Raw genomic sequence first — 53,634 nt, 5'->3', positions numbered from 1 at the left:
AGGTAGCCGTCGGGGTCCTGCACCAGGAACTCGCGCTGGCCGCCGAGGCGGTCGCCCCAGTCGCGCCACTTCTCGCGCAGCTCCACATAGGGCGTGACCCCCGAGGCCAGCACGGCCCGGTGCACCTGCTCCACGTCCGAGACGTAGACCTGAACGATGGCGCCGCGCCCGTAGGGGGGCTCCATCGGTCCCGTCTCCCAGTCGCCGTCGCGCTGGTAGATCATCACCTGCGCGCCCTCGGGACGGCTCAGGCAGGCGAAGTCCTGGCCCGGGCGCTCGAAGGCCACCGAGAAGCCCAGGGGGCCCGTCCAGAAGGCGAGGCTGCGGGGGAAGTCGCTGACCATCAGCTCGGTCATCAGCATGGCCCAGGGTTCGGGCGGTCGTCCGGTTCCCATCGGGGCGGGGCTCCTCTAGATGTGCCGGAGGATCGGCTTGGACGGCCGGCGGCGCAAGGGGAGCGGGATGATCTTCACGGTGGCCATCGACGGGCCGGCGGCCTCGGGCAAGGGGACCATCGCCAAGGCGCTGGCGCGTGAGCTCGGCTTCGCGCATCTCGACACCGGGCTCCTGTATCGCGCGGTCGCGGCCAAGAGCCTGGAGGGTCAGGACCCGGTGGAGGCGGCGCAGGGTCTCGATCCAGGGGGCCTCGACGGGGCGCGGCTGCGGACGGCCGCAGTGGCGCAGGAGGCGTCCCGGGTGGCGGCCATCCCGGCGGTTCGGGTGGCGCTCCTCGACGTGCAGAAAGCGTTCGCCCGGCGCGAAGGGGGCGCGGTGATGGACGGGCGCGACATCGGCACGGTGATCTGCCCGGAGGCGGAGGCGAAGCTGTTCGTCACCGCGAGCGCCGAGGCGCGGGCGGGGCGACGGTATCGCGAGCTGGTGGCGGCGGGGCAGGAGGTGACGCTGGAGGGGACGCTGGCGGAGGTGCGGGCGCGGGACGCGCGGGACGCCGGGCGCGACGTGGCGCCGTTGAGGCCCGCCGGGGACGCGGTGGTGATCGACACCTCGGGGCTGGGGATCGAGGAGGCCGTGAGCGCGGCGCTGGCGGTGGTGCGGGAGCGGCTGGGGCGCTGAGATTGCTAGGGGGCTCTGCCCCCGGTCCCCTGCGGGGACCTCCCCCGGGATATTTGTGGCTAAGGAAAGGGCAGGTCGCGCCGTGGGCTCGGTTCGCTTCGGGGCCGGCGACCAGTTCCAGTTCATCTCCAGGTATTGCGTCGTGAACCAGTCGGTGAGCTGGCGCGCGTGGGCAGCCACGGCCTCCAGGCGCGAGGGAGAGGCGATGGTGACCGCGAGGAGGGATTCGGCGCGGGTGCGGGCCCAGTCGAGCTCGGGCAGGTCGTGGGCGAGCTTGTGGGCGTGGGCGCGGAGGGCGCTCAGGTAGGCGAGGCGGGCGGCGCGGTGGTCGATCTGGGGCATGGCGGTCTCTCCCTTCGGGGGGCTTGGGGGAGAGAGTCGCAGGGCGGGGTTAACGAATGGTAAGCGGGGCGTTCGGTGGGGGGTGGGGGGACGCAACACCCAGGGCCTAAGCCGTTCCGGCCGCAGGGGAATCCGCTGAGCAGGGGTGTTGCGTCGGGGGGTGGACGCGCTAGGCTGGACGGCGCCGGGGTGGTCACGTCGGAAAGCCGGGTTCCGGGACGCCAATCGCGAGGGTGCTGCGAATGGGGGACCTCCCGCCCCCCGTCGCCCCGGCGTCGGCGGGCATCGACCTGCTGCTTGCGGGAAGCAGGGACGCTTCGGACGTCAAGGGGAGGGGTCCGCCGGCTTTCGGGGAGGCCATCCGAGCCGGGCCGCAGCGGTCGGGCCGAGCCGGCGCGGACCGAGCGCGGCTTCGGGTCTTTCATTCCCGGCCGGCCGACCCCATGTCGGTGGCGCCAAGGTGAGAGGGACTCAAGTGAAGAAGGCCGTCTTGTTGCTCATCATCGTCGGCTTCGTGGCGAGCGAACTCGTGATGATGTTCGAATAGGTCTCCGGACCGACGCAGCCCTCCGTGGGTCCTGGTCCTGCCGTTCCCCTGGAGGTGCGTTGGGCGCGACCCTGGCCTTCAAGATGGTGCGTGCGAGCGCTCACCCTAGGGCTGGCCGGGCTCGCGAGGGGCGGGTATGGGGCTGGGGTCCCGGTCCTTGGAGCCGTCCGATGTTCCGAACCCTTCCCCTTGCGCTCCTGCTTGCCCTCGCCGCCACGCCGGCGCTCGCGCATCTCGATCCGGCGGAGCATGGGTCGTTCATGGCGGGGCTGTCGCATCCGCTGCTGGGGCTCGATCATGTGCTGGCGATGGTGGGCGTCGGGCTCTGGGGCGCGGTGCTGGGGGGGCGGGCGCGGTGGGCGCTGCCGAGCTGCTTCGTGGCGTCCATGATCGGGGGGTTCGGGCTGGCGCTCATGGGCGTCGCGCTGCCGCTCGTGGAGCCGATGGTGCTGGGCTCGGTGCTGGCGCTGGGGCTGGCGGTGGGGCTGATGGTGCGGGTGCCGCTGGGCATAGCGGGGGTGCTGGCGGGGCTCTTCGGGATGATGCACGGGCACGCGCATGGGGGCGAGCTGGGGTCCGCCGGGGCGCTGGCCTTCGGGCTGGGCTTCGTGGCCTCGACGGCGGTGCTGCACGCGGTGGGGCTGTTCGTCGCCTGGGGCTATTCGATGGGGATGCGGCGCCACGGCGCCCTCGTGCGAGGGATGGGCTGGGCCACGGCGCTGGGCGGCGTCTGGATCGCCATGGGGCGGTAGGCGGGCGCGGGGGCGTCCTGCCCCCGTGGCGGCGTCGCGTGGCCTTGGCCGGGGATGATGGGGTGGAGGCCCGACCCGCGGGGCCGGGGCCGAACCGTTCCATGGCCCCGGGCGTTCCCCCCGGGTCGCGCGGAGCGGGGGGACCGGGATGCTGGGGTGGCTGGGAGGGCTCCATCGGGACGCCTGGCGGGATGCGGCGCGGCTGGGCGTGCAGGCGGGCGTGGCGGGGGCGGTGGCCTACGTGGTGGCGCGCTGGCTGGGGTTCGTGGACCCGTTCCTCGTCATCATGATGGCCGTCACCGGGATCGAGAGGTCGGTGGGCGGGACGCTCGGGCAGCTCGCGATCCGGCTGCAGTCGGCGCTGGCGGGGAGCCTGCTGGGGCTCCTGTGCCTCGCGGTCGTGCCGGGGGGCTGGGGGACGGCGGCGGCGCTGGGGCTGTCGCTCCTCGTCATCATGGGCGCCTCGGCGCTGCGGCCCAGTTGGGCGCTGGGCGTCGTGCCGGTGGTGGGGATGGCGCTGGGCGGCGACCAGGGGCCGCTGGTGGAGACGGCGACGACCACCAGCGTCGGGATCGTGGCGGGGGGCGCGATCGGGGTCGTGGTGGCGATGCTGGTCTGGCCGGACCGGGCGGAGGCGCGCTTCGAGCGGCAGTTCCGGCGGGCTCTGCGGGCGACGGCGACGCGGCTCTCGGACGCGCTGGAGGCGACGGTGGAGGAGGGGCGCGAGGCGCGGGTGGCCGAGCACGTGAGCGCCTGGGGCGAGGCGGTGTGGCTCGCGCAGGAGGCGATGGCCTCGGCGAAGTTCGTGGACCGGGAGGGGATGCGGCGGCGGATCGAGGCGCTGCGGGAGCTGCACGATTCGGTCATCATCCTGGACCGGGCAGCGGGGGCCGAGGCGGCTCCGGCGGCGGGCGAGGGGATGCGGGGCGAGGTGGAGGCGCTGCGGCGGGAGACCTGCGAGGCGCTGACCAGGATGGCGGAGGGACGGCGGGCCGAGGCGGGGATCGGCGAGATCGACTCGCTGCTCTCGCGGCTGAAGGCGGCGGTGGACGCGGGCGAGGCCGTGGCGCCGGAGCACGACGCGCAGACGGCGGTGGCCTTCGGGCTGCGGGAGGTGCGGCGGACGCTGGAGGCGCTGATCGAGGTGGAGGGGTGAGGCGCGCCCGGAGCACCGTGCGGGGCACGGTGATCAGCGCCGAACGCCCGGCTGGCAAGCCGGGCCGGCAGGGCGCGCCCGGAGCACCGTGCGGGGCACGGAATGCCCCGGCTGGCAGGCGGAGCTGGCAGGGCGACGAGGCCGCGCGGTGGGGCGGGGCTCGGCCTGCCATCCCCCATGGGATATGCCCAGGCCGTGGGCGCAGGCCGCGCGGGAGGCCGCCCGAGGGTGGGCCCGGGAGGGCGCGTCAGTCGGTGCGGTCGGCGATGTCGAGAAGGATCGTCGCCAGGGCCTCGGGCTGGTCGAGGGGGATGTCGTGGCCGCCGGGGACCTCGCGCAGGTCCCAGCCCTTCCGGTCGCGGAGGAGCTCGCCCAGGCGGCGGAAGCCCGCGATCTCGGAGGAGGCGGCGTAGACGAAGGTGCCGGGGGTGGGGGGCAGCGGCGCGGAGAGGGGGACGGGGTCGTAGAGCGCCTTGAGCGACATGGGGGTGAGGTCGTGGCCGTAGGTCCCGGCGCGGACGGGCGGGGGCTGGAGCATCCCGGAATCGGCGGCCTCGGGGTAGGTGGTGACGACGAAGGCGAGGGACTGGGTGTCGGCGGGGAGGCCGGTGTCGCGCAGCGGGACCGGGGCCTCGACGAAGACGACATGGGCGACCCTGTCGCGCTCCCGGTCCCAGGCGCCGCTGGCGGGGCGGCCGCCGTAGGAATGGGCGACGAGGATGACGGGGGGCTCTGCGGCCTCGATGGCGGCGACGACGTCGGCGACGTGGTCCTGGACGGAGACCTCGGGGCCGTTCTCGGCGAGGCGCGTGCCTTCGCCCTTCAGCTCGACGGCGGTGACGTGGTGGCCCTGCGCCTCGAGGAGGGGGACCACGGCGTCCCAGGACCAGGCGCCGCCGAAGGCGCCGGGGACGAGGATGAAGCTGTCGGCGAGGGCCGGGGCGGGGAGGAGGGCGAGGAGGGCGAGGAGACGGGTCATGGCCGGGTTCTTGCGGGGGCGGGGCTGGGATGGAAGATGGCAGGAGCGGCGGAGGAGGCAAGCATGGCGGGACGGGTGGTGGACCTCGGGGTCTGGAACCGGGCGGACCAGTTCCGCTTCTTCCGGGGGTTCCAGAGGCCGCATTACGCGATCACCTCGCGGGTGGACGTGACGCGGCTGAAGGCGGGGCGGCGCGCGGGGCTGTCGCCGTTCCGGGCCTGCGTCTGGGCGATCGGATGCGGGGTCCATGCGGTGCCGGAGCTGCGGATGAGGTTCCGGGGGGAGGTCGTGACGGAATACGACCGGGTCGAGCTGTCGATGGCGGTGCCGCTGCCGGACGGCAACTTCAACTACGCCTACGTGCCCTGGGAGCCCTCGTTCGAGGGGTTCGACCGGGTCTGCCGCGAGAGGATCGAGGCGGTGCGGGCGGGGCTGCCCTTGGCGGCGAACGACGGGTCGCGGGACGACCTCGCCTATCTGAGCTGCCTGCCCTGGCTGGACTACACGGCGCTCGACAACGCCCTGCCCCATGCCGAGGACTGCATCCCGCGCGTGTCGTGGGGGAGGTTCGTCGAGGCGGAGGGGCGGTGGTCCTGCGCCATGACGATCCAGGTGCACCACGCGCTGGTGGACGGGCGGCAGGTGGGGGACTTCTTCGAAGCCGTGCGGGATGCGCTGAAGATGGCGTAAGCGGGCCGGGGCGGCGCCTTCCCTTTGAGGCGATCCGCTCGCCGTGGTAGCATCCGGGGTGCGTGGGGCCTCGTCCCCCGACCCGGCCTGCGGCGATGCGCCTCGGCCATCCCGCCGGTCCCGTCCGGGCCGCTGCCCCGCGCGGAGCGGCAACCGGAGCCAGAGCCATGGCTGGTCCGGCCCTTTCCCGTCGAACCGACTCGCGGCCCCGGGGCCGCGTCGCCCGCCGCCCCTTGGCCGTGGCCGGGGCGCGTGGCGGCCGTCCGGGGGTCGCGGCGTCGGGTCCTGTGCGTGTCACGAAGGAGACGAGTCATGTCCCATCCGTCGTTTCGCCATGCCGTCGTCGCGGGCGCCAGCATGGCGGGCCTCCTGGCTGCGCGGGCCCTCGCGGAGCGGTTCGAGCGCGTCACCCTGATCGAGAGGGATGCCCTGCCGCGCCGGGCCGAGGCGCGACGGGGGGTGCCGCAGGCCAACCATCTCCATATCCTGCTTCCCGGCGGCCAGGCCGCGCTGGAGCGGCTGCTGCCGGGGATCGCGGCCGAGCTGGCGGCGGAGGGGGCCGTCGGGGTCCGCGTCGGGCGCGAGCTGGCCTGGCACAACGAGGGGGCCTGGCGGCTGCGGCACGATTCCGAGCTGCGCGTCCTGGCGCTGAGCCGGCCGCTGCTGGAGGCCCATGTCGCGCAGCGGGTCCGCGCCTTGCCGAACGTCGCCATCCGCGAGGGCGTCCGGCTGCAGGGCCTCGTGGTCGGGGCGGAGGGCGCGCTGGCCGGGGTGCGGGTGCAGGGCCTGGCGGAGGAGGTGCTGGAGGCGGACCTCGTGGTGGATGCCACGGGGCGGGGCAGCTCGGTGCCGGAGCGGCTGCGGCAGATGGGCCATGGCGAGGTCCCGACCGAGCGGATCCCGGTCCAGGTCAACTACGCGAGCGCGTTCTTCGCCAAGGCGCCTAGGGGGCCGGACTGGCGGGCGCTGATCGTGGGCGACCGGGCCGCCGGGCGGTTCGGCCTGATGTTCCCGGTGGAGGGGGAGCGCTGGATCGTGACGCTCGGGACGCTGTTCGAGCAGCCGGTGCCGGTGGACCGGGCGGAGATGCTGGCCTTCGCCCGGACGCTGCCGGTGCCGGACCTCCACGACGTGCTGCGCGACCTCGACCCGGTGTCGGAGGTGGTGCGCTACCGCTATCCGGGAAGCCAGCGGCGGCGCTACGACCGGACCGGGCGCCTTCCGGCGGGGCTGCTGGCGGTGGGCGACGCCTTGGCGAGCTTCAACCCGCTTTACGGACAGGGCATGACGGTGGCGGCGCTGGAGGCCGAGGCGCTGGGGCGCTGGCTGGAAGCGGCCGCGCGGGAGGGCGCGACGGCGGGGATGCAGGCGCGCTGGTTCCGCGAGGCCGGGCGGATCGCCGACGCCGCCTGGACGGGCGTCGCCGTCGAGGACTTCCGCCTGCCGGAGCTGGCCGGGCAGGCGCCCCGGTCGCTGCGGCCGCTGCAGTGGTACATGGCGCGGGTGCAGGCGGCCACCTGCCGCAGCGCCGTCGTCGCCGACGCCTTCTACCGGGTGATCGGCTTCGTCGAGCCGCCCGGCGCCCTGTTCCGGCCGCGCGTCGCGGCGGAGGTGCTGCTCGGGCGCGGGCCGAAGCCGGGGCGGAGCCCTGCGCCGGGGCGGGCGCGAACGGGCGGCTGGGGGAGGCCGACCCCGAATCCGTGACTGCGGCCAGGCGCCGGCCGTGCTAGATTGAGGCCGAGGACGGTGCGGACGCGGCGCCGGGCTCTCCGGCGATGCCTCGTCCAGGGCCTTCCAAGGCAGGAGGAGGACGTGGCCATGGCCCGCGAGACGATCGGCAACCCGCTGTCCTGGAGCGCGCAGAGGCTGGCCGGGGTCGGCCGGGGCTTCGGCGCGGCGGTGGACGGGATCGGCAGCCACGACCTGTCGCGCCCCGAGGTGCGGCGGATCGGGACCGCCGACCTGCGCTGGGCGCTGAGGAAGGGGGTTGAGGACTTCGCCGCGCTGCGGTCGGACGTGATCGTGGCGGTGGTCCTTTATCCGGTGATCGGCTTCGTGCTGGCGGTCTGGGCCTTCAACGCCGGGCAGATCCACCTGCTGTTCCCGCTGATGGCGGGCTTCACGCTGGTCGGGCCGGTGGCGGCGGTGGGGCTCTACGAGATGAGCCGGCGGCGCGAGCTGGGGCTGGAGGCGGACTGGGGCGCGGCCTTCGCCCGGCTGGCGGGACCGGTGCTGGGGCCGGTGCTGGCGCTGGGGCTCGGGCTGCTGGCGGTCTTCGTCGCATGGCTCTTCGCGGCGCACCTGATCTTTGCCGCGACGCTGGGGCCGGAGCCCTACCGGAGCCTCGGGGCCTTCCTGCGCGACACGCTGACGACGGGCCCGGGCTGGGCGATGATCGTGGCGGGGATGGGCGTGGGGGCGGTCTTCGCGGCGGTGGCGCTGTGCCTGAGCCTCGTGTCCTTCCCCCTGCTGATCGACCGGCCGGTGGGGGTGCCGGTGGCGCTGGCGACCTCCTTGGAGGTGGTGCGGCGGAACCCGGGCGCGGCGGCGCGCTGGGGGCTGCTGGTCGCCGTCGCGCTGGCGGTCGGGATGATCCCGTTCTTCGTGGGGCTGGTCGTGGTGCTGCCGGTGCTGGGCCACGCGACCTGGCACCTCTACCGCCGGGCGGTGGTGCCGGGCCGCGCCTGAAGGCCGGTCAGCGGGGGAGGCCGTAGCGGTCCGCCGCGCGGTCCCGCGACGCGCCGGCGGCGACGCGGGCCTCGGCGGCCACGTAGGCCTCCCAGTCGCGGATGTCGGGGAGGGAGGGGATGCAGACGGGCTCCCGCATCTCCAGCGCGCGCAGCGAGGCGGCGACGAGCTCGTCCGCCTGCATGACCCGCTCGGGCGGGAAGTTGGAGAGGGAGTTGCCGGCGACCGCGTGGAAGTCGGTGGCGATGACGCCGGGGATCAGGAGTTGCACCTGGATTCCCGTGCCTTGCGCCTCGACCTGCATGTTGCGCGTGAAGCCCATGACGAAGTTCTTGGAGGCGCCGTAGCCCGCGTTGCCGGGGAACTGCATGAAGACGGTGCCGGAGGCGACGTTGACGACGGCGCCGTGGCCCCGGGGCGTCATCGCGCCCATGGCGGCGTGGGAGAGGCGGGCGAGGGCCAGGACGTTGACCCGCAGCATGTGGTCCAGCGCCTCGGCGTCGAGCTGGCCCACGCGGCCGCGCGCGGCGTAGCCCGCGTTGTTCACGAGGAGGTCGATGGCGGGGTCGGCCGCGAGGCGGTCGGCGGTGGCCTGGACGCCCTCGGGCGTGGAGAGGTCGGCGGCGAGGGTCTCGACCTCGATGCCGTGCCCCTCGCGGAGCCGGGCGGCGAGCGCGTCGAGGCGGTCGGTGCGGCGGGCGACGAGGACGAGGGCGGCGCCCTGGGCTGCGAGCTGGCGGGCGAAGCTCTCGCCGATGCCGGCGGAGGCTCCGGTGACGAGGGCGCGGGTGATGGCGGGCATGGGGCGGCTCCGGGGCTGGGTCTGGCCCTTGGGGTTTGGGGCGCGGGGCGGGATCGGCAAGGGCGATGTGGCCGCAGGGTCACGCCGAGCCTTGCGGCCTTCCCCCTTGTGCGTTAGGGGGGGCGCGTCCCACATGGGATGAATCCCCCTACAGACCGGCGGACACAACCGCCAGGCCCGCAACCCTAGAAGGATAAGCATTTGGCCTCTGGCACCAGCATGGCGGAGTTCGAGGAACTCCTCAACGAAAGCTTCGAGATCGATACCCCCTCGGAGGGGACGGTCGTCAAGGGCAAGGTCATCGCCATCGAGGCGGGACAAGCCATCATCGACGTCGGCTACAAGATGGAAGGCCGCGTCGACCTCAAGGAATTCGCCCAGCCCGGCGAGCAGCCCAACGTGAACGTCGGCGACGACGTGGAGGTCTTCCTCCGCAACGTCGAGAACGCGCGTGGCGAAGCCGTCATCTCGCGCGAGATGGCCAAGCGCGAAGAGGCCTGGGACCGCCTGGAGAAGGCCTACGAGCGCGAGGAGCGCGTCGAGGGCGCCATCTTCGGCCGCGTCAAGGGCGGCTTCACCGTGGACCTGGGCGGCGCCGTGGCGTTCCTGCCGGGCTCTCAGGTGGACGTGCGTCCGGTGCGCGACGCCGGGCCGCTCATGGGCCTCAAGCAGCCGTTCCAGATCCTCAAGATGGACCGCCGCCGCGGCAACATCGTCGTGTCGCGCCGCGCCATCCTCGAGGAATCGCGCGCCGAGCAGCGCGCCGAGGTCATCGGCAACCTGTATGAGGGTCAGGTCGTCGAGGGCGTGGTCAAGAACATCACCGAGTACGGCGCCTTCGTCGACCTCGGCGGCGTCGATGGCCTGCTGCACGTGACCGACATGGCCTGGCGCCGGGTCAACCACCCGTCGGAGATCCTGTCGATCGGCGAGACCATCAAGGTCCAGGTCATCAAGATCAACAAGGAAACCCACCGCATCAGCCTGGGCATGAAGCAGCTCCAGGAAGATCCGTGGGACACCGTCGAGCGGAAGTTCCCGATCGGCTCGGTCCACCAGGGCCGCGTGACCAACATCACCGACTACGGCGCCTTCGTGGAGCTGGAGCCGGGGATCGAGGGCCTCGTGCACGTCTCGGAGATGTCCTGGACGAAGAAGAACGTGCACCCCGGCAAGATCGTCTCCACCTCGCAAGAGGTCGAGGTCATGGTGCTCGAGATCGACTCGCAGAAGCGGCGCGTGTCCCTGGGCCTCAAGCAGACCCAGCGCAACCCGTGGGAAGTCTTCGCCGAGCAGTTCCCGGAAGGGTCCGCCGTCGAGGGCGAGGTCAAGAACATCACCGAGTTCGGTCTGTTCGTCGGCCTGCCGGGCGACATCGACGGCATGGTGCACCTGTCCGACATCACCTGGGACGGCCGGGGCGAGGACGCGATCCAGCAGTTCCGCAAGGGCGACCGGGTCAAGGCCAAGGTCATCGAGGTGGACGTCGAGAAGGAGCGCATCTCGCTCTCCATCAAGGCGCTGGAGAACGACCCCTATGCGGAGACGCTGGGCGGCGTGAAGCGCGGCGACGTCATCACCGTCTCGGTCTCGAAGATCGAGGACGGCGGCATCGAGGTCGAGTACCAGGGGATGAAGTCCTTCATCCGCCGGTCCGACCTGTCGCGCGACCGGTCGGAGCAGCGCCCCGAGCGCTTCCAGCCGGGCGACAAGGTGGACGTGCGCGTGGTGTCCGTGGAGACCAAGGCCCGCAAGCTCGGCCTGTCGATCAAGGCCCGCGAGATCGCCGAGGAGAAGGAAGCCGTGGAGCAGTACGGCTCGTCCGACTCGGGCGCGTCGCTGGGGGATATCCTCGGCGCGGCGCTGCGCGGCGAGCGCTGAGGCGAGGCGCGCCCGGACGACCATCCGGTGGATGGTCGTCAGCGCCGGGCGCCCGGCCGAGAGGTCGGGCCGTGGCCTGAACATCGAGGGGGCTCCGCCGGTCGGCGGGGCCCTTCTTCGTTGGGCGGCCCGGGAGGGCGTCGCCCGGAGGCCACGCCCGGCGCGGGCCGGGATGGGCAACGCAGAGTTCCCGGCGCGGGCGCTTGCGCCCCCGGGGGACGTCGCGGCAGGCTGGGGCCGCACGCTGTCCTGCGGTCCTGGAGTGAACATGATCCCGCGTTTCCCGCCCCCCGGCCTCGTCCCGGCCCTGTGCCTCCTGGCCGCCCCCGCGCTCGCCGGCCCGGCCGAGGATTGCCGCAACCCCGACCTCGCGCGGGCGGACCGGATCGCCCCCTGCACGGCGGCCATCGGGGCGGCGGCCGACGTGGCCGACAAGGCGGACCTCCTGCTCTATCGCGGGGCCAACCTCTACAACACCGGGGACTACGCGGCGGCGGAGGCGGACTTCGCGGCGGCGCGGAAGCTCCGCCCCGACTGGGCCGATCCCTACGTGGAGCGGGGCTACATGCTCCAGTCGCAGGGCGACGACGCGGGCGCGGCCGCGGAGATGCGGGAGGGGCTGAGGGTCGAGCCCGGCTCGACCTACGCGGTCGTGGGCCTGATGAGCCTGCTGGCCGACGCGGGCCGCTGGCAGGAGTGCTTCGACACGGTGGCGCTGGCGTCGCCGGCCGCCCAGTCCGACCCGGAGGTCGTCGCGAACCGCGGGCGGTGCCGCGCCGAGCTGGGCGACCACGAGGCGGCGCTGGCCGACGACCGGGACGCCATCGCCCGGGGCTACGACGAGGCCTGGGTCCACGGCAACATGGCATGGTCGCTGATCGCGCTCGACCGGCCGGAGGAGGCGGTCGAGGAGGCGCGCCTCGCGGTGTCGCGGGAGCCGGGCTTCGTGAACGGCCACCGGAACCTGATCGAGGCGCTGGTCCAGGTGGGCCGCGTGGACGAGGCCGTCGACGACTTCCGGCTGGCCGACCTCCCCGAGCCCGCCGACCGGATGCAGGTCGCCAATACCCTGGCCTGGAGCCTGTTCCAGGCCGGGCGCGGCGACAAGGGCCTGCCCTTCGCGCAGGACGCCATGGCGGCCATGGGAGAGGCCGGCCTGCGCGACGCCGACGTGGTGGACACCTACGCGCATCTCCTCATGGTCAATGGCCGGCCGGACGATGCGGCCAAGGCCTTCATGGAGGCGGTGGCGATCGACCCCGGCTACCGCGACGGCTATGCCCGGCGCCTGGCGGGCCTGGGCTATCCGGGCGATCCGGCGCAGCTCGAGGCGTCGCTGCTCGCCTGCGCGAAGACCGGGCCCGGCTGCGGGATGTAGGGCGGGAGGACGGCGATGCCCGGCGGAGGCGGGACCGCGCGTCCGCCCGGCGGCGGCCCTCCCGGTCCGGGACCGGCGGTCGGGGGCGCGGCCCGCTCCGCTGGATGACGGCGGGGAATCGTCGGGAGGCGGGCGGAAGGGCTTTGTCGGATCGGTGTTAACCCCCTATAGTTTCCCGGCAAAGCGGGAACTCAACCCGCGATAGTCCGGCACACTTCTTGGGGGCGCCATGATCCGGTCCGAACTGATCCAGAAGATCGCGGAGGAGAATCCGCATCTCTACCAACGGGACGTGGAGAGGATCGTGAACACGATCTTCGACCGGATCGTCGAGGCCATGGCCAAGGGCAACCGGGTGGAGCTGCGCGGCTTCGGGGCCTTCTCGGTCAAGCGGCGCGACAGCCGCACGGGCCGCAACCCCCGCACCGGCGAGGCCGTGGAGGTGGACGAGAAGCACGTCCCCTTCTTCAAGACCGGCAAGCTCCTGCGGGACCGGCTGAACGGGCGGGACGGCGAGGCCTCGGCCGAGGAGCCGGAGTACATGGACGAGGAGGAGTAGCGACCTCTCGGCAGTTGCGGAGGGCGCGCGTCGGTGGCACTAGGACGCCGCACGCCCACGCCCTGGAGGGGACCCGCCGATGAGATTCCTCAAGACCGCCTTCTGGGGGCTCGTGGCCCTGGTCCTGGTGACGGTCGGGCTCGCCAACCGGGAGCTGGTGACGCTGCGCGTGCTCCCCGAGGCCCTGGGCAACTGGCTGGGCGTGAGCCCCGACCTCGACCTGCCGCTGTTCCTGGTGATCCTGATCGGCGTGGCGCTGGGGCTGGTGATCGGGCTCATCTGGGAATGGATCCGCGAGATCCCCGAGCGGGCCGAGGCGCGCTGGACGGCCCGCGAGCTCGCTCGGCTTCGGGCCGAGGTCGCGCGGGCCAGGGCCGAGGCGCTGCCCAGGGACGACGTGCTGGCGACGCTCGACCTGCCGGCGATCCCCGCGCGGCGCTGAGATGGGGCTGCGCGTCATGCTGTCCGGCCGGGCGCCGGTGCGCTTCAAGGTCTGCGGGCTGACCGCCGGGGATCAGGTCGAGGCCGCCGCCGAGGCGGGGGCGGGCTACGTGGGCTTCGTGTTCTTCCCGAGGTCGCCCCGCACCGTGGGCGTGGAGCGGGCGAGGGAGCTGGCCTGGGCCGCGCCGGTGGGGGTGGCCAAGGTCGGGCTCTTCGTGGACGCCACGGACGAGGAGTTGGGGGCGGTGATCGACCGCGTGCCTCTCGACATGGTGCAGCTTCATGGGCGCGAGGGGCCGGAGCGGGTGGCCGAGGTGCGGGCGCGCTGGGGGCTGCCGGTGATGAAGGCGGTGGGGGTCGGCGGGGCTGCCGATCTCGACCGCGCGAAGGATTACGAGGGCGCGGCGGACCAGCTCCTGCTCGACGCCAAGGCGCCGGCGGGCGCGGCGCTGCCGGGGGGGAACGGCGTGGCCTTCGACTGGGGGCTGCTCCGGGGCTTCTCGGCGCGGGTGCCCTGGATGCTGGCGGGCGGGCTCTCGCCTTCCAACGTGGCGGAGGCGGTGCGGGTGTCGGGGGCGCGGCAGGTGGACGTCTCCTCGGGCGTCGAGAGCGCGCCGGGGGTCAAGGACGCGGGCCTGATCCGTGCCTTCGCCGAGGCTCTGACGGCGTAGGGAGGCGGGGATGCGCGGGCAGGAAGATGCGCGGCGCGTGGTGCTGCACCTGGGGATGCACAAGACGGGCACCTCGAGCATCCAGGCCGCCTTGCAGGGCTACCGCGACGAGCGGATCGAGTACGCCGACCTTGGGCCCGCGAACCATTCGCTGCCCCTCCAGCGCGCCTTCCAGGACCGCAAGGCCGCGCGGGGCGGCAAGCTGCCGATCCGGCCCGACCAGCGCGAGGCGGCGCGGAAGGCCCTGGAGGCGGCCATCGGAGGGAGCCGGCGGTCGCTGATCCTCTCGGCCGAGGGGCTGTCGCATTTCGACCGGGCGAGCGTCCAGGGCGTCGTGGAGTTCCTGCGCCCGCATTTCGACCGGATCGAGACGATCCTCTATGTCCGTCCCCCCGAGAGCTACGCCCGGAGCGCCTTTCAGGAGCGGACCAAGTTCAGCGCCGCCTCCTTCGACGTGGCGCGGCTGGTGCCCCCCTACCGCGACCGGGTGGAGCGCTGGGCCGAGACGCTGGGCGAGGAGCCGACCTACGTGCTCTACGACCGCGCGACCCTGCACGAGGGCGACGTGGTGGCGGACTTCGCCTGGCGGCTGGACCTCGACCCCGCCTGGCTCGAGGCCCGCGCGCGGACGCATCCGCAGAACCGCAACGCCTCGCTCTCGGCCGAGGCGACGGCGGCGCTCTACCTGCTGCGTCGGCGGCGCGGCGGGCCGCCGGCCGCCCACGAGAAGGAGCGCGCGCGCGAGAAGCGGATGATCGGGCTGCTGCAGGGCTTCGGCCAGCGGCGCTTCGACTTCGGGCGCGAGGTGATGGACGCCGCCCTCGCGGGGCGGGCCGAGGACATCGCCTGGATCGAGGGGCGGCTGGGCCGGTCCTTCCCGCGCGAGGTGCTCAAGGACCCCGTCATCTTCGGGAGCGAGGGCGACGTCCTCGACTATGGGGAGGCGCAGGCCCCGGCGCTGGCCGCGCATCTGGAGGCGAAGGGGCTGCTCCGGTCCGGCGCGGGGCTCTCGACGGTGGAGCTCCTGGAGGCGCTGGCGCGGCAGCCGCTCCGGGCCATGGGCCTGCGGGACCGGCTGGGGCAGTGGGGACGCGCGCCGGCGACGCGGCTGCGCGCGCTCCTCGGGCGGGTCGCGGGGGCGCGGCGCTAGGGCGGCGCTTGTCGCGGCGGTCGGGGGCCTGTATCGCGGGCGCTGTCGCACGAAGGAGGCCGCCCATGCCCGAGGACCGCATCAGCCCCGCTGCTGGAGAAAGCCGCGTCAACAGCTTCATGCGGGGCCCCGACGAGGCCGGGCGCTTCGGGCAGTTCGGGGGGCGCTTCGTCTCCGAGACGCTGATGCCGCTGATCCTCGACCTCGAGGCGGAATACGAGAAGGCCAAGACGGACCCGACCTTCTGGGCCGAGATGGACGACCTCTGGAAGCACTACGTGGGCCGCCCGTCGCCGCTGTATTTCGCGCCGCGGCTGACCGAGCATCTGGGCGGGGCCAGGATCTACCTCAAGCGCGACGAGCTGAACCACACGGGCGCGCACAAGATCAACAACGTGCTGGGCCAGATCATCCTGGCGCGGCGCATGGGCAAGACCCGCATCATCGCCGAGACGGGGGCGGGCCAGCACGGCGTGGCGACGGCGACGGTCTGCGCGAAGTTCGGGCTCCAGTGCATCGTCTACATGGGCGCGCATGACGTGGAGCGGCAGGCGCCCAACGTGTTCCGGATGCGGCTGCTGGGGGCGACGGTGGTGCCGGTGACCTCCGGGAGGGGGACGCTCAAGGACGCGATGAATGACGCGCTGCGGGACTGGGTCACCAACGTGCGCGACACGTTCTACTGCATCGGCACGGTGGCGGGGCCGCACCCCTATCCGGCGATGGTGCGCGACTTCCAGTCGATCATCGGCAAGGAGGTGCGCTGGCAGCTTCAGGAGGCCGAGGGGCGGCTTCCCGATACCGTCGTGGCGGCCATCGGAGGCGGCTCGAACGCCATGGGGCTGTTCTTCCCGTTCCTCGACGACCCCTCGGTGCGGATCATCGGCGTGGAGGCCGGGGGCAAGGGCGTGGACGACCGGATGGAGCATTGCGCCTCGCTGACCGGGGGGCGGCCGGGGGTGCTGCACGGGAACAAGACCTACCTGCTGCAGGACCCGGACGGGCAGATCCTGGAGGGGTATTCGATCTCGGCGGGGCTCGATTATCCGGGGATCGGGCCGGAGCATTCGTGGCTGCACGACGTCGGCCGCGCGGAATACGTGTCGATCACCGACAAGGAGGCGCTGGAGGCGTTCCAGCTCCTCTGCGCGATGGAGGGGATCATCCCGGCGCTGGAGCCCTCGCACGCGCTGGCGCATGTCATGAAGATCGCGCCGGACCTGCCCAAGGACCACCTGATCGTGATGAACCTCTGCGGGCGGGGCGACAAGGACATCTTCACCGTGGCCAAGCATCTGGGCGTCGAGGTCCGGACCTGACCCGCTCCTGAGGGCGGCGATCCGTCGGGGGACGGGGCGTCGTGCGGCATGGCCGGGACCGATGGGGCGACGATGCGCCGTCCGCTGGGCCCGGTCGGCGTTGCCGCGTGACAGCGGCCCGTCTCGGCATGGCTGCAGGGGTGGGCCTGTCCGTCGGGGCCTGACGGACCGGCAGGGGTGGGGCCGGAGAGCCCTCGATCCCGAGCGGCCCTCGCGACTACTGGCGGGGGGCCGAAGCGGCGCCCGGGGCGAGGGCGTGCCTGGCCGGAGATGCGGGCGAATCGGCAGGGGGTGTCGCCCGGCGGGACGGGGCGGAACGGCTGGCGGCGCGGCCTTGGCGATGCGGCTCCACCTTGGTCGGCGAGGCGGATCGGACCTTGGTCCCGACCCCGGGCGCCCGGTGGGGGGCCTGTGGTCCGAAGCGGGCCTGAACCGGACTTCGGTCCGATTGCGTGGGGCAGGGGCACGGTCAAGTTGGAGCGCATAGCGGGTCCTTCGCCCGCCTTCGCAACCGGAAAAGGACAAGTTCCATGAAGCGCATCCTCCTTGCCAGCGCGGCAGCCCTGGCGCTGTCGGCCACCGCGGGCCTCGCGCAGTCCACCGCCGACCAGATCGTCGCGGGCCTCCAGGCCCAGGGCTATTCCCGCATCGAGGTGACCCAGGGTCCGACCCAGATCAAGGTCGAGGCCGTCCGGGCCAACACCCGGCTCGAATACGTCTACGACCGCTTCTCCGGCGCGATCCTGAAGCAGGAGGTCGAGGCCGTCCGCGCGGGCGACGACACCGCGCCGATCGTCGAGGTCCGGGGTGGCGACGACGACCTCCGGGGTGGCGACGACGACGGGCCGAACCACGACGTCGGCGACGACCACGGCGGGGACGACGATGACGACGGCATGGATGACCATGGCGACGACGGCCCGGACCACGATGTCGGCGACGACCACGGCGGGGATGACGACGATGACGGCTCCGACGACCGTTCGGGCCGGGGGGGCTCGGACGACGACGATCACTCGGACGACGACGATCATTCGGACGACAGGTCGGGGTCCGACGACCATCATGGGGATGACCGGTCGGGGTCGCGGCACGGCGGGTCGGATGACGATCATGACGACGATCACGGCGGGTCGCGCCACGGTGGGGACGACGACTGAGCACCTGGCCCCCGGAATGACGGCGCCCGGCCCCCGACAGGGCCGGGACGGCCGCAGCGGGTCACGCCACGACGGAGGCGAAGGAGCCCTCCCTGGCGTGACGATGTCCGGCCCCCGCTCCCTCGACGGGGGCCGGACGCGTCGGGGGTGTCTGGCCGGGACGTGGCGCGCGGCGGCTCAGTCGAGCGCGTAGGCCTGGAGGATCTCGATCGAAACGACCTCGAGGGCGCGGCGGTGGGTCGAGCCGAGGTGGAGGTTGGGCGCGCAGCCCTCCTCGTGGGCCTGGAGGAAGCGGCCGGCGCAGAGGCACCAGGCGTCGCCGGGCTGGAGGCCGGGGAAGCCGAACTCGGGGCGAGGCGTGCTCAGGTCGTTGCCGACATACTTGGAGTAGGCCAGGAACTCGGCCGTCATCACGGCGCAGACAGTGTGCGAGCCCCGGTCCTCGCGGCAGGTGTCGCAGGCGCCGTTGCGGAAGAAGCCGGTGAGGGGACGGGTCGAGCAGGGCTGGAGCTCTGTCCCCAGGACGTTTAGGGATGGGTCCATGTCCATGATGCGCCTCCGTTGGTCGGGGATATCTGGGGCCGGAAGAGGGCGCGCGGCAAGGGGGGCCGACCCTCGGCGGGCCTCTTGCGGGCCGGGGCGCGGTCGGGCGATCCGGTCCCGCCGCTCCGGCGGAGCGCGACGGCGGGCGGCGGGCCGGGGCGATGCTCCCCGTGGGCCCGGCCCAGACGCGAGGCCGACTGGGTCCGCCTCGGTTGTTGACGCAGGGGCAGGCACGCAGGCAGAATGGACCCGCGATGCCGGGAGATCGGAGATGGACCGAACCCTGCTGGCGGCCTGGGGTCGCACGTTCGTGCTGCGCCCTGTCGCGGCGCTCCTTGTCGGTGCCGGCATGGCGCCGGCGCAGGAGCTCGACGTTCCCGTCATGGTCCTGGAGGGCGACGGGCAGGCCGCCGTCTGCGCGACCAGCACCGTCTCGGGGCTCGATCCCAATGGGGACAACTTCCTCGCGGTGCGGTCCGGGCCCGGCACGCAATACCCCAAGATCGACGAGCTTCATGCCGGCGACGTCGTCCAAACCTGCGACGGCCAGGGCAACTGGGTCGGGGTCTACTACCCGGACCTGAACGGTCGGAGCGGGTGGGTGCATGGGAGCTACCTCACCCCGCTGGCGGGTTGAGGATCGGGAACATCCTGCAGGAGCCTTGACCATGGTCCGTTCGGCTGTCGCGCTCGCCCTTGGCCTCGTCCCCGCTGTCGCGTCCGCGCAGGCTCCGTGTCAGGAGATCCGCTTCGCCCCTGGCGCCTCGGAAGGCGTCGTCACGGGCGAGGTGCCGGCCGACAGCTCCCTGTGCTTCACCATCGAGGTGGGGGAGGGCCAGCACGCGGAGGTCTCGGTGGAGGATCTGGGCCCCGACGTCATGATCGTGACGGTCCCGGGTGTCAGCGAAGTCCAGGAATCCATCGACTGGACCACGCGGGCCGGGATCTACGAGATCCGCGTCATGCCTCTCTTCCGCTCTCGCGGATACAACGCGTTCCGGCTGCGCGTCGCCGTGTCCGGCGGCTGAGCGCTCCGGGCAGCGGCGGGAGACGATGACCTGAGGGCCTGCCCCCTTACCGGAAGCGATCCGCGAGCTTCTGGAGGGGGGAGCGCGAGTCCTCGGGAGGCGGCTCGGGCGCCTTGGCCTTCGGGGCGGCCTCGGGCGCGGGCTTGCCGGCGCGGGGCGGGTTCAGGCGGAGGGCGACCTTGTTCTGGAAGGTCGTCCAGTCGAGCGTGCCGAGGGCGGGGGCGGCGTCCTCCAGCCCTCGCAGGAGGTCCTCGACCCAGCCCTCGCGGTCGGCCTTGGGGAAGTCGTGGAGGACGTAGCCGGGCACGGCGTCCTTGTGGCCGGGGTGGCCGACGCCCAGCCGGACCCGGTGGTAGGCGTCGCCCACATGGGCGTGGAGCGAGCGCAGCCCGTTGTGGCCGGCGTGGCCGCCGCCGGTCTTGACCTTGAGCTTGGCGGGCGCGAGGTCGATCTCGTCGTGGAGCACGATCAGGTCGGCGAGGGGGACCTTGAGGAAGCGCATCGCCTCGCCCACCGAGCGGCCGGAGTCGTTCATGTAGGTCTGGGGCTTGAGGAGGAGGACCTTCTCGCCGCCGAGATGGCCTTCGGACGTCTGACCCTGGAAGCGCGAGCGCCAGGGGCCGAACCCGTGGGATTCGGCGATGCGGTCCACGGCCATGAAGCCGATGTTGTGGCGGTGGCGGGCGTATTGCGCGCCGGGGTTGCCGAGGCCGACGATGAGTTTCATGGGCGAGGTTCTAGTGCGGGGGCCGGGGGAAGGGAACCGGGGGTCGCCGCGCGACCATCGGGTGTCGCGGGAGTCCGGTCGGACGCGGGACCGGCGTGGGAAAGGAAGGCACGAGGAGGAGCCGGACGATGGGGCGTGGCGTGACCTGGTTGATCCTGGCGGTGGCGATCGTGGCGGAGGTGATCGCCACCACGGCGCTGTCGCGGTCGGAGAGCTTCACGAGGCTGGGGCCGGGGCTGCTCGCCGTCGTGGGCTATGCGGTGGCCTTCTGGCTCCTGTCCTTCCCGCTGCGGGTGATGCCGACGGGGGTGGTCTATGCGATCTGGTCGGGGCTCGGGATCGTGCTGATCGCCACGGTGGCCTGGGTCCGGCATGGGCAGAGGCTCGACGCGCCGGCGCTGATGGGGATGGGGCTCATCCTCGCGGGGTGCTGGTGGTGAACCTGTTCTCGACGACCGTGGGGCATTAGCGGGCCGGCGGCGGAGGATCGCCTCGAGCGGGACGAGGGTCAGGGCCGCCGTGAGGGCCAGGCCCCAGGCGAGGCTCGTGTGGCCGGCAAGGCCGAGGCCGAGGGTGCCCAGGGCGAAGGCTCCGGCCTTGAAGATCGCGAGGGCGCGGCCCCGGAGCCGGCGCGGGGAACGGGGCGCGTCGAAGGCGCCCCAGGCCAGCGCGAAGAGGGCGCCGCCGAGGAGGACCAGGGGCCAATGCAGGCGGCCCGGCGCGGCGAGGCCGGCGAGGAGCCCGGCGCCCCAGAGCGCCACGAGCTCGTCCAGGAAGGCGAGGAGGAGGTTCAGCGTCGTCATGGGGCCTCGGAGACGAAAACGGGACCCCGAGGGGTCCCGTTCGAAGCCGGAAGGCGCTCGGCCTCAGGAGGCCGGGGCGGGCTCGTCCACGTTGTCGGCGGCGCGCAGGCCCGAGGGGGCCGAGATGTTGGCGACGACGAAGTTCCGCTCGATGGTCGGCTTGGCGCCGGCGGGGAGCGGGATGTCCTGGATGTGGATCACGTCGCCCACGTCGCGGCCCGTCAGGTCCACGGTGATGTGGTCGGGGATGTCGCCGGCGGTGACCTCGAGCTCGACCTGCGGGCGGACGACGACGAGGGTGCCGCCGCGCTTGAGGCCCTGCGAGGCGCCGTGGTTCTCGAACACCACGTCGATGCGGAGGTTGATCCGCGTCGTGTCCGAGATGCGCAGGAAGTCGACGTGGGTCGGCAGGTCCTTGACGACGTGGCGCTGAACGCCGCGGCAGACGACGCGCTGATCTTCCTGTCCCTCGATCTTGAGGTTGAACATGGTCGACAGGAAGTGGCCCGCCTTGAGCCGCTTCATGAGCGCGTTGAAGTCGAGGTTGATGGGCAGGGGCTCTTGCCCGCCGCCGTAGACGATCCCAGGCACCGCGCCATCACGGCGAGCGGCGCGGGCGGCCCCCTTGCCCGTCCCCGCGCGAACCTGGGCCTGAAGGTCGATGACCTCGCCAGCCATTGGTGTTCTCCATAACAAAAGGGGCCGCCCTCCAAGGGTGCGCGGCCCGGTTGAGGCGGCCCCCTTAGCGCGAACGCGGGGGAAAGGGAAGAGGGGGGTGAGGCGCGCCCGGAAAACCATCCGGGGGATGGTTTTCAGCGCCGAACGCCCGGCTGGCAAGCCGGGCCGGCAGGGCGCGCCCGAGGTTGCCGCTGGGCAGGACCTCGGCGCGAGGACGGCCTTCGCCGGACGCCCCGGCCCCTTGCCCAGCATGTGCCGGGACGCCATGTAGGCCGGACGAGGACGACCTCGCCCGCTCATGGGATGCGACATCCGGGACGGCCCGGCCCGTTCAAGGAGGGCCGGAATGGCCTGGATCGCTTTGCTCTTCGCCGGGGGACTGTCAGGATATCTGTGAGCGAGGCCATGATGAAGGTGAGAAAGGACCTGAACCATGGCTATCGAGAAGGACGTTCTGGACCGGCTTCTGGCGGGGCGCGATCCGGGTGAGGTGTTCGCCCGGGGCGGGCTGCTGGACGATCTGAAGAAGGCGCTCTCCGAGCGCATCCTGAACGCCGAGTTGGACGCGCATCTGGATGGCGAGCGCGGCGAGGATGGGGGCGCTGCACGGCCCGCCAACCGGCGCAACGGGACGTCGCAGAAGACGGTGCTGACGGGCACCTCAAAGGTGCGCCTGGACATCCCCCGCGATCGGGCTGGCACATTCGATCCCCAGCTGATCGCCAAGTACCAACGCTGCTTCCCGGACTTCGACGACAAGATCATCTCGATGTAGGCGCGCGGCATGAGCGTGCGGGCGATCCGGGACCACCTCGAGGAGCTCTATGGCATCGAGGTCTCGCCAGACCTGATCTCGACCGTCACCAACGCCGTTCTCGACGAGGTCGCCGAGTGGCAGAACAGGCCGCTGGACGCCTGCTACCCCCGGTCTTCTTCGACGCGATCCGAGTGAAGATCCGCGACGAGGGCTTCGTTCGGAACAAGGCGGTCTACATCGCGCTCGGCATCTTACCTGACGGAGCGCGTGAGGTCCTGGGCCTGTGGATCGAGCAGACCGAGGGCGCGAAGTTCTGGCTGCGGGTGATGAACGAGCTCAAGACCCGCGGCCTGGCCGACGTGCTGATCGCGGTCACGGACGGGCTAAAGGGCTTCCCCGAGGCGATCGAAGCCGCCTTCCCGCATGCGGTCGTGCAGACCTGCCCTCGCCATGGTCTCTCGGACCAGTGGCGTTCCCATGGCTCGATGCATCTCATCCGCCACTCGCTCGAGTTCATGTCCTGGAAGGACCGCAAGGCCGTCATGCCCGAGTTGCGCGCCATCTACCGCGCTCAGGATGCAGACGCCGGTCTGGAGGCGCTAAAGGCCTTCGAAGCCGGCCCTTGGGGGCAGAGGTATCCCGCCATCGCGCGAAGCTGGCGGGCGAACTGGGATCGCGTGATCCCCTTCTTCGCCTTCCCCGAGGCCGTGCGCCGGATCGTGTACACGACGGATGAGATGGACAAGCGGTTTGTCGGGTCTTGTGCTATCCTCTCGTGGCGCGGGCGACCTCGTGGCGAAGAGCGGCGCATCGGCTGCAAGCGCCGCCAGGCCGCCTATTCCAGTCCTGCCGGCTTGAGGCGCCCGCGCACCCCGCTCGTCGGGCCGCGCGTCCTCCACCTCTCGACGAAGCGCTCGTAGTCCCGCTCCGCCTGCTGGGCGAGCTGCCGCTCCTGATCCCGCAGGTCCTTGACGTTGTAGGCGTAGGCCGGTCCGCGTCGGTTGCCCTTCTTCTGCGGAAGCCCGGCCTGGAGTTCCATTGCGCGCGTCTTGCTGGCGACGAGCGCCGGGCGCGCCCAGCGGTAGTCCTCGTCCTTGGTGAGCAGATGCCAGCAGAGCACCGTGAGCTTCCTGGCCAGGGCGACTGCGGCGATCTGGTGGCCGCGCTTGGCGCGGATGCGCACGAAGAAGGCGTGCAGCGGCCCCGGTGCCTTGGCCGCCGCCCAAGCCGCCTCGACGAGCATGGCCCTGGCATGGCTGCGGCCAGCCTTGCTGATCCGCCCATGATGCGCGGCTCCCAGACCGGACTGGCGGACACGGGGGTTCAGCCCGAAGTAGCTCACCAGCTTCTGAGGGTTCTTAAACCGGCCGATGTCGCCGATGGCCGCCACCAGGCCAGTCGCCACCGCGACGTTGACGCCGGTGATGGTCAGCAGTCGCCTCACGGCCGGATCCTCGAGCGACCCGCTCGCGATCTCCCGATCGAGGTCCTTCAGGTCCTCTTGGAGCCGGTCGAGCTCGCGCACATGCCGCTCGATGGCGGCGCGCTCGTCCTCCGGGACGGGCTGGCGCGACAGCCAGGCCCGCCCCCGGCCGTTGAACAGATCGGCATGCGGGCACCTCGGGATCAGGTGGGCGTGCAGGATGGCATGCACCTCGTTCTTGATCCGGGTCCGGTGGCGGACGACCTGGTAACGCCGCGCCGTCAAGCGTCGCAGCCGCTCGGTCTGCGGGTCCGGCGTCCAGATCTCCGGCAGGAACCCGGCGGCATAGAGGCTCGCCAGGGTGCCTGCGTCCACCTTGTCGGTCTTCACATGGGCATGGGCGATCGCCTTCACCTGAAGCGGGTTCGCGATCACCACCCGCGCCACGAAGGGCGACAGCACCCGCGACACGGCCATGCAGTTGCCGGTGGCCTCGATCACCACCTCGTCGGTCGTCAGGAGAGCCTTGCCCAGGCCCTCCAGCCCCGTCCGGGTCATATCGACCCGGCCGGCGTGCCGCAGCACGCCTCTCTCCCAGATCACCACCTCCCCGAAGGTCCGGTGGATGTCGATGCCGATCACGCGTCGCATGCTCGCCTCCATCGCAGCCCAAGTGGTGGGAGCGGTGGGGCGACACGACAACTACGGATCCGCGCTCTCAGCGCAACCGGGCGAGTCGCAGAGGCGGCCAGCTACTAACGCGAGCTCACAGCTCATCGAATGGACCGGCCTGCCCGCACCTTCGTGCTCCCGGTGCCTCCGTCCCGGATGCTCGCAGCATACACCACGACCCGAAGGTCACGGCAGGAACCTCGGCACCGAAATCCTCATACCGGTTACCAACGCCATCGAGGCGCTAAACTCCAAGCTGCGCCGCGCGGTCCGGGCACGCGGGCACTTCCCCAATGACGAGGCGGCCACCAAGCTGCTATACCTCGTGCTGAACCGGGCGGCCGAGGATTGGAAGCGACCGCCGCGCGAGTGGTTCGAAGCCAAGACCCAGTTCGCCATCGTCTTCGGCGAACGCTTCAAGGCCAGCTGAATGTACCCGGCCTCGCGCACAGACATCCTGACAGTCCCGCGCTGGTGGCAGCGGCGCCATTACCTCGAGGTCCCGCTGGAGCCGCTCGCCGATCGTCTCGCGATGACCGCGCAAGGTGTCGGCCTGCCGCTTGCGGCACTGCTCCGCCAGCCAGACGTTGAGGTCCTCCCAGGTCGCGAAGCGCGGCAGCGGCACCATGAAGTTGCGCCGTGCCCAGCCAACAATGCCTTCGACACTTCCCTTGTCGTTGCCCTTCCCGGGCCGCCCGTAGCGGTCCTGGATCACGTAGTGCGACAGGAACCCGCTGAAGAGCACCGCCCGCCGGCGTGACCCGTCCGGCAGGATACGCGCCACCAAGCAGCGGTCGTTGTCGTAGAGCACCGACAGCGGCACGCGCCCGAGGAATGCAAAGGCCTGGACGTGGCCATCCACCCACGCCTCGGCCGTCGCCGCCGGATAGGCTCGAACGTAACAGGCGTCGCTGTGCGGCAGGTCGAAGACAAAGAAGTGCGCCTTCTGCTCGACACCCCCGATCACCACCTGCACCTCACCGAAGTCCGCCTGGGCATGGCCGGGCGCATGGTGCAGCGGCACGAACATCTCCCGGCCGCGCCGCTCATGCTCGCGCAGGTAGTCCTTGATGATGGTGTAGCCGCCGGTGAAGCCGTGCTCCTCCCGAAGCCGGTCAAAGACCCGCTTGGCGGTGTGACGCTGCTTGCGAGGGCGATCCGCATCCTCCCGCAGCCACTGCTCAATGATCGCGGTGAACCCGTCCAGCTTCGGCCGCTTCACCGGCGCCGTCCGCCGGTAGCCCGGCGGCACCGAGTAGACGATCATCTTGTCGACGCTGTCGCGCGAGATCCCGAAGAGACGCGCGATCGCACGCTTGCTCAGGCCCTGCCTGAAGTAGGCCTGGCGCACCTTCCGATACAGCTCCACAGTGATAATGCCCCCGCCCTCCCTGCTGCCAGGAAGGACACATGTGGCCGACTATCGCGCCGCCCGCCGCGGGATCATCCCGCCGCTCCCGTGGCCGACTTTCTCACCGCCGTTCTCATCTGCTCCTGTGTGCGCAACAGGAACGGACCCACACCCGGGCTGTTCCCGATCACATCCCGAGAAACACCCGAGCGACCGCTTCGGCGCGCTCGCCCTCGATCTCACAGGCGACGCCGCACTCCTGCCAGTGATGTAAGCTAGAACTGGGCCCACTCGGTCGTGCAGCGCCGATGCGGCCCGCTCACCCGTCAGAACAACCAGCCGGGCTCTCCCGCAATCTGCAAGATTGGCGCCCAACCGAGTCACAGGGGCGTCCAGCGTCGACGGGAACAACGACGAGATCTAACGGTTCAGCGAGTCTGGGTTTAGTCTTGTCGAGATGGCAACACATCAGTCCACCAAGGCCGACCTCGGCCGCACGCTCGAGCGAGTGCGCCGTCACGGACCTCCACGGACGCCAAAGTTCGCCGGGCCGCGAACACTCCAGCCGAGCGGGACGGCGCCCTGTCATGGGTCAGCTCCAGTGCTGTGGACCGGCTTTAGGGTGGGTCCGATGCTGCCGTCTTCACATCTGAGATGCGCACGGAATGACCAGCCGGGACACCTTGGTTGTGACGCAGCGCGCAGTCGAAGAAATCCGGACGGGCTTCCAAACTGCCCATTGCGATCCCTCGTCGGCAAGTCATTGGCTGTCTGGGGACCCTGGTGGGGCCTGCCTTCGCTCTTCGGCCTCGGCCTCATGCCACTCGACGAAGAGGCTGTAGGCCACAGCCAGGAGCGTCGGGCCCAGGAAGATGCCGATGAACCCGAAGGCGAGCAGGCCGCCCAGGAAGCCCAGCAGGCCCAGCAGCAAGGGCAGGCTGTTCGATCGCGCCAGCAGATAAGGCCTGAGCACGTTGTCGATGGTGCTGACCAGGAACACGCCCCAGAGGACGACAAAGATGCCCCAGCCAATCGCTCCCTGGGCCAGAAGCCACAGCGCCACCGAGATCCAGACGAGCGGCGGACCGACAGGCAGGAACGAGAGAACGAACGTCAGGGAGCCCAGGAGCAGCGCCTGCGGCACCCCGGCGATCCAGAATCCTAGGGCGGCCAGCAGCCCTTGCGCCAGCGCCGTGCCAATCAGGCCGTAAACGGTGCCCTGAACGGTCTCGCCCACCACCAGAAGCAGGCGCGGCGCGCGCTCACCGGCGACCCGCTGGGCGCTTTGGCGCACGTAGGCCGCCAATATCCGCCCGTGCCGGTAGAAGAAGAAGGTGATGAACACGCTCAGCCCAAGCTCAAGGAGGCCCAAGCCAAGCACCGCCCCGCTGGCGACGGCCGCGCTGATGGCCGGCCCCCTCAGCTTTGTGAGCTCGATCACGAAGGCAGGGGCATTTAGGGCGAGACTCCCCCAGTAAGCCGCCAGGCGCTCGCCCAGGATCGGAAGCCCTGTGACCCAGGGCGGGGGTGGGGGCGGGCCTTCCGCCAGAATGCGGGTTGCGCCGGCAACCAGACCGCGGGTGCTTTCCGCCAGCGTGACCACCATCACGGCAAAGGGCGCGACCAGGACAAGGGTGACCAGCCCCGTCATCAGGGCGGCGGCCAGCGCTCGACGCCCGCCCACCACCCGCTCGCATTCCAGGTAGATGGGCCAGGTGGAGTAGCAGACGACTGCGGCCAGCAGCAGCGCCGACAGGAACGGCCATAGGACCACGGCGCACCCCAAGGCCAGCAGAAGAAGGGCGGCGATGCCGAGCGTCTGCTCGATGGGCTTGCCGAGGAACATCATGACTTAGGGACCTCGCATATCTCGGCCTGTACCCAATTGAAGGAAGCATCTGCGCGTAAGCTTTCAACCTGAGCCCGGCAGAGACCAGGTCGTGCTATCCCTCGTCCCTCGTGAGGCGGTCAAACAGCATCTGGCGCGGACTCGCCCTCCCCGTCTGAGGGTGCCAGACCATCTTATCGTGTTCCCGACTGGAGGTACGAACATGGCCCTGGCTTCCAAGTGGCGGGATCTGGCCCGCACCGCGGCCGCAGGCTGGTGGAACGACCGCGCCATGAGCCTGGGCGCGGCGATCTCGTTCTTTACGCTGTTCTCGCTGGCGCCGATGCTGCTCGCCGTCATCAGCGTGGCGGGGCTAGTCTATGGGCGCGAGGCGGCGCAGGGTGCCATCGTGGGCGAGCTGGGCGGCCTCCTGGGCGAGGAGGTTGCGACCGCCATCGAGGCGCTGATCGCCAGCGCCAGCGACTTCGGCTCCGGCGTGATCGGGACAACCATCGGTGTGGTCCTGTTCCTGATCCTGACCACCAGCGCCTTTGTGGAGATCCAGGACGACCTGAACGTCATCTGGAAGGTCCGGCCGGCCAGCACCGGGCTCGTGGGGCTGGTGCGCACGCGCCTTCTCAGCCTGTCGGTGGTGGCGGGCATCGGCTTCCTGCTTCTGGTCTCGCTGGTGATCGACGCCGGCGTTGCCGCGGTCGGGACCTATCTCGAGACCCGCGTCTCGGGTGGCCTAGTGCTCGTCCAACTCATCAACAGCACGGCGTCCTTCCTGTTCGCCACGCTTCTGTTCGCGATGATCTTCAAGGTCCTCCCCGCGGTGACCCTCACCTGGCGGGATGTCTGGACCGGGGCGGTCGTCACGGGCGTCCTGTTCACGGCCGGAAAGGTCCTGATCGGCGTCTACATCGGCCGCAGCGGGGTCGCCTCGGCCTACGGCGCCGCCGCGTCGGTCATCACCATCATGCTGTGGATCTACTACTCGTCGCTCATCCTGCTCTTCGGCGCCGAGTTCACCAAGGCCTATGCCGAGACCCACGGAAGTCGGGCCTGAGGGTGTTGGCCGGCAACGCGGACCTTGGTGTCGCAGATTAGGTGTCACCGAGACCGCCAGACCACATACAGCCGGACGCATCTGGCTGTGTTTTACGGGACGGCTATCTTCCAAGAGGTCTTGCCCGGACCCTCTGCGCCGTTCTGGGCTTCTGCCGCCTCGAGCGCCCCGCCTGAAGGCTGTGATCCCATATGGATGTCCTCACATTCGACTTCGCCTCGCACCAGTTGCTTCTGATGGTGATCGGGGCGGCGCTCCTGCTGTCCTACTGGCTGCCTCAGCTGGTGTTCCGCCGTCCGCCGTCTGCCTCGGCCGCCCTGATGATCTGCGGGTTCGGTGTGGCTGTCCTGTTTCCCGGGCTGTTCAGCCCGCTCGCCCCCCAAGCAGCGCCTGCATTCTGGGAGCTCTCGGCCGAGATCGTCGTCATCGTGGTCCTGTTCTCGACCGGGCTGCGGATCGACGACCTGGGTGGCTTTCGGCTTTGGCGCCCGACGATCGGACTGCTGGCCGTGACCATGCCGATCTCTATCGGGGCCGTGGCACTGCTGGGCTGGGGCCTGATCGGAATGACAGTTCCCGGCGCGATCCTGCTCGGGGCGGTCCTGGCACCGACCGATCCAGTCCTGGCCGGGGACGTACAGGTGGGCCCACCCCTCGAAGGGCGCGAGCACCCGGTCCGCTTCTCCCTGACCACTGAAGCCGGGCTCAACGATGGCCTCGCCTTCCCCTTCGTCTACCTGGCCCTGCACGCCGCCGCCGGCAGCCTGGGCGTCGCGGGGTGGGCCGAGTGGCTCGTTTGGGACGTCCTCTACAGGATCGGCGTCGGCGTGGCGCTCGGCGCCGGGATCGGCTGGCTCCTGGGGCAGGCTCTATTCGTCTATCCCGCCGGCAACACCCTCGCCAGGTCGGGTCCGGGGTTCTGGCACTGGCCGGCGTCCTCCTCTGCTACGGCCTCGTGGAACTTGCCGAAGGCTACGGCTTCGCGGCGGCCTTTGTCGCCGGGATGACCATGCGCCGGGTCGAGGCGAGCCACCCCTATCATCAGCGCCTGCACGTCTTCAGCGACGGCCTCGAGACCGCCATGACGGCCATCCTTCTCGTGCTCCTGGGTGGCATGATGCCGGCGCTCTGGCCCTACCTCGACTGGCGCCACGCCGTGATCGGCTTCGGGCTGATCCTCGTCATCCGCCCCCTGGCCGGGCTCCTGGGCCTTCTCGGCACGGCGCTCGAGCCACGCGAACGCGCCGTCGTGGCGTTCTATGGCGTGCGTGGCATCGGCTCGATCTACTACCTGGGCTACGCATCGACCCACGTGACCTTTATCGACCAGAACGAACTCTGGGCCTTGGTCTCATTCACCATCTTCGCCTCCACCGTTGTCCACGGGCTCACCGCTGGTGAGAGCGTGCGCCTTCTGGTGCGAGAGCCAAGGGAGTGAGCCCTCAAAGCGCGGTCAGCCCTGAGTGTCCGCCGTTCCGGGCCAAGAGACTAGAAGCGGGGAAGACGACGCTCGACCGTCTTGTGTGGGGGTCAGGCGGCCCTATCTCTGAATGAGGCGAACGCGCGATCGCGTTCAGCCACTTACCCCAAAGCACCGATCTTCTGATCCAGGTTTAGGCCCCGGTTGGGAGCGCTGCATCCAGGAGAATGGATCATGACCTCCGGCCAAGACACCGCAGAACGCCTGTGGCTCGAGCTGATATCGGGACATGCGCCGTCACCGACTACCAAGCCGGCTCAGGTTCGCCTGCCGCGAACGCCTCGCGAGAGCAAGGCCAGTGAGACCACGCGCGTGGCCCGCGCTCTGATCGACGAGACGACCGAGCTTCGGCAGGCCAACACGGCCCGGCTACGGCAGGCCAGGCTGAGCAAGGAGGCAGAGGACAGGACGCACGTGGCTCTGGCTCCCCCCAAGAAGGCGCGCCGCAAGGCCGGCTAAGCATGGGGCAGCAGGTCGTGTCGTCAGCTTTGCGCCAGGTCCAGGCGTCGGAGCAGGGGTCCTGCTGGGACGGGCCGCGCGAGGCTGACCTCTCGAAGAGCCGCGGTGCAGTCGGGCGGTGCTCATCCCGGCCACCTGCTCATCGGCTCGGCGAGGGCCGAGCGGGCGGCTTTGGCCGGGAAAGTATCTTTCGCCATACGATCCTACTAGGATGAGCCTCGCGGCCATGGCCCGGCGCTTGGAGTGGCGTCGACAGTTCGACCTCGGCCTGGCTGCTCCTCGGACATCGAAGCGGGGTAAGCGTCGTGAACCAAGTTGATGCGCTGCCACCCGACTTCTCGGTAGGTTTGGCGAACGCGGTCATCCTCGCGACGGATGCTCCCTCGCTGCTTCTCAGGGCTGATCTGACCGTGATGGTGGCCAGCCGCTCGTTCTGCCGGACCTTCGGCATCGATCCCGCTCAGACCGTGCTCCGCCCCTTGACCTCGCTGGGCGCTGGCGAGTGGAACATCCCGCAGCTCATTGCGCTCCTGCAGGCAACGGCGTCCGGGTATGCCGCCGTCGAGAGCTACGAGATGGACTTCCATCGCGAGGGCCAGCCTGTCCGTCATCTCCTGATCAATGCCCGCAAACTGAACTACCCAAGCGATGAGAGCGCCACCCTCCTGCTCTCCTGTGTGGACGTGACCGAGGCGCGCCATCGCGAGCAGCAGAAGGAGGACCTGTTGCGGGAGAAGGCGGTGCTGCTGCGGGAGCTGAACCATCGCATCGCCAACAGCCTGCAGATCATCGCCAGTGTGCTGCTGCAGGGCGCCCGGACGGTGCAGTCCGAGGAGGCTCGCCTCCATATCAACGAGGCCCATCACCGGCTGATGTCGGTAGCCGAGCTGCAACGGCAGCTCGCGCTCTCTCACCTCGAACGTGTGGTCTTGGCCGACTACCTGGCCAGTCTCTGCCGCAGCATCGGGGCGTCGATGATCCGCGACCCCTCACGGCTGACGATCGAGGTCGATGTGGACGACAGCGTCGTCACGCCGGAGGTGTCCCTGAGCTTGGGCCTGATCGTCACCGAGCTCGTGATCAATGCCCTGAAGCATGCGTTTCCTGACCAGAGGGGCGGCCGGATCGTTGTGGGCTTTGCCTCGACCGGTGAGGGCTGGGAACTGACTGTTCGGGATGACGGGGTGGGGCTGCCTGAAGGGCCCGATCAGGCGAAGGCTGGCCTCGGCTCGAACATCGTCAGGGCTCTGGTGATGCAGCTCGACGCCACCATCTCGATGGCGGCGGTCAACCCTGGGACTCTGGTCTCGGTCACACATGATGCGGCGGATGCCGCCAACGCACAGCCGACGCCCGCGGCCGTGTAAGCGCAATCCGAGCAGCACGTCCGTTGCTGCGTGGCAGACCGCCGCCCGTGAACCTGCCTCGGCCGACAACATGACGATGATCCCGGAGGCGAACGGGTTAAGCTCAGATCCAAGCCCAAGGGCAACGGCGCTTGGCTGAGGTCGGAACGGTCGCCGGCAGCAGCCTGTCCCTGCTTCCGCCGCCTCACGGTCCATCACGACCGTAGGCCCGACAGCCCCTAAGCGTTCTTGCCGCTCACCTCCTCACCCATCTGCTGGAGCTACGTCCAGCGCGGGGTTTTGTTAACCCCTTCAATCCGTGGCCCACACCTGGGGCCGCATGGTCACGATACGTCGGCACCGCTCCACCTGTGCAGCCGCCGCGGGCCCGAGTGGCCCGGCCAAGTCCGGCCGCTCGCCTCCGTCCCAGGCGTCCACGATGGCCTGACAGGCGTCCTGCCATGGAGCCGCTCCCCTGAGAACCTCCTCGACGTCGGCCGAAGCGGCCAGGGGCGCAAATCGGGACTGGGCGGCGTTCCACTCGGACCACCCCCACCACCCCACGGCCGTCAGCACGGCAGCGCAGGTCACGACATTCAAGACCTTCAGTTCCGCGAGCATAGGTCCGTCCCGCTCCGGAGTGAACAGCCCCGAAGGGGCTCGACCGCCATCTCAGCGCTTTGGATAGAGAGTCGGCAGGGGCGTGTCCGCGGCTGTGCTGCCGCCCTCTCCCTGCCACACCGCCTTGGCGTTCTCACTCTGGCCGGGCTGGATCCTGTTCAGTGCGTCGTTCTCCGCAACCCGCCGGTCCCTGTCGGCCGACCGGCGCACCTGAGCCATGGTGGCTTCGTCAAAAGTGATGTGGATGCTGGGCTTGGGGGTAGCGTTGTCCATCAGAGGATTCTCCATGATCCGCGAAGAACCTCGCGGGGGCAGTCGGGGTGGGCCAGAGCGCTGAGCCTGCGAGCGAGCCGCCCGGGGAGCGGAAGAGAAGAACCCCCGAAGCGCCCTTGGTTGCGGCCAGATCTTAACGGGCCGGATCGGGAGTAGGCTTGTCACCGGGATAGACCCAGTTCACCTCACCCTCCCGCTGGGCTTTGCGGACCTTCTCCGCTGACCAGTCTGCGCGGGCTTTGTCGAGTTCGTGCTGAGCGAGGTTGATGCTGGGCTTGGGGGTGTCGGCGTCCATGTCAGGAGCCTCCATGATCCCGCGAAGGAATACCTCGTGGGCATCACATACATGGGGATGAGCAGGGCCCATTACGAGGGCGTGGCGCTCACCACCAGCACCTGCTCAGGCTTAGGGTTCTTACATCCAGACGGGATGTTGGTGCGGACCGGGACGGAGAGGCTCTCCACGTGAGATCCTGAGAGTGCGACACGGAAAGGGACGTAGCGATCCCGGCTCCCTTCTTATGCAGAGAGGACATCCCGGCCAGCCGGGCTAGGTCCAAGCTTGCGCGCAGCCGGGCTGGAGTGGATTGCTCACGATCCGCAAGCGCAGATCAGGAACAGGCAGGAAACGGCGTGCCGCGAGCAGCCTTGAAGCCGAATGGCGACGACAGCCGGTACCGCCTGCTGCTGGAGGCCATCACCGATTACGCGATCTACATGCTGGACGCCCAGGGCCGGGTCTCGAGTTGGAACGCCGGGGCGGAGCGCTTCAAGGGCTACACCGCGTCCGAGATCTTGGGCCAGCACTTCTCCCGATTCTACACGGAAGAGGATCGGGCCAACGAATTACCCCAGCGGGTCCTCCGGACCGCCGAGAGCGAGGGTCGCTTTGAGGGCGAGGGCTGGCGGGTAAGGAAGGACGGCAGCCGCTTCTGGGCCCATGTCGCCGTCGACCCGATCCGCTCGCCCACGGGCACGCTCCTGGGCTACGCCAAGATCACCTGCGACCTGACCGAGAAGAGGGCCGCGGACGAGGCGCTACGCCAAAGCCAGGAGCAGTTCCGCCTGCTCGTCCAGGGCGTGACCGACTACGCCATCTACATGCTCGACTCCTCGGGACGGGTGGCCAGCTGGAACGCCGGCGCACGGCGCATCAAGGGCTACGAGCCCGACGAGATCGTCGGCGAGCACTTCTCCCGCTTCTACACGGAGGAGGACCGGGCCACGGACTTGCCCCGCCGGGCGCTCGAGACGGCCGAGCGCGAGGGCCGCTTCGAGCACGAGGGCTGGCGGGTCAGGAAGGACGGCAGCCGGTTCTGGGCCAGCGTTATCGTGGACCCGATCTGGGATGATGCGGGCCAGCTCATCGGCTTCGCCAAGGTGACCCGCGACATCACCGAGAAGCGCGAGGCGCAGCAGGCGCTCGAGCGGGTGCAGGAGGAGCTCCTGCAGTCCCGCAAGATGGAGGCCCTGGGCCAGCTCGCCGGCGGCATCGCGCACGACTTCAACAACCTCCTCATGGCTATCACCGGCAGCCTGGAGCTCCTGCAGAAGCGGGTGCCGGACGACCCCCGGATCACACGGCTCCTCGACAATGCGCTCCAGGGCGCTCACCGCGGCGCTGCGCTAACCACGCGCATGCTGGCCTTCTCGCGGCGCCAGCCCTTAGAGCCGCAGGAGGTCGACCTGCCGGCCCTGGTGCGGGGCTTGGGCGACCTCCTGCGGCTCTCGATGGGCGGCAACATCGCCATCGAGTCGCGAGCGCCGTTCTCGGTCCTGCCGGTGATGGTCGATCCGAACCAGCTCGAGCTGGCGCTGCTCAACGTGGCCGCGAACGCTCGGGACGCCATGCCCCAGGGCGGCACGCTGACCATCAGCATCTCCAGCGAGGAGGTGCCGTTGGACGAGCCGGCAGGGCTGAAGGCCGGCTCCTACGTGCGCCTGTCGGTGAGCGACACCGGTGAGGGTATGGACGAGACGACGCTGGCCCGGGCGGTGGACCCGTTCTTCACAACCAAGGGTCCGGGCGAGGGCACGGGACTGGGGCTGTCGACAGTTCACGGGCTGCTGGAGGACTCGGGCGGGCGGCTGGTCCTGGCGAGCAGTAAGGGCGAAGGCACCACGGTGGAGATGTGGCTCCCGGCAGCGGTGGCTTCTCACTCGGTCGAGACCGGACCGCTCACCAGCGCAACCGAAGACGCGCCCGGCCAGGCACCTCTCACAGTGCTGGCCGTGGATGACGATGAGTTGGTGCTGATGAACACCGTCATTATGCTCGAGGATCTCGGATACCAAGTCATCGAGGCCCGTAGCGGAGCCGAGGCGCTGCAACTCCTCAGCGAGACCAAGGTCGATCTGGTCATCACCGACCAGGGCATGCCTCGGATGAGCGGGACCGAGCTGGCCGCCGCGGCCCGGCAGACCCACCCGGGCCTGCCCGTGATTCTTGCGACCGGATATCTGGATCTGCCCAAGGAGGCCGAAGACCTCGGGTTGCCGAAGCTGGATAAGCCGTTTAGCCAGGATCAGCTCCAGGCCATCATCCGTGAGAAGATGAAGTGAGCCACGGGCGCGGCGACCCTAGGCCCCTGAGGTTGGAAGCGGCCACAGGATACGAGGTGACGTGCCGGGACCAGCATGGCGCGTCTGTCACCCGGGGCAGTCCCGGAAGGCCGCGCAGCGCAGCCAGGCGACCTGACACCGAGCCCCGCACCACGGTCGCGGAGCCCTGGACGGGTCAGTCGTCGAGCCGCCTTGCTTCCCCGTCCTGCAGGCCCAGAGCCCGGGCCCGGGCGAGGACGTCCAGGCCGGACTCAACAATCCTTGGGTCCCGGCCTTCGATCTGCGTCAGCAGATCACGGGCATAGCGCGCCACTCCGATCCATCTCACGAACTCTCGCCCTCGCGGGGCGTCCACATCCCTTAACGTGGTCTCGATGATGAAGCCTTCCATGCTTTCAACATGGGCCGATCAGGCAGGCCACGCAATGGAACTGCCGCGTTTCGCAGCAAAGCGCTCCAACGAGAGCACTCTGCTCAGGGACAAGGACTGGCACGGAACGTCCAGCCCTTCGCTGCCCGTCATTTCCCGCCGTGCCCTTACAATCGCCAGTTTCGGGGTTATGTTGCAGTGCAGCATCGACATGCGGCGAGTCCTCGTCGGGTGATCCTGCTTTCTCTGCTTTGAGCCGCCAGCGTCGGACCACCCGCACCTCAGTGCCGGGCTCTTGACGTGTGTCTGCGGCTCTGAGCGGCCCATAAGGACTTTACTCCCATGACCCTGCGCCAGACGATCCAGGCCGCGCCTGCGAAGACGACCGAGCTGATCACCAAGCTTGCCGCCACCTCGAACCAGGCGCTGAAGACCCGCGAGAGCCTGTTTGCGGACCTCACCGAGGAACTCACCCGCTATGTGGAGATCGAGGAGCAGCATCTCCTGCCCTTGCTCCGCAAGCATCCGGAGACCAAGGACCTTGCTGCCCAGGCTCTGAAGGGCAACAAGGACCTGCGCGCCGCTCTAGCGAAGCTGGCCGGCATGCCCAAGGACAATGACGCGTTCCTGGCCGAGCTCGCCGAGCTCAACAAGGGCTTCCAGCAGCATGTCCGGAATGAGACCAAGGACCTCCTTCCGGCGGTCCTGAAGGCGCTGAGCGACGATGAAGCCGGCGCCCTGGCCGCCAGCATGGAGGGCGCCGTCGCCGAGGCCGAGCAGGCCAAGCGCGACGCGAAGCGCGAAGAGGCGGCTCAGGCCAAGCGCCAGGCGGAAGAAGCGGAGCAGGCCGCCGAAGCCCAGCGGGCGGAGGTTCGCGCCCAGAAGGCGGCCGAGCGGGAAGAGAAGCGCGAGGAAGCAGCCCAGGCCAAGCGCCAGGCTGAAGAGGTCGAGCAGGCCGCCGAGGCTCAGCGGGCCGTGGTTCGCGCGCAGCAGGCGACCGCCCAGAGCGCGCGCGAGAGCACCGAGAAGGTGGTTGAGATAGTCGGACGTGGCGCCGCCTCCCTGCAGGACAGCGCGCGCCAGGTCACCACGAGCCTGACAGAGCGGGTGCAAGAGATCGCCTCGGAGGCGCGCGACGCCATGGCCGTCTACAATGGCTCGTCGGAGCCGTTTGCCGGGGACTTGCAGGCTATCCGGGCGTCGTCCGCCGTCTCGCGCGGTGCTGTCCTGGAAGTCGGAACGGCATGGGCGGAATGGCTCGGTCGCGCCACTCGCGCCAACGCCGAGATGTCCCAGCAGCTGATCCAGTGCCGGAGCGTGAAGCAGGCGGCGGAGCTCCAGCAGCAGTTCGTCGGCACCGTGATGCGCAACTGGATGGAAAGCAGCACCAAGATGCTCCAGATCACCCAGCGCGCCTCCCAGGACGCCCTGGCCCCGCTCGATGGCCGTCTGAGCGAAACGGCCTGACAACCCTCTTGAGTGCCCCAGTGACGCGAGGTCCGCAGCCGCAAGAGGCGGCGGCTCGACAGCCCGAGGGCATTCGGCTGGGGCGCAGCAGTCATAATGGCTGTTGCGCTCCCGCTTCTTCGAGCCCGCAAAGGAGACATCGATGACGGCCGCAAACGACGCCTGGGCCGAGCTCATGAAGGCCAGCTTTGGGCTGGTGAGGACGGGCATGCAGGTCAGCGAGATGATGGTGGCGTCCGGCAGCGTCATCGGCGCGCGGATGACCATTATGGGCCACGCCGCTCGACGTCCGACTGAGGGCAACTATGCCGAGATCACCGGCATGGTCGCCGAGAAGGTGGTAGCCGTCTCCAGGGTGAACGAGACTCTCGCCGACCAGTGGTCGGCCATGCTGCTCGACACCTTCGAGCAGGCGCGGCATTTCTGCGATCAAGCCCTCAGCGGACGTCCTTTAAGCACGGGCGACTGCTCAGCGATGTCGGAGCGCTGGGTCGCACATGGCACCCGCATGATGACCCGAACCATGCAAACGGGTGGATTGGCTCTGGCGCCCGTCCACCAACAAGCGACCGCCAACGCGCGGCGCTTGAGCTAGCGCAAGCTTTGTTTTCCTGGGCAATGACCCGCAAGGCGGGTCATTGCCCAACCTTGTTTCCCGCACCCTGCCTCGAACATCCGATTGAGGAGGCGCAGTCGTGGACCAAGGCTCAACCTCGGGAGCCGTGCCGCACCTCTCGGTGATGAGATCCACCGCCTTCTGCGCCTCGCTGGCCGCCCGGAAGATGGCCTTCTTTTCCTCGGCCAGAGCTTTCTGGCCTGCTGCCGGTTTCGTGGACACGACGATAAGATCGTGACCTTGGAACTGGAGAGTGCCGATGAGGCGGAAGTTCAGCCGCGAGTTCAAGCTCGAGGCGGTGAAGCTGGTGAGGGAGCGCGGCGTGTCGGTCGCGCAAGCCTGTCGCGACCTGGACGTGGCCGAGAGCGTGCTGCGACGCTGGATGCGGGAGCTGGCGGAGGCGCCGGCCAGTGCATTCCCTGGCCACGGGCAGATGCGCTCCGAGCAGGCCGAGATCGCGGCCCTGAAGAAGGAGGTCGCCCGGCTCAAGGCGGAGCGTGACATTCTAAAAAAGGCGGCCGCGTTCTTCGCGAGGGAGTCGACATGAAGTTCGGCTTCATCGCGAAGCACCGCCACATCTGGCCGGTCTCCTGGCTCTGCGAGACACTAGATGTGTCGCGCTCGGGCTTTCATGCCTGGCTGAGCAGGCCGGCCAGCGACCATCAGCTCTACGATGAACAGCTGTTGGAACTGATCACCCAGAGCTTCCGACGCAGTGACCGCACCTATGGAGCGCGCAGGGTCTGGCACGATGTGCTGGCCGAAGGCTTCGCTTGCGGCCTGCATCGCGTCGAACGGCTGATGAGAGTGAACGGGCTGCGAGCCAGGCCCAGGCGTCGTGGACTGCCGAAGGATGACGGCCTGCGCTCCGTCATTGCCGACAACATTCTCGACCGCGACTTCCAGGCGGACCGGCCCAACCAAAAGTGGCTGGCGGACTTTACCTACCTCTGGACGGCCGAAGGTTGGCTCTACGTGGCCGTCGTGCTGGACCTCTTCTCGCGCCGGATCGTGGGCTGGTCGATGAAGGCCGAGCGGGACGCCCAGCTCGTCATGGATGCGCTGATGATGGCGGTCTGGCGAAGAGGCAAGGCCGATGCCCTGCTTCATCATTCAGACAGTCAGAAGATGGTGGCCAGTTCCTGGGCGGTCTGACCCCAACACTGATCGACCGTTTGGTAGGCTGGCGCCGCAAGGCGTCCTGCGCGATCTGACCCACACTCTGATCGACCGCTCGTGTCTTTCCTTGGACCTGTCGGTCGCCCGGGAACGCCTTGCGGTGGGGCTTCGCCTCGCCGATGCCTGTGACCCGAGAAGGGCCTGACCGAGTTGGTCACGTGACTGTCCTGTCCATGCATCCGGTCCTGGCGAAGCCGTTCTGAGGCGGTCGTACCCGGGAGGCCTGAAATGGATGCAACGGAAAGCTCAGTATGCCGCGTCATTGGCGGCGTCGACACCCACAAGGATCTGCATGTCGCGGCGGTCGTCGACAAGGGCGACAGGGTTCTCGGGAGCCGCTGCTTTGCGACGACCCGGCAGGGCTACCGGCAGATGCTGGCCTGGATGCGGTCGTTTGGCGAACTCCAGAGAATTGGCATCGAGTCGACCGGCAGCTACGGCGCCGGCCTTCTGCGCTTCATGCAAGCTGCCGGGGTTGAGGTGCTGGAAGTCACCGCCCCGGATCGGCATGACCGTCGCCGTCGAGGGAAGAACGACGATCTCGATGCTCAGAATGCCGCGCACGCGGCCTTTGCGGGCCGGCGTACCGTGACCCCCAGAAGCCGAGACGGCATGGTGGAGTCGCTTCGCGTTCTCAAGGCTTGCAGAAAGACAGCCGTGGCGGCACGGCGCGTCGCCTTGCAGATGATCCAGAACACCATCGTCTGCGCACCGGACAGTTTGCGGGATCTGCTTCGCACCATGACGCGCATGCAACTGGTGCGAACGCTTGCGGCCTGGAGACCGGATCTTACCGCCTATCGCGATGTGGAGGCGGCCTACCGCATCGGCCTGAGATCTCTGGCTCGTCGGTACCTCGAACTGCACGACGAGATCGCCGATCTCGATGCCATGATCGGGGCCATCGTCGACGAGCTCGCCCCCGATCTCGTCGCACGCAATTCCATCGGTCATACCTGCGCGGCCCAGCTTCTCCTTACGGCTGGAGACAACCCAGAGCGCCTGCGGTCGGAGGCGAGCTTCGCAGCACTCTGCGGGGTCAGTCCGGTACCTGCCTCGTCCGGCAAGACCATCCGCCATCGGTTGAACCGCGGTGGCGACCGCGCGGCCAACAGCGCGCTGCACATCATCGCCATCGGGCGCCTTCGAACTGACCCGAAGACCAAGGCCTACGTGGCCAGGCGCATCGCCGAAGGCCATTCCAAGCTCGACGCGATCCGGGCCCTGAAGCGCTACATTGCCCGCGAGGTCTTCTCGCTCATCATCCGGCGCCAGAAAGAGATCAACCAGACCCGTATCGCTGCTTGACAAACAGAAGGGCGTCCAGGGCAGCCAATATACGAGCGAGCAGTTCCAGCGCCTCATGGCTGACCACGGCATCACCTGCTCGATGAGCCGGGCCGGCAATGTTTGGGACAACTCGGCGATGGAGAGCTTCTTCTCCTCGCTGAAGACCGAACGGACCGCCCGGAAGGTCTACCGCACCCGGAATGCAGCTCGCGCCGATGTCTTCGACTACATCGAGCGCTTCTACAACCCGACCCGCCGCCACTCGACCTTGGGCTATCTCAGCCCCGTGGAGTTCGAGCGTCAGGCGGTGCTACCCTAACTTGCTGTCCACAAAACCGGCAGCAGGCCAGGTGGTGTCGGCCCAAGCATCCGCGAGCGATCGAAAGGCGGCACCCTTGTCCACAACGTTGCCCAGGATGTCCAGGAGATCCCGCGTGGAGCGGGCGAGCCGATCCAAGGGCGTAACCAGGAGCACGTCCCCGCGCTCGAGCCGGTCGCGGAGCTTGCGGAGCTGCAGGCGCTCCCGCTTAGCTCCGGAAACTGCCTCACGGAACACCTTCTCAGCCCCGGCCGCCTTAAGCTCCTCAACCTGCGTGTCGAGGGCCTGCCCGTCGGTGCTGACGCGAGCGTAGCCGCACGTCTCGGCCACCAGATTAAGCTCACTTTCCGCACATATAATACGCACACGCTAACCCACTGACGAACAAAGGTCGAGAACTCTGTGCGTATTTCAAGATTGACGCACAGCCCGACTGCCTGCCTATTGCGACCCTTGGCCAGCAAGTCACTGGGTGTCCGGAGACCTTGGTGTGGCCTGCCTCCGATCCTCGGCTTCGGCCTCGTGCCACTCGACGAAGAGGCTGTAGGCCACAGCCAGGAGCGTCGGGCCCAGGAAGATGCCGATGAACCCGAAGGCGAGCAGGCCCCCCAGGAAGCCCAGCAGGCCCAGCAGGGGCAGGCTGTTTGATCGCGCCAGCAGATAGGGCCTGAGCACGTTGTCGATGGTGCTGACCAGGAGCGCGCCCCAGAGGATGACAAAGATGCCCCAGCCAATCGCTCCCTGGGCCAGAAGCCACAGTGCCACCGAGATCCAGACGAGCGGCGGACCGACGGGCAGGAACGAGAGAACAAACGTCAGGGACCCCAGGAGCAGCGCCTGCGGCACCCCGGCGATCCAGAACCCCAAGGCGGCCAGCAGCCCTTGCGCCAGCGCCGTGCCAATGAGGCCGTAGACGGTGCCCTGAACGGTCTCGCCCACCACCAGAAGAAGGTTGCCGCCATCGGGACCTACCTCGAGGCGCGGGTCTCGGGAGCCTTGGCGCTCGTGCAAATCGTCAACAGCACGGCGTCGTTCCTGTTCGCCACGCTGCTGTTCGCGATGATCTTCAAGGTCCTGCCGGCTGTGGCCCTCACCTGGCGGGATGTCTGGACCGGCGCGGTCGTCACCGGCGTCCTGTTCACGGCCGGAAAGGTCCTGATCGGCGTCTACATCGGTCGGAGCGGGGTCGCTTCGGCCTATGGGGCGGCCGCGTCGGTTATCACGATCATGCTGTGGATCTACTACTCGTCATTGATCCTGCTCTTCGGCGCTGAGTTCACCAAGGCCTATGCCGAGACCCACGGAAGCCGAGCCTGAAGGGGTGCTCCGGCCAGGCAAACTCCGCCGACACGCTGTCATTGCTCAACGTTTGGGCATCCATGTCACCGGCCGTGTGGATCGGCAACATGTCCATCTCACTCGGCCCTCAGCTTTGGCGGCTTCAGGACCCCGTCTTAGAGGTCGCTCCGGATGCCAGGACTCCCCTCTCGAAAGCGGCGGGGTGGAACGACCGTTTAGGCGGCAACTGGCAACGTCTCGGAATTTGCCGCAGGTTTGGGAAAGGCGGGCGCCGACAGGCCTTCGATGGCGGCGAGGACGATCTCGGGCGCCGTCTGGTGGACCATGTGCCCGGCCCCGGGAACCCGCTGTAAGGTGCTCTGCGCCAGTTCGGCGTGCAGCCTCGCTGACTGCGCCTCAATGTCGATGATGCGGTCCCCCTCGCCTGCGATGATGGCCACGGGCACCTTGAGGTCCGCATACCCGGCCGCAGTCGCGGCGCCTGGGAGCATCAGCGCAGCCTCGGCGGCACCCGCCCGGATCTGCGACGGACGGAAGACCATCTCTTTGGGGAAGCTCTTGAACGTCTCGGCAACTGGGGCGGGGCCGAACATCCTGCGCGTGGCGAGCGGCCATGTCGCCCGGGCCATGAGCGGGGAGACAGTGAAGCGGAGAATGTCGCCCAGGACGGGCAGGGAAGGCAGGGACGCGCCCACAACGTCGGCGCGAACGGAGGCGTAGTAGTAGCCGGAGACCAGCACCAGTCCACTCACCAGGTCAGGATGCCTCCGCGCGAGCGCGATAGCGACCGCGCAGCCCCAGGAGTGGCCGAGCATTGTCGCCTGGCGGACGCCCAGTCGGCGAAGGCCCACGGCGATGAGATCGGCCTGCGCTTCGGCGGTCCAGACGATGGCCCGCGGGCGCGTGGTATGGCCGAAGCCCGGCCGGTCAAAGGCGATGACACGATGGCTCCGGGCCGCCATGTCGATGAGCCCGCTCGAGACGAAGTCCTCGATCATGGTGCCGTTCCCGTGCAGGAGGACGAGCGGGCTCCCTGTCCCACGCTCGAGGCAATGGAGCGGCAAGCCGTCAATCTCAACAAACCGGCCGAGAGGGGGAGTTGTCGCGCTCGGCCTTCTTCGCCAACCGGTGGTTCACGAAGGCCGATGCGGCCAAGGTGACGAGACCCAAGGCGGCAATGCGGTAGGCGAGGGAAGGCTGGTCCGAGCTTGAGGGACCGGCAGCCGACGCCAGCATGCGGGGCGAACCCGCGGAGCGAGAGGTCATTGGGGCCATCCATGTCTGGAAGATGCACGACGGCCCGGACACTCCAGGGCGATGTTGCAACCTATTTCAACGTCCGAAGAGACGTTCCGTTCCCCGATCTGCGCCGCCTTGCAGATCAGGACCTGGCGAGTGCGCCAGGCCACTTGGAGCAGGACATATCTGGCTGGGGTTCACGGGACGGCTAGCTTGCAAGGGGTTCGGCCCGGGATCCCAGTGCCGTCTGCAGGCTCGGCCATCCTGCCTTAAGGCTATAATCTCACATGAGTGCCTTCGAATTCGACTTCGCCTCGCATCAGCTGCTCCTGATGGTGATCGGGGCGGCGCTCCTGTTGTCCTACTGGCTGCCTCAGCTGGTGTTCCGCCGTCCGCCATCCGCCTCGGCCGCCCTGATGATCTTTGGGATGGGTGTGGCTGTCCTGTTTCCCGGGCTGTTCAGCCCGCTCGCCCCCCAATCAGCGCCTGCGTTCTGGGAGGTCTCGGCTGAGATCGTCGTCATCGTGGTCCTGTTCTCGACCGGGCTGCGGATCGACGACCTGGGTGGCCTGCGGCTCTGGCACCCAACGATCGGACTGCTGGCCGTGACCATGCCGCTCACCATTGGGGCCGTGACGCTGCTGGGCTGGGGTCTGGTGGGGATGACGGTCCCGGGCGCGATCCTGCTCGGAGCGGTCCTGGCACCGACCGACCCGGTTCTGGCTGGCGACGTGCAGGTCGGCCCGCCCCTCGAAGGGCGCGAGCACCCGGTCCGCTTCTCCCTGACCACTGAAGCCGGGCTCAACGACGGCCTCGCCTTCCCCTTCGTCTACCTGGCCCTGCATGCCGCCGCCGGCAGCCTGGGCGTCGCGGGGTGGGCCGAGTGGGTCGTCTGGGACGTCCTTTACAGGATCGGCGTGGGCGCGGCACTCGGCGCCGGGATCGGCTGGCTCCTGGGCCAGGCGCTGTTCGTCTATCCGGCCGGCAACACCCTCGCCAGGTCGGGCCCCGGCGTTCTGGCGCTGGCCGGAGTCCTCTTCTGTTATGGCCTTGTCGAACTCGCCGAAGGCTACGGCTTCGTCGCTGTCTTCATTGCTGGGATGACCATGCGCCGGGTCGAAGCGGGCCATTCCTACCACCAGCGTCTGCACGCCTTCAGCGACGCCCTCGAGACGGCCATGACGGCCATCCTTCTCGTGCTCCTGGGCGGCATGCTGCCGGCACTCTGGCCCTACCTCGACGGGCGCCACGCCGTGATCGGCTTTGGACTGATCCTGGTCGTGCGCCCCATGGCCGGGCTCCTGGGGCTCCTCGGTACGGCGCTCAACCTGCGCGAACGCGCCGTCGTGGCGTGCTATGGCGTTCGCGGCATCGGCTCGATCTACTACCTGGGCTATGCCGCGACCCACGTGACCTTCATCGACCGGAACGAGCTCTGGGCCTTGGTATCCTTCACCATCTTCGCCTCCACCTTCATCCATGGACTCACCGCTGCGGAGAGCGTGCGCCTTCTGGTGCGAGAGCCAAGGGAGTGATGTCTGACAGCGTGGCCGGCCCTGAGTGCCCGCTGTTCCGGGTAAAGAGACTAGATGCGGGGAGGATGACGCTCGACTGTCTGAGGCGGACGCGCGATCGCATTCAGCCACTTACCCCAAAGCACCGATCTTCTGATCCAGGTCCAGGCCCCGGTTGGGAGACGCTGACCGATGAGACGACTGAGCTACGGCAGGCCAGGCTGAGCAAGGAGGCCGAGGACAGGACACACGCGGCTCTGGCTCCGACCAAGAAGGCGCGCCGCAAGGCCAGCTAAGCATTGGGTGGTAGTTCGTTTTGCAGCTTTGCGCCGGGTCCACGCGTCGGAGCAGGTGCCCGCCAACGACATGCCAACGATCCGGGAGGCGAACGGACTAAGCTCAGACCCGAGTCCAAGGGCGGTGGTGCTTTGCTGAGGCCGGAGCGGCCGCGGGCGGTGTCTTGTCCCTACTTCCGCCGCCAGACGGTCCGTTACGAACGCAGGACCGACATCCACCAAGCATTCCTGCCGCTCGCCTCCTCACCCATCTGCTGGAGCTACGTTCAGGGTCGGCTTTGTCAGCCCAGTCAGTCAGTGGCCCATTCATGAGGGCGCATGCTCACGATACGTCGGCACCGCTCGACCTGTGCGGCAGCGGAGGGTCCGAGCCGATCGACCAAGTCCGGCCGCTCGCCTCTGTCCCACACGTCCACGAGGGCCTGACAGGCGTCCTGCCATGGAGCCACCCCCCTGAGAACCTCTTCGACTTCGGCCGGAGCGGCCATGGGCACAAGTTGGGGCTGAGCGGCGCGCCACTCGGACCACCCCCACCATCCCACCGCCGTCAGCACCGCGGCGCAGGTCACGGCATTCAAGACCATCAGTTCCGCGAGCATACGTTCCTCCCGTTCAGGAGTGACCAATCTTCGAAGGCGTCGACAGCCGACTTAGCGCTTTGGATAGATGGTCGGCAGGGGCGTGTCTGCCGCTGTGCTGCCTCCCTCTCCCTGCCACCCCGCCTTGGCCTTCTCACTCTGGCCGGGCTGGATCTTGTTCAGAGCATCGTTCTCCGTGATCCGTCGATCCATCTCGGCAGACCGGCGCACCTGAGCCATGGTGGCTTCGTTCAGAGTGATATGGATGCTGGGCTTAGGGGTGGCGTCGTCCATGAGAGGAGTCTCCATGATCCGTCAAAGGATGCATCGTGGGAACAGCCGAGGCGGGCCAGAGAGCTGGGCCTGCGCGCTCATCGGGCCGGCCCAGAAAGTAGGCAACACGTAAGCGCCCTTGGTTACGGCCAGCTCTTAACGGGCCGGATCGGGAGGGTGCTTGTCACCGGGATAGGCCCAGTTCACTTCACCATCGCGCTGGGCTCTGCGGACCTTCTCCGCTGACCAGTCCGCGCGGGCTTTGTCGAGTTCGTGCTGAGCGAGGTTGATGCTGGGCTTGGCGGTGTCGGCGTCCATGTCAGGAGCCTCCATGATCCCGCGAAGGAATACCTCGTGGGCATGACATACATGGGGATGAGACGGGCCCATTACGAGAGCAAGACGCTCAACACCAGCGCCTGATCAGGTTTCGGGCTCTCATGGCGTTGATGATGTGACCGCCCTCCGACGGCATCGATGTGCCAGGGTGGGTCTGCGACGATCCACAGAGGGGAGCGGTCACATCATCAACGCCCCTCTGATGCTAACAAACTATCCAGCCTGAGTCCCCACTTGCGCGATAGTTGCCGCTGAGGCCTCGTTTTCCACCCTTGGAGCCATTACATGCCAGATACCCCGAGGTAGTCCCTCCGGGGATGATGGAGGACCCCGCATGGGGACCGACACGACGCCTCCCGACATCGAGCCTTCTGATCTGGATGACGAGAACGCGCGACGGCGCCAGCCCTCCGAGAGGGTCCGGAAGGCCGTGGTCAACGACAACACGAACGGGGCGCCCCGTCTCCAGCACACACCCGACCCGTCGCCCGACGGCATCGTCCTGCTCTCCCTCGTTCCGAGCTGAGGCGGTCATGCCCCTGGTCCGCTTCGTTCATCCGGGAACTGGTCCCCGGGATGGGGGCCTCGAGGAGCTGGAGATGGAGGTCATGCCGATCGTCGGCGATCGGATCGTCCTCGATTACGCGGATTACGACGACGTGGTCTACGAGGTAGTCGGGCGCGGCTTCCAGATTGCGATCAGCAAGGAAGGCGGGCAGCTCGGGGTGGCGACGGCATACGTCGAGGTGCGGCGCGTGAGCCCCTCGGTCGCCGCAGCGGACGCGATGCGCGCTTGAACCTCTGAGGCCGGCATAACGCCCGCCTCGAGATGGTGCTCGTGCCGGAGCACGTAACGTCAACCACCGGCCGCCAGGGTCGGTCATTCAGGAGTGCAGACCATGGCCAAGGGCCAGAAGCGGTCGAACAAGGAAATCAAGAAGCCCAAGCAGACGAAGGTCGCTCCTGCCGCCCCGGCCCTCTTCCAGAAGGGCCAGTCCGACACGGACGGGACAGCGAAGAAGAAGTGACAAGCTCGTCCTGCGGTCCGAATGGACCTCTCGACGTTCCCGGTTGCCGAACGGCTGCGCGGCAATCCTGACTCGCGATCCAATCTCACAAGGGAGGGGTCATGGACCCGCGCACCACACGACGGACTGTCACCTTCGTCCACCCGTTCCGCATCGCCGACTACGAGGACGAACTCCCGGCCGGCGACTATCAGGTCGTCATGGATGAGGAGCTCCTCGAGGGCCGGAGCTTTGAAGCCTACCGCCGGACGGGCACCTATCTCCTGGTCGGCAGCCAAGCGGGTGGCAGGGGCACCGCCGAGATGCGCCCGATTGATCCCCGAGATCTGGAGGCGGCTTTGGTTCGCGACCGCGCTCCACGCGACCCAGCAGAACCAGGCGAAGCGGCGCTAGCTCCGCTGGAGGTGAGATCATGACATCCCCCGAGTGGCTCAAACCAGGGATCTATGGCGCCGGGATCGGTGCGGTCGTGGCGATGGTGCTGGGGTTCTCCTGGGGAGGCTGGATGACGGGCGGCGGGGCCGAGGAGCTGGCGGCCGATCGGGCGCACGACGAGGTCATCGCGGCCTTGGTGCCCATCTGCCTCCAGATCTCGCAGGACGATCCGGAAAGGGCGAGCAAGCTGGCCACCATCACCGAGGCCACCACCTATCAGCGCCGGGACGCCGTCATGGCCGCCGGCTGGGCCACGGTGCCTGGCGCGGAGGAACCCAACCGCGATCTGGCGCAGGCCTGCATGAAGGGACTGAACCTCGACGCGGCGTAAATCGGTTGGTTCTGGCGGAGAAGGAGCAGAGATCAGACGCCCGAGCCTTCCCGCCCCCTTTCCATATAGCAGCGCAGCTCAGAGGGCGGTCATGAAAGGCCGTTGTCATGCTGGGCTGCAGGTCGGCCAAACTGACCGGATGGACCGGCGCCCCCACCGTTCGACATAGGAGTGATCATGAGACGTCTATTCTTGGCCACCTCGGCCGCATCGAGTCTGTTTGCAACGTCGGCCTTTGCGCAAGCCAGCGAGGAATCGGCGTTCGTGGCCATTGCAGGTACGAGCGTAGAACTCCCGTTGTCCTTTGTTGGCGCGCTTTGCGGATTCACGGCCGAACAGGTTGCCTCGAGGGCCAGCAGTGCGACTGAGCCGGTCTGCACCATCGACGAGAGCACGGCCACGTCGGTGGGTCTGACGGACGAGCATGGTGAGATGGTGGACATCACCCGACAAGGCTTTGCGACGCTAACCATGCCCGACGGCGCAAGCACGGTACAGCTTCCCATCGGCATCGCCGCACAGCTTTGCGAGCTCGACGCAAGCGAGCTTGCTCCTGTGACAGCGGGTGAGGACCAGGGCTCCAGTTGCGAGCTCACCCAAGAGGACGTCGACACGACCAGCTTCCCGGGGCTTCGCTTGGCCCGGAGCACGGACTGATTCTCCTCTGGCCCAGTCCCACCGCCCAGTCTTGTCCGCCTTGCACTGCGTGCTGACACAGTCGGCGTACCCGACGGGCGCGCCTGCTCTCCGGGCCACCCCTCCCCTGCGACCACTCAGGAGCGCGCTCAATCCGGGTAGATAGACGCCAGCGGGTGGGCCTGCTCTTCGGCGGGCCCGCCACCCTCGCCCTGCCACCTGGCTTGGGCTCGCTCGCCGCTGTCGGGCTGGATCCGGTTCAGACTCTCGTCCTCGGCAATCCGGTGAGCCTTGTCTGCGGCGTTGCGCGCCCGAGCCGTGTCGTAGTCGGCCGCGTACCCGGCGCGAACTTGGGCAAGTTCGTCCTGAAGCAAAATGACGTTGAGTCTGAGCTTGTCGGCGTCCATGTGAGGAGCCTTTCATGTTCCCCCAGAGGACTACTCCAGGGTCAGTTGCATATGGGGTTCACCAGCCCCGTTGCGAGCGGGACCGGGCACGTATCTCACAAGCCGCAACGCAGGCCCGAGCGGCGGAGCCGTGCCGAGAGGCGTGGGGCCGGCGGCTTCAGAAGGGCGCCCACGACCGGGACCAGAGAAGGGCGGTGGACGCCAGCCCGCTCCAGCCCTCGATCACAGGCCAGTCGAGATTGCCTGCGGGGTATCGAGACCTGGTCCTGCCTCCAGGCGCGTCCTGGGGCGGATCGAGATCCACTCCATAAGTCCACTCGACCTGGGTTTCCCCATCCTCGCCTTGGCTGAGGACCTGCGCGGCGCGGTCGTTCTGGCCCGACATGTGCGCAGCCCCAATGGCGCTCGTGAGAGCGGCCTCGCGGCTGGGATATGGGCCGTAGGTCTTGCCGTCGCGCCGGACTGTCCAGCGTCCCTCGTGGAGCACGTTGGATCTGCCCGGGCCGAGTGATACGCACCGGTCATCGATGCTGTCGAGGCGATAGAGCGCGCCAGCCTGACTGCCTACACACTTGGTACGCCTAAAGCTGAGGTTCGGCGGAGGGGGGTCCGCCGAGCTGGGCCGCAAATGAGCCTGTTTTGCTGGATCTCTAAACCGGTGCGCGCGCCTGTCCCGCCATTCGTCCCCCAGCACGACGGGTGATCGGCGGCTGACTGCCCCTGAGGAGCCCACCGCCACTCCCCAGCCTGCCTCTGGCATGTCTTTTCTCTGGCGACCTGTCCGGAACCTTCGCCGGCCAGAACCGCGTTTCCCTGACAAGCATCAGCACAGGCTGGGGCCGCCAATGGACCCGTCGCTGACCCAGATGATCGACACGCTCCGCACGGCCCGGGAGGCGCTGCGAAGTGAGATGGCGGTCTGGGTCGTGGGGAGCCCCCCAGACGAGGCCCGGCTTGAGCACCTTTTGGAGATGGCCCGGAGCTTTCGGGAACAGGCCCACTCGGTGCTTGTCATGACGGTCTACCAGGACACGCCTGAGGCGCTCCGCCAGGAGATCGACGGGCTCATCGCCGGCTTCAGCGACATCGTGGAGCAGGTTGACACGATGCTCGCGAGGAGCCGGTGGCAAAGATGAGAGACGCAGAAGCCTCGAGCGCTGACCTGGGCGGGTTCTACCCGTCCCGGGGCCTCAACGTCCCAGGGTAGGTCCATGCCAACTGCTCTCGCCAAGGCCAAGGCCATTGCTCGGGCGCTCCGCGCAGCCCGGCGTGAGGGCAAGGTATCCGAGGCCATTGTCCTGAGCCCCAGTGCGCACGAACAACTGCTCACGGCGGCCCTTTGGTACATGTGGAGCGTCCCAACACCCCACTCCATGTTCGGCATCCCGGTCGAGGTGGACCCGAATGTGGACGGCTGGACAGTGCGAACGAAGCAAGAGCATCCATTGGCAACGCCAGGTTTGTCATCGTCCTCGACAGAGGCGGGATGAACCAGGCGCGAGGTTGAGGAGACGCGCCCGATGCACCTGGTCCGACGAATACCATGCGTGGACGAGGCAGGTCGTCAGTACACCGTTGTGGTGTACGCCAGGGTCCTGCGCAGCCCGCTGCTAAGCGAGGAGGGATGGCGCACCATGCGAGGCAGCAACTGTTTCCTTTCCACTGGGGAGGACGTGCATATGGCCGATGAGAACACCTTCCAGGTCATTCAGCGAGACCTAGTCCTGAAGCGCAGTGGGCCTGACCAGTGCCCGTGAGCAAACACGATGCGCCAGGACAGCAGCTTCACCGACGAAGGGCGCGCCTTATGGGTCTGCGAATAGAGGACGCGGAGTAAGGCCGAGGCCGAGTTGGGGGCTGTTCCGAACTACAACGTTGGTTGTGCCTGTGACCGACCCAGGTCTTGCTTCAATCGCCTGGATTGGCGCAGAGGCTTTATCTGGGCTCAAGCCATTCGTCTCGCCTTGCCCCATCAAGCGCTCTCTGGAACGGGCGCGCGTGCTGGTCCGTTGCTGTCTCGAGCAACCCTGTGGAGGCCTGCCATGCTGGTTCGAGACATCATGACCCGCGACGTCCGCCTGCTTGCGCCGCACAGCACGCTCCGAGAGGCGGCGCGCCAGATGCGGGACGACAACATCGGCTCGCTGCCCGTGGCCGAGGGTGATCGCCTGGTGGGCTATGTCACCGATCGCGACCTCGTGGTGCGAGGTCTCGCGGAGGGCTTCTCGGGCGACACTTACATCCACGACGTCATGACCGACCGGGTCCTCTACTGCTTCGAGGACGACGACATCGAGGATGTGGCCCTCAACATCGCCCACAACCAAGTGCGGCGGCTGCCGGTGCTCTCGCGGGAGAAGCGCCTGGTCGGCATCGTGGCTCTGGGTGACCTCGCGACCAAGGCACCGGACCTCTCGGCCGAAGAGGCACTCGAGGGCGTGTCGAAGCTGACGCGGTAGGGATCGTGAGCCTGAACCACCCTGGCCGGTCCTTGGCTCAGGCCGCCAGCGGGATCCTGCGCCTTTTTGGCCGGCCCGTTCGCCGGGCGCAGGGCGAGCACGGCGTGGTTCTCGCGCCTTACCGCGGCTACGGCAGCCGCTCCGAGGTGTTCCTGATCGGCCGGGTGTTCCGACAGTCGCAGGCAGATCCTGCAAGGGAGCACGGTCTCCGGTCGGAGCTGCGCGACGTCGGCCGGCGGCTGAGCCGCCACTCAGTCGCCGGCGCTACCGTCACGGCTCACTTCTATGGGACCACAGTGAAGGTCGTAACAGATCCGGACGGCTACTTCCGGGTTCACCTCCGTCCGGAGGCGGCTCCCTCTCCCGACCTCACCTGGCACGCGATGGACCTGGTCCTGGAGGGGCCCACGCCAGTCGAGGCGCAGGGCCAGATCTACATCCCGCCGTCCGCAGCGCGCTTCGTGGTCATCAGCGACATCGACGACACCATCATGCTCACGGGCGTGGCCAACAAGCTCGGGATGCTCTGGCGCCTGTTCGTGGCCGACGCCCAGAGCCGGGTGGCCTTTCCGGGCGTGGCGGCGCTCTACCGCGCGCTGCATGCCGGCCACTCTGGTAATGAGAGCAATCCGATGCTCTATGTCTCCCGCGCGCCCTGGGGCATCTACGAGGTGCTCGAGGAGTTCTTCCGCCTCCACGGCATCCCTGTGGGCCCGGTGCTGTTTCTGCGCGAGTGGGGTGTCTCCTGGAAGAGCCCACTGCCGCGCAAGGCGGTGGATCACAAGCAGGAGCTCATCCGCAACATGCTGGAGCTCTACAAGGACCTGCCTTTTGTGCTGATCGGCGACAGCGGCCAGCACGACCCCGAGGTCTACCGGCAGCTCGTGAACGAGCATCCCGGCCGCGTGCGGGCCGTCTACATCCGCAACGTCTCGCGGGACCGGCATCGTATCGCCCAGATCGAGGAGCTCGCGGCCGCCGTGGTCACAGCCGGCTCGAGCCTGGTGCTCGCGGCGGACAGCGTCGCGATGGCCGAGCACGCGGAGGGCGTCGGCCTTGTGGCGCCCGGGACTGTCGGCGCTGTGGCGGACGAGCGGGTCGCGCAAGACGAGCTGGCGGCCCGGACCGAGACGCGGGAAGTGAAGCGCGGCACTCCTGAGCAGACGGCCGCCGCAGTTGAAGGAGGCCACCTGCAGGACATGTTGGCCAGCGGCCCAGAGGATGCGCCGCCCAGTGTTGTGGTGGAACCAAAGGAGCCGCGCGCTGCAGATCCGCAAGGTTTAGGGGATGAGAAGCCAGAGTTGCAGGACATTGGCGCCAGACATGAGCGGCAATAGCACTGCAGTCGACCTACCCAATGCCGCGGGACAGCGCCGTGCCCTGCTGGTGATCAACGAGAACAGCCGGCAGGGGCGAGAGATGAGCGACGCGGCAGTCGAGGTGCTCGAGCGCGGCGGTCTTCAGCTCCAGCGCGCAACCTCCGACGGACCAGGCGATCTGGTGGATACCATCCGCCAAGCGGCGGGCACGGTCGATCTCGTCGTGCTGGGCGGCGGCGACGGCACGCTCAGCTCGGCCGCGCCAGCCTTGATCGAGACCGGCTTGCCGCTGGGCATCCTCCCTTTGGGGACCGCGAACGATCTCGCCCACACGCTCGGCATCCCGCTCGACATCGGCGACGCCGCTCAGGTGATCGTCGAGGGCAAACTCCGTCGGATCGATCTGGGCGAGGTCAACGGAAAGCCGTTCTTCAACGTGGCCAGCCTGGGGCTCAGCGTCGCCATGACGCGCGAGCTGACCCACGACGTGAAGCAGCGGTGGGGCAGGCTGGGTTATGCCGTATCGACCTTCCGTGCCCTCACGCAGATGCGGCCGTTCGTGGCCGAGATCCGCGCGGGCGACGAGGTCCATAGGGTCCGAACGCTCCAGATCGCTGTCGGCAATGGCCGGTACTACGGCGCCGGCATGGCCGTCGAGAAGGACGCTGAGATCGACGACAGCTGCCTCAATCTTTACAGTCTGGAGTTTGGCCACCTCTGGAAGCTCGCGCTCGTGTATCCGGCCTTCCGCAAAGGCCGGCATGGCCTGTGGAAGGAGGTGCGGACCATGCGCTGCCGTGAGGTGGACATCCGCACAGCGCGTCCCAAGAAGATCAACACCGACGGTGAGATCACGACGGAAACGCCCGCTCAGTTCCGGGTCTTACCGAGGGCGGTTTCTGTCTTCGCACCGGCCGCGGACGAGACGCGAGCGTAGCCGATTAACCTGTCAGGATCGTAGCTGGGTCACGTCCGTCAATGAGGTGGAGATTTCGGGTGTAGCTGGGGTGGCCATGGTCACGCGGCTTCAG

General features: G+C 68.9%; 55 protein-coding genes and 7 pseudogenes (1 of these 62 only partly in view). 42 read left to right on the top strand and 20 right to left on the bottom strand.

Annotated features, from left to right (window positions below; all coding sequences use genetic code 11):
- A protein-coding gene (locus RUMESO_RS23025) for a bleomycin resistance protein (protein WP_211262984.1) crosses the window boundary here: on the bottom strand, positions 1 to 395 show its 5' portion. Its footprint begins 43 nt before the window's first position; the window shows 395 of its 438 coding nt (coding positions 1–395); it begins with the start codon at positions 393 to 395; its stop codon lies off the left edge, out of view.
- 67 nt (positions 396 to 462) lie between these two features.
- Here RUMESO_RS23025 and RUMESO_RS23020 point away from each other — a divergent pair, with 67 nt between their 5' ends.
- From RUMESO_RS23020 to RUMESO_RS23005, 3 genes are all read left to right on the top strand, one after another.
- Complete coding sequence (locus RUMESO_RS23020) at positions 463 to 1,074, top strand: (d)CMP kinase (protein WP_037284310.1); 612 nt, start codon at positions 463 to 465, stop codon at positions 1,072 to 1,074.
- 1,059 nt (positions 1,075 to 2,133) lie between these two features.
- Complete coding sequence (locus RUMESO_RS23010; protein ID WP_037284303.1) at positions 2,134 to 2,715, top strand: HupE/UreJ family protein; 582 nt, start codon at positions 2,134 to 2,136, stop codon at positions 2,713 to 2,715.
- A 148-nt stretch (positions 2,716 to 2,863) separates the two neighbouring features.
- Positions 2,864 to 3,871, top strand: coding sequence for an FUSC family protein (locus tag RUMESO_RS23005; RefSeq protein WP_037284301.1), 1,008 nt, complete (start codon positions 2,864 to 2,866; stop codon positions 3,869 to 3,871).
- A 247-nt stretch (positions 3,872 to 4,118) separates the two neighbouring features.
- Here RUMESO_RS23005 and RUMESO_RS23000 read toward each other — a convergent pair whose 3' ends face one another.
- Positions 4,119 to 4,850: an alpha/beta fold hydrolase gene (locus RUMESO_RS23000; RefSeq protein WP_051521632.1), complete on the bottom strand. Its 732-nt coding sequence runs from the start codon at positions 4,848 to 4,850 to the stop codon at positions 4,119 to 4,121.
- Between the two features lie 63 nt (positions 4,851 to 4,913).
- On the opposite strand from RUMESO_RS23000, the gene RUMESO_RS22995 reads away from it, so the two are divergent.
- The 3 genes from RUMESO_RS22995 (at position 4,914) to RUMESO_RS22985 (ending at position 8,228) form a co-directional block, all read left to right on the top strand.
- Entirely contained in the window at positions 4,914 to 5,540 is a 627-nt protein-coding gene (locus RUMESO_RS22995; protein WP_037284298.1) for a CatA-like O-acetyltransferase, read from the top strand.
- A 312-nt stretch (positions 5,541 to 5,852) separates the two neighbouring features.
- The gene (locus RUMESO_RS22990) at positions 5,853 to 7,244 is read left to right on the top strand and encodes an NAD(P)/FAD-dependent oxidoreductase (protein ID WP_051521631.1); all 1,392 of its coding nucleotides are present in this window, start codon (positions 5,853 to 5,855) and stop codon (positions 7,242 to 7,244) included.
- 114 nt (positions 7,245 to 7,358) lie between these two features.
- Positions 7,359 to 8,228 carry a DUF2189 domain-containing protein gene (locus tag RUMESO_RS22985; protein ID WP_037284486.1) on the top strand — a complete coding sequence of 290 codons (870 nt, stop codon included), beginning with the start codon at positions 7,359 to 7,361 and terminating at the stop codon, positions 8,226 to 8,228.
- A 7-nt stretch (positions 8,229 to 8,235) separates the two neighbouring features.
- Here the strand turns inward: RUMESO_RS22985 and RUMESO_RS22980 are convergent, their stop codons facing one another.
- On the bottom strand, positions 8,236 to 9,030 hold the full coding sequence (locus tag RUMESO_RS22980; RefSeq protein ID WP_037284295.1) for an SDR family NAD(P)-dependent oxidoreductase: 795 nt from the start codon (positions 9,028 to 9,030) through the stop codon (positions 8,236 to 8,238).
- Between the two features lie 219 nt (positions 9,031 to 9,249).
- Here RUMESO_RS22980 and rpsA point away from each other — a divergent pair, with 219 nt between their 5' ends.
- From rpsA to RUMESO_RS22940, 8 genes are all read left to right on the top strand, one after another.
- Positions 9,250 to 10,911, top strand: a complete 1,662-nt coding sequence (gene rpsA, locus RUMESO_RS22975; RefSeq protein ID WP_037284293.1) for a 30S ribosomal protein S1 — start codon at positions 9,250 to 9,252, stop codon at positions 10,909 to 10,911.
- A gap of 268 nt (positions 10,912 to 11,179) precedes the next feature.
- Positions 11,180 to 12,289, top strand: coding sequence for a tetratricopeptide repeat protein (locus RUMESO_RS22970; protein ID WP_037284290.1), 1,110 nt, complete (start codon positions 11,180 to 11,182; stop codon positions 12,287 to 12,289).
- Between the two features lie 229 nt (positions 12,290 to 12,518).
- Positions 12,519 to 12,848 carry an integration host factor subunit beta gene (gene ihfB / locus RUMESO_RS22965; protein WP_051521630.1) on the top strand — a complete coding sequence of 110 codons (330 nt, stop codon included), beginning with the start codon at positions 12,519 to 12,521 and terminating at the stop codon, positions 12,846 to 12,848.
- Positions 12,849 to 12,927: 79 nt separating this feature from the next.
- The gene (locus RUMESO_RS22960) at positions 12,928 to 13,290 is read left to right on the top strand and encodes a lipopolysaccharide assembly protein LapA domain-containing protein (protein ID WP_037284287.1); all 363 of its coding nucleotides are present in this window, start codon (positions 12,928 to 12,930) and stop codon (positions 13,288 to 13,290) included.
- A 1-nt stretch (position 13,291) separates the two neighbouring features.
- Positions 13,292 to 13,960, top strand: a complete 669-nt coding sequence (locus RUMESO_RS22955) for a phosphoribosylanthranilate isomerase (RefSeq protein ID WP_051521629.1) — start codon at positions 13,292 to 13,294, stop codon at positions 13,958 to 13,960.
- Positions 13,961 to 13,970: 10 nt separating this feature from the next.
- The gene (locus RUMESO_RS22950) at positions 13,971 to 15,110 is read left to right on the top strand and encodes a hypothetical protein (protein WP_037284284.1); all 1,140 of its coding nucleotides are present in this window, start codon (positions 13,971 to 13,973) and stop codon (positions 15,108 to 15,110) included.
- Positions 15,111 to 15,175: 65 nt separating this feature from the next.
- Positions 15,176 to 16,429 (top strand): tryptophan synthase subunit beta, encoded by a 1,254-nt coding sequence (trpB, locus tag RUMESO_RS22945; RefSeq protein ID WP_051521628.1) that lies wholly within the window; start codon positions 15,176 to 15,178, stop codon positions 16,427 to 16,429.
- A gap of 530 nt (positions 16,430 to 16,959) precedes the next feature.
- Entirely contained in the window at positions 16,960 to 17,589 is a 630-nt protein-coding gene (locus RUMESO_RS22940) for a PepSY domain-containing protein (protein ID WP_156363071.1), read from the top strand.
- 177 nt (positions 17,590 to 17,766) lie between these two features.
- Here the strand turns inward: RUMESO_RS22940 and RUMESO_RS22935 are convergent, their stop codons facing one another.
- Positions 17,767 to 18,138, bottom strand: a complete 372-nt coding sequence (locus RUMESO_RS22935) for a DUF2237 family protein (RefSeq protein ID WP_037284282.1) — start codon at positions 18,136 to 18,138, stop codon at positions 17,767 to 17,769.
- 265 nt (positions 18,139 to 18,403) lie between these two features.
- Between RUMESO_RS22935 and RUMESO_RS22930 the strand changes: the two genes are divergently transcribed.
- The gene (locus tag RUMESO_RS22930; protein ID WP_037284279.1) at positions 18,404 to 18,769 is read left to right on the top strand and encodes an SH3 domain-containing protein; all 366 of its coding nucleotides are present in this window, start codon (positions 18,404 to 18,406) and stop codon (positions 18,767 to 18,769) included.
- 31 nt (positions 18,770 to 18,800) lie between these two features.
- The gene (locus tag RUMESO_RS22925) at positions 18,801 to 19,160 is read left to right on the top strand and encodes a hypothetical protein (protein ID WP_037284277.1); all 360 of its coding nucleotides are present in this window, start codon (positions 18,801 to 18,803) and stop codon (positions 19,158 to 19,160) included.
- Positions 19,161 to 19,206: 46 nt separating this feature from the next.
- Here RUMESO_RS22925 and pth read toward each other — a convergent pair whose 3' ends face one another.
- On the bottom strand, positions 19,207 to 19,887 hold the full coding sequence (gene pth, locus RUMESO_RS22920; RefSeq protein WP_037284274.1) for an aminoacyl-tRNA hydrolase: 681 nt from the start codon (positions 19,885 to 19,887) through the stop codon (positions 19,207 to 19,209).
- A 128-nt stretch (positions 19,888 to 20,015) separates the two neighbouring features.
- On the opposite strand from pth, the pseudogene RUMESO_RS22915 reads away from it, so the two are divergent.
- A pseudogene (locus tag RUMESO_RS22915) lies at positions 20,016 to 20,356 on the top strand (SMR family transporter).
- A gap of 58 nt (positions 20,357 to 20,414) precedes the next feature.
- Here the strand turns inward: RUMESO_RS22915 and RUMESO_RS28750 are convergent.
- Positions 20,415 to 20,690: pseudogene (locus tag RUMESO_RS28750) on the bottom strand (DUF2568 domain-containing protein); the annotation flags it as partial.
- Positions 20,691 to 20,753: 63 nt separating this feature from the next.
- Positions 20,754 to 21,368: a 50S ribosomal protein L25/general stress protein Ctc gene (locus RUMESO_RS22910; protein ID WP_037284272.1), complete on the bottom strand. Its 615-nt coding sequence runs from the start codon at positions 21,366 to 21,368 to the stop codon at positions 20,754 to 20,756.
- Positions 21,369 to 21,801: 433 nt separating this feature from the next.
- Between RUMESO_RS22910 and RUMESO_RS22905 the strand changes: the two are divergent.
- Positions 21,802 to 22,868 (top strand): annotated as a pseudogene (locus tag RUMESO_RS22905) (IS256 family transposase); the annotation flags it as partial.
- A gap of 92 nt (positions 22,869 to 22,960) precedes the next feature.
- Here RUMESO_RS22905 and RUMESO_RS22900 read toward each other — a convergent pair.
- Positions 22,961 to 24,181 (bottom strand): IS110 family RNA-guided transposase, encoded by a 1,221-nt coding sequence (locus RUMESO_RS22900; RefSeq protein ID WP_425414949.1) that lies wholly within the window; start codon positions 24,179 to 24,181, stop codon positions 22,961 to 22,963.
- Between the two features lie 256 nt (positions 24,182 to 24,437).
- Between RUMESO_RS22900 and RUMESO_RS24730 the strand changes: the two are divergent.
- A pseudogene (locus RUMESO_RS24730) lies at positions 24,438 to 24,650 on the top strand (transposase); the annotation flags it as partial.
- Here RUMESO_RS24730 and istA read toward each other — a convergent pair.
- Both istA and RUMESO_RS22890 read right to left on the bottom strand, forming a co-directional pair.
- A pseudogene (gene istA / locus RUMESO_RS22895) lies at positions 24,618 to 25,589 on the bottom strand (IS21 family transposase); the annotation flags it as partial. The pseudogenes RUMESO_RS24730 and istA overlap by 33 nt on opposite strands.
- A 742-nt stretch (positions 25,590 to 26,331) precedes the next feature.
- Positions 26,332 to 27,420, bottom strand: coding sequence for an AI-2E family transporter (locus RUMESO_RS22890; protein WP_037284266.1), 1,089 nt, complete (start codon positions 27,418 to 27,420; stop codon positions 26,332 to 26,334).
- Positions 27,421 to 27,622: 202 nt separating this feature from the next.
- Here RUMESO_RS22890 and RUMESO_RS22885 point away from each other — a divergent pair, with 202 nt between their 5' ends.
- The 5 genes from RUMESO_RS22885 to RUMESO_RS22870 all read left to right on the top strand — a co-directional run bounded on the left by RUMESO_RS22885 (position 27,623) and on the right by RUMESO_RS22870 (position 31,774).
- Complete coding sequence (locus RUMESO_RS22885) at positions 27,623 to 28,468, top strand: YihY/virulence factor BrkB family protein (RefSeq protein WP_037284263.1); 846 nt, start codon at positions 27,623 to 27,625, stop codon at positions 28,466 to 28,468.
- Positions 28,469 to 28,659: 191 nt separating this feature from the next.
- The gene (locus tag RUMESO_RS28040) at positions 28,660 to 29,475 is read left to right on the top strand and encodes a cation:proton antiporter domain-containing protein (RefSeq protein ID WP_281177605.1); all 816 of its coding nucleotides are present in this window, start codon (positions 28,660 to 28,662) and stop codon (positions 29,473 to 29,475) included.
- Complete coding sequence (locus tag RUMESO_RS28035) at positions 29,424 to 29,906, top strand: cation:proton antiporter domain-containing protein (protein WP_281177604.1); 483 nt, start codon at positions 29,424 to 29,426, stop codon at positions 29,904 to 29,906. The genes RUMESO_RS28040 and RUMESO_RS28035 overlap by 52 nt, the downstream gene beginning before the upstream one ends.
- Positions 29,907 to 30,122: 216 nt before the next feature.
- Positions 30,123 to 30,407 (top strand): hypothetical protein, encoded by a 285-nt coding sequence (locus RUMESO_RS22875; protein WP_211262982.1) that lies wholly within the window; start codon positions 30,123 to 30,125, stop codon positions 30,405 to 30,407.
- 305 nt (positions 30,408 to 30,712) lie between these two features.
- Positions 30,713 to 31,774, top strand: coding sequence for a sensor histidine kinase (locus RUMESO_RS22870; protein WP_211262981.1), 1,062 nt, complete (start codon positions 30,713 to 30,715; stop codon positions 31,772 to 31,774).
- A 291-nt stretch (positions 31,775 to 32,065) separates the two neighbouring features.
- Here RUMESO_RS22870 and RUMESO_RS22865 read toward each other — a convergent pair whose 3' ends face one another.
- The 3 genes from RUMESO_RS22865 to RUMESO_RS25490 all read right to left on the bottom strand — a co-directional run bounded on the left by RUMESO_RS22865 (position 32,066) and on the right by RUMESO_RS25490 (position 32,942).
- Positions 32,066 to 32,374 carry a hypothetical protein gene (locus tag RUMESO_RS22865; RefSeq protein ID WP_037284259.1) on the bottom strand — a complete coding sequence of 103 codons (309 nt, stop codon included), beginning with the start codon at positions 32,372 to 32,374 and terminating at the stop codon, positions 32,066 to 32,068.
- A 51-nt stretch (positions 32,375 to 32,425) separates the two neighbouring features.
- Positions 32,426 to 32,647, bottom strand: a complete 222-nt coding sequence (locus RUMESO_RS22860; protein ID WP_037284257.1) for a hypothetical protein — start codon at positions 32,645 to 32,647, stop codon at positions 32,426 to 32,428.
- 133 nt (positions 32,648 to 32,780) lie between these two features.
- Entirely contained in the window at positions 32,781 to 32,942 is a 162-nt protein-coding gene (locus RUMESO_RS25490) for a hypothetical protein (protein ID WP_156363070.1), read from the bottom strand.
- Positions 32,943 to 33,280: 338 nt separating this feature from the next.
- On the opposite strand from RUMESO_RS25490, the gene RUMESO_RS22855 reads away from it, so the two are divergent.
- Positions 33,281 to 35,209: a hybrid sensor histidine kinase/response regulator gene (locus RUMESO_RS22855; protein ID WP_037284256.1), complete on the top strand. Its 1,929-nt coding sequence runs from the start codon at positions 33,281 to 33,283 to the stop codon at positions 35,207 to 35,209.
- 175 nt (positions 35,210 to 35,384) lie between these two features.
- On the opposite strand, the gene RUMESO_RS22850 is transcribed toward RUMESO_RS22855, so the two are convergent.
- Complete coding sequence (locus tag RUMESO_RS22850; protein ID WP_037284254.1) at positions 35,385 to 35,600, bottom strand: hypothetical protein; 216 nt, start codon at positions 35,598 to 35,600, stop codon at positions 35,385 to 35,387.
- 321 nt (positions 35,601 to 35,921) lie between these two features.
- On the opposite strand from RUMESO_RS22850, the gene RUMESO_RS22845 reads away from it, so the two are divergent.
- The 5 genes and pseudogenes from RUMESO_RS22845 to RUMESO_RS22820 all read left to right on the top strand — a co-directional run.
- The gene (locus tag RUMESO_RS22845) at positions 35,922 to 37,046 is read left to right on the top strand and encodes a hemerythrin domain-containing protein (protein WP_051521627.1); all 1,125 of its coding nucleotides are present in this window, start codon (positions 35,922 to 35,924) and stop codon (positions 37,044 to 37,046) included.
- Between the two features lie 142 nt (positions 37,047 to 37,188).
- Complete coding sequence (locus tag RUMESO_RS22840) at positions 37,189 to 37,641, top strand: hypothetical protein (RefSeq protein ID WP_037284251.1); 453 nt, start codon at positions 37,189 to 37,191, stop codon at positions 37,639 to 37,641.
- 280 nt (positions 37,642 to 37,921) lie between these two features.
- Positions 37,922 to 38,802 (top strand): annotated as a pseudogene (locus tag RUMESO_RS22830) (IS3 family transposase); the annotation flags it as partial.
- A gap of 267 nt (positions 38,803 to 39,069) precedes the next feature.
- The gene (locus RUMESO_RS22825) at positions 39,070 to 40,149 is read left to right on the top strand and encodes an IS110 family RNA-guided transposase (protein ID WP_037284244.1); all 1,080 of its coding nucleotides are present in this window, start codon (positions 39,070 to 39,072) and stop codon (positions 40,147 to 40,149) included.
- A gap of 16 nt (positions 40,150 to 40,165) precedes the next feature.
- Positions 40,166 to 40,450: pseudogene (locus RUMESO_RS22820) on the top strand (IS3 family transposase); the annotation flags it as partial.
- Here the strand turns inward: RUMESO_RS22820 and RUMESO_RS22815 are convergent.
- Both RUMESO_RS22815 and RUMESO_RS26655 read right to left on the bottom strand, forming a co-directional pair.
- Entirely contained in the window at positions 40,442 to 40,780 is a 339-nt protein-coding gene (locus tag RUMESO_RS22815) for a recombinase family protein (RefSeq protein WP_051521625.1), read from the bottom strand. The pseudogene RUMESO_RS22820 and the gene RUMESO_RS22815 overlap by 9 nt on opposite strands.
- Before the next feature lie 135 nt (positions 40,781 to 40,915).
- The gene (locus RUMESO_RS26655; RefSeq protein WP_211262980.1) at positions 40,916 to 41,389 is read right to left on the bottom strand and encodes an AI-2E family transporter; all 474 of its coding nucleotides are present in this window, start codon (positions 41,387 to 41,389) and stop codon (positions 40,916 to 40,918) included.
- Positions 41,390 to 41,446: 57 nt separating this feature from the next.
- Between RUMESO_RS26655 and RUMESO_RS26650 the strand changes: the two genes are divergently transcribed.
- Complete coding sequence (locus RUMESO_RS26650; RefSeq protein WP_211262979.1) at positions 41,447 to 41,767, top strand: YihY/virulence factor BrkB family protein; 321 nt, start codon at positions 41,447 to 41,449, stop codon at positions 41,765 to 41,767.
- A gap of 197 nt (positions 41,768 to 41,964) precedes the next feature.
- Here the strand turns inward: RUMESO_RS26650 and RUMESO_RS22800 are convergent, their stop codons facing one another.
- On the bottom strand, positions 41,965 to 42,813 hold the full coding sequence (locus tag RUMESO_RS22800) for an alpha/beta fold hydrolase (RefSeq protein ID WP_281177602.1): 849 nt from the start codon (positions 42,811 to 42,813) through the stop codon (positions 41,965 to 41,967).
- Positions 42,814 to 43,275: 462 nt separating this feature from the next.
- Here RUMESO_RS22800 and RUMESO_RS22795 point away from each other — a divergent pair, with 462 nt between their 5' ends.
- The gene (locus RUMESO_RS22795; protein ID WP_037284242.1) at positions 43,276 to 44,523 is read left to right on the top strand and encodes a cation:proton antiporter; all 1,248 of its coding nucleotides are present in this window, start codon (positions 43,276 to 43,278) and stop codon (positions 44,521 to 44,523) included.
- Positions 44,524 to 45,448: 925 nt separating this feature from the next.
- Here the strand turns inward: RUMESO_RS22795 and RUMESO_RS22785 are convergent.
- The gene (locus tag RUMESO_RS22785) at positions 45,449 to 45,670 is read right to left on the bottom strand and encodes a hypothetical protein (protein WP_037284236.1); all 222 of its coding nucleotides are present in this window, start codon (positions 45,668 to 45,670) and stop codon (positions 45,449 to 45,451) included.
- Between the two features lie 135 nt (positions 45,671 to 45,805).
- Positions 45,806 to 45,967 (bottom strand): hypothetical protein, encoded by a 162-nt coding sequence (locus RUMESO_RS25485; RefSeq protein WP_156363069.1) that lies wholly within the window; start codon positions 45,965 to 45,967, stop codon positions 45,806 to 45,808.
- 355 nt (positions 45,968 to 46,322) lie between these two features.
- Here RUMESO_RS25485 and RUMESO_RS22780 point away from each other — a divergent pair, with 355 nt between their 5' ends.
- The 6 genes from RUMESO_RS22780 (at position 46,323) to RUMESO_RS22760 (ending at position 48,439) form a co-directional block, all read left to right on the top strand.
- On the top strand, positions 46,323 to 46,514 hold the full coding sequence (locus tag RUMESO_RS22780) for a hypothetical protein (RefSeq protein ID WP_037284233.1): 192 nt from the start codon (positions 46,323 to 46,325) through the stop codon (positions 46,512 to 46,514).
- 73 nt (positions 46,515 to 46,587) lie between these two features.
- A complete protein-coding gene (locus RUMESO_RS22775) occupies positions 46,588 to 46,785 on the top strand; it encodes a hypothetical protein (RefSeq protein WP_037284232.1) in 198 nt (65 codons plus the stop codon).
- 102 nt (positions 46,786 to 46,887) lie between these two features.
- Positions 46,888 to 47,016 carry a hypothetical protein gene (locus RUMESO_RS28030; protein ID WP_281177601.1) on the top strand — a complete coding sequence of 43 codons (129 nt, stop codon included), beginning with the start codon at positions 46,888 to 46,890 and terminating at the stop codon, positions 47,014 to 47,016.
- Positions 47,017 to 47,117: 101 nt separating this feature from the next.
- The gene (locus tag RUMESO_RS22770; RefSeq protein ID WP_037284229.1) at positions 47,118 to 47,432 is read left to right on the top strand and encodes a hypothetical protein; all 315 of its coding nucleotides are present in this window, start codon (positions 47,118 to 47,120) and stop codon (positions 47,430 to 47,432) included.
- The gene (locus RUMESO_RS22765; protein WP_037284227.1) at positions 47,429 to 47,782 is read left to right on the top strand and encodes a hypothetical protein; all 354 of its coding nucleotides are present in this window, start codon (positions 47,429 to 47,431) and stop codon (positions 47,780 to 47,782) included. The genes RUMESO_RS22770 and RUMESO_RS22765 overlap by 4 nt, the downstream gene beginning before the upstream one ends.
- A gap of 177 nt (positions 47,783 to 47,959) precedes the next feature.
- Positions 47,960 to 48,439: a hypothetical protein gene (locus RUMESO_RS22760; RefSeq protein ID WP_037284223.1), complete on the top strand. Its 480-nt coding sequence runs from the start codon at positions 47,960 to 47,962 to the stop codon at positions 48,437 to 48,439.
- 128 nt (positions 48,440 to 48,567) lie between these two features.
- Here the strand turns inward: RUMESO_RS22760 and RUMESO_RS22755 are convergent, their stop codons facing one another.
- On the bottom strand, positions 48,568 to 48,825 hold the full coding sequence (locus RUMESO_RS22755; RefSeq protein ID WP_037284220.1) for a hypothetical protein: 258 nt from the start codon (positions 48,823 to 48,825) through the stop codon (positions 48,568 to 48,570).
- Between the two features lie 845 nt (positions 48,826 to 49,670).
- On the opposite strand from RUMESO_RS22755, the gene RUMESO_RS22745 reads away from it, so the two are divergent.
- The 4 genes from RUMESO_RS22745 to RUMESO_RS22725 all read left to right on the top strand — a co-directional run bounded on the left by RUMESO_RS22745 (position 49,671) and on the right by RUMESO_RS22725 (position 53,540).
- Positions 49,671 to 49,961: a hypothetical protein gene (locus tag RUMESO_RS22745; RefSeq protein ID WP_037284214.1), complete on the top strand. Its 291-nt coding sequence runs from the start codon at positions 49,671 to 49,673 to the stop codon at positions 49,959 to 49,961.
- Positions 49,962 to 50,867: 906 nt separating this feature from the next.
- Complete coding sequence (locus RUMESO_RS22735; RefSeq protein ID WP_037284208.1) at positions 50,868 to 51,284, top strand: CBS domain-containing protein; 417 nt, start codon at positions 50,868 to 50,870, stop codon at positions 51,282 to 51,284.
- A 5-nt stretch (positions 51,285 to 51,289) separates the two neighbouring features.
- Positions 51,290 to 52,621, top strand: coding sequence for an App1 family protein phosphatidate phosphatase (locus tag RUMESO_RS22730; protein ID WP_082484607.1), 1,332 nt, complete (start codon positions 51,290 to 51,292; stop codon positions 52,619 to 52,621).
- Positions 52,608 to 53,540 carry a lipid kinase gene (locus tag RUMESO_RS22725; RefSeq protein ID WP_051521624.1) on the top strand — a complete coding sequence of 311 codons (933 nt, stop codon included), beginning with the start codon at positions 52,608 to 52,610 and terminating at the stop codon, positions 53,538 to 53,540. The genes RUMESO_RS22730 and RUMESO_RS22725 overlap by 14 nt, the downstream gene beginning before the upstream one ends.
- Positions 53,541 to 53,634: the final 94 nt, after the last annotated feature.

The sequence above is a fragment of the Rubellimicrobium mesophilum DSM 19309 genome, from assembly GCF_000600335.2.
Classification (GTDB): domain Bacteria; phylum Pseudomonadota; class Alphaproteobacteria; order Rhodobacterales; family Rhodobacteraceae; genus Rubellimicrobium; species Rubellimicrobium mesophilum.
This window is presented reverse-complemented; position numbering and strand designations above follow the sequence as displayed.

Excerpts from the sequence above, each read along its gene's own strand:
- RUMESO_RS22825 (WP_037284244.1), top strand. The coding sequence starts at position 39,070 with ATGGATGCAACGGAAAGCTCAGTATGCCGCGTCATTGGCGGCGTCGAC.
- pth (WP_037284274.1), bottom strand. The coding sequence starts at position 19,887 with ATGAAACTCATCGTCGGCCTCGGCAACCCCGGCGCGCAATACGCCCGC.
- RUMESO_RS22930 (WP_037284279.1), top strand. The coding sequence starts at position 18,404 with ATGGACCGAACCCTGCTGGCGGCCTGGGGTCGCACGTTCGTGCTGCGC.
- RUMESO_RS22765 (WP_037284227.1), top strand. The coding sequence starts at position 47,429 with ATGACATCCCCCGAGTGGCTCAAACCAGGGATCTATGGCGCCGGGATC.
- RUMESO_RS22760 (WP_037284223.1), top strand. The coding sequence starts at position 47,960 with ATGAGACGTCTATTCTTGGCCACCTCGGCCGCATCGAGTCTGTTTGCA.
- RUMESO_RS22735 (WP_037284208.1), top strand. The coding sequence starts at position 50,868 with ATGCTGGTTCGAGACATCATGACCCGCGACGTCCGCCTGCTTGCGCCG.
- RUMESO_RS28040 (WP_281177605.1), top strand. The coding sequence starts at position 28,660 with ATGGATGTCCTCACATTCGACTTCGCCTCGCACCAGTTGCTTCTGATG.
- RUMESO_RS22755 (WP_037284220.1), bottom strand. The coding sequence starts at position 48,825 with ATGGACGCCGACAAGCTCAGACTCAACGTCATTTTGCTTCAGGACGAA.
- RUMESO_RS28030 (WP_281177601.1), top strand. The coding sequence starts at position 46,888 with ATGGCCAAGGGCCAGAAGCGGTCGAACAAGGAAATCAAGAAGCCCAAG.
- RUMESO_RS22775 (WP_037284232.1), top strand. The coding sequence starts at position 46,588 with ATGGAGGTCATGCCGATCGTCGGCGATCGGATCGTCCTCGATTACGCG.
- RUMESO_RS22850 (WP_037284254.1), bottom strand. The coding sequence starts at position 35,600 with ATGGAAGGCTTCATCATCGAGACCACGTTAAGGGATGTGGACGCCCCG.
- RUMESO_RS22970 (WP_037284290.1), top strand. The coding sequence starts at position 11,180 with ATGATCCCGCGTTTCCCGCCCCCCGGCCTCGTCCCGGCCCTGTGCCTC.
- RUMESO_RS22780 (WP_037284233.1), top strand. The coding sequence starts at position 46,323 with ATGGGGACCGACACGACGCCTCCCGACATCGAGCCTTCTGATCTGGAT.
- RUMESO_RS22990 (WP_051521631.1), top strand. The coding sequence starts at position 5,853 with ATGTCCCATCCGTCGTTTCGCCATGCCGTCGTCGCGGGCGCCAGCATG.
- RUMESO_RS23020 (WP_037284310.1), top strand. The coding sequence starts at position 463 with ATGATCTTCACGGTGGCCATCGACGGGCCGGCGGCCTCGGGCAAGGGG.
- RUMESO_RS22910 (WP_037284272.1), bottom strand. The coding sequence starts at position 21,368 with ATGGCTGGCGAGGTCATCGACCTTCAGGCCCAGGTTCGCGCGGGGACG.
- RUMESO_RS22935 (WP_037284282.1), bottom strand. The coding sequence starts at position 18,138 with ATGGACATGGACCCATCCCTAAACGTCCTGGGGACAGAGCTCCAGCCC.
- RUMESO_RS22865 (WP_037284259.1), bottom strand. The coding sequence starts at position 32,374 with ATGCTCGCGGAACTGAAGGTCTTGAATGTCGTGACCTGCGCTGCCGTG.
- RUMESO_RS22885 (WP_037284263.1), top strand. The coding sequence starts at position 27,623 with ATGGCCCTGGCTTCCAAGTGGCGGGATCTGGCCCGCACCGCGGCCGCA.
- RUMESO_RS25485 (WP_156363069.1), bottom strand. The coding sequence starts at position 45,967 with ATGGACGCCGACACCGCCAAGCCCAGCATCAACCTCGCTCAGCACGAA.
- RUMESO_RS22840 (WP_037284251.1), top strand. The coding sequence starts at position 37,189 with ATGACGGCCGCAAACGACGCCTGGGCCGAGCTCATGAAGGCCAGCTTT.
- RUMESO_RS25490 (WP_156363070.1), bottom strand. The coding sequence starts at position 32,942 with ATGGACGCCGACACCCCCAAGCCCAGCATCAACCTCGCTCAGCACGAA.
- RUMESO_RS22985 (WP_037284486.1), top strand. The coding sequence starts at position 7,359 with ATGGCCCGCGAGACGATCGGCAACCCGCTGTCCTGGAGCGCGCAGAGG.
- RUMESO_RS22745 (WP_037284214.1), top strand. The coding sequence starts at position 49,671 with ATGGACCCGTCGCTGACCCAGATGATCGACACGCTCCGCACGGCCCGG.
- rpsA (WP_037284293.1), top strand. The coding sequence starts at position 9,250 with ATGGCGGAGTTCGAGGAACTCCTCAACGAAAGCTTCGAGATCGATACC.
- RUMESO_RS22940 (WP_156363071.1), top strand. The coding sequence starts at position 16,960 with ATGAAGCGCATCCTCCTTGCCAGCGCGGCAGCCCTGGCGCTGTCGGCC.
- RUMESO_RS22845 (WP_051521627.1), top strand. The coding sequence starts at position 35,922 with ATGACCCTGCGCCAGACGATCCAGGCCGCGCCTGCGAAGACGACCGAG.
- RUMESO_RS23010 (WP_037284303.1), top strand. The coding sequence starts at position 2,134 with ATGTTCCGAACCCTTCCCCTTGCGCTCCTGCTTGCCCTCGCCGCCACG.
- RUMESO_RS22980 (WP_037284295.1), bottom strand. The coding sequence starts at position 9,030 with ATGCCCGCCATCACCCGCGCCCTCGTCACCGGAGCCTCCGCCGGCATC.
- RUMESO_RS22925 (WP_037284277.1), top strand. The coding sequence starts at position 18,801 with ATGGTCCGTTCGGCTGTCGCGCTCGCCCTTGGCCTCGTCCCCGCTGTC.
- RUMESO_RS22960 (WP_037284287.1), top strand. The coding sequence starts at position 12,928 with ATGAGATTCCTCAAGACCGCCTTCTGGGGGCTCGTGGCCCTGGTCCTG.
- RUMESO_RS22950 (WP_037284284.1), top strand. The coding sequence starts at position 13,971 with ATGCGCGGGCAGGAAGATGCGCGGCGCGTGGTGCTGCACCTGGGGATG.
- RUMESO_RS22795 (WP_037284242.1), top strand. The coding sequence starts at position 43,276 with ATGAGTGCCTTCGAATTCGACTTCGCCTCGCATCAGCTGCTCCTGATG.
- RUMESO_RS22725 (WP_051521624.1), top strand. The coding sequence starts at position 52,608 with ATGAGCGGCAATAGCACTGCAGTCGACCTACCCAATGCCGCGGGACAG.
- RUMESO_RS22890 (WP_037284266.1), bottom strand. The coding sequence starts at position 27,420 with ATGATGTTCCTCGGCAAGCCCATCGAGCAGACGCTCGGCATCGCCGCC.
- RUMESO_RS23000 (WP_051521632.1), bottom strand. The coding sequence starts at position 4,850 with ATGACCCGTCTCCTCGCCCTCCTCGCCCTCCTCCCCGCCCCGGCCCTC.
- RUMESO_RS22955 (WP_051521629.1), top strand. The coding sequence starts at position 13,292 with ATGGGGCTGCGCGTCATGCTGTCCGGCCGGGCGCCGGTGCGCTTCAAG.
- RUMESO_RS22860 (WP_037284257.1), bottom strand. The coding sequence starts at position 32,647 with ATGGACAACGCTACCCCCAAGCCCAGCATCCACATCACTTTTGACGAA.
- RUMESO_RS22785 (WP_037284236.1), bottom strand. The coding sequence starts at position 45,670 with ATGGACGACGCCACCCCTAAGCCCAGCATCCATATCACTCTGAACGAA.
- ihfB (WP_051521630.1), top strand. The coding sequence starts at position 12,519 with ATGATCCGGTCCGAACTGATCCAGAAGATCGCGGAGGAGAATCCGCAT.
- RUMESO_RS22875 (WP_211262982.1), top strand. The coding sequence starts at position 30,123 with ATGACCTCCGGCCAAGACACCGCAGAACGCCTGTGGCTCGAGCTGATA.
- RUMESO_RS22995 (WP_037284298.1), top strand. The coding sequence starts at position 4,914 with ATGGCGGGACGGGTGGTGGACCTCGGGGTCTGGAACCGGGCGGACCAG.
- RUMESO_RS22770 (WP_037284229.1), top strand. The coding sequence starts at position 47,118 with ATGGACCCGCGCACCACACGACGGACTGTCACCTTCGTCCACCCGTTC.
- trpB (WP_051521628.1), top strand. The coding sequence starts at position 15,176 with ATGCCCGAGGACCGCATCAGCCCCGCTGCTGGAGAAAGCCGCGTCAAC.
- RUMESO_RS23005 (WP_037284301.1), top strand. The coding sequence starts at position 2,864 with ATGCTGGGGTGGCTGGGAGGGCTCCATCGGGACGCCTGGCGGGATGCG.